Consider the following 53,517-nt stretch of genomic DNA (forward strand, 5'->3'; position numbering starts at 1 on the left):
GGTGGGCGGGAGCCGGCTGAGCGGGCACGGGTTGAGCCGGGGCGGGTTGACCGGGCGCGGGCGTGCCGGGCGCCGGTTGCCCGGGAGCCGGCTGACCGGGCGCGGGTTGCCCCGGGGCCGGCTGACCGCCCGCGGGCTGGCGCGCCGGCGGCTTGGGCTCGGCGCCCTGGGCGGGCATCGAGTTGAGCACCGGCCGGATGTAGAGGCGGGCGGTCTGGCCCAGGTTGCGGGCCTCGTTGCCGTCGTTGCCGGGAACGGTGATGATCAGGTTGTCGCCGTCGACGACGACCTCCGAACCCGAGACGCCGAGCCCGTTGACCCGGGCGCCGATGATCTGCTGGGCCTGCGCCAACGCCTCACGGCTGGGCTTCGAGCCGTCCGGGGTGCGTGCCGTCAGCGTGACGCGGGTGCCGCCCTGCAGGTCGATACCGAGCTTGGGCGCGGCCCGCTTGTCCCCGGTGAGGAACACCAACAGGTAGACGCCGACGAGCAATAACAAGAAGACCGACAGGTAGCGGGCAGGGTGCACCGGCGCCGAAGACGATGCCACGTTCCTTCTATCTCCTCGAAAATCGGTTAGTTACCCCGGACAGAGCCTACGTGGCCCCCACTTGCCCGTTGCGCAAGCGGTCCGTTGCAGCGGTCGGTGGGAAATCCCGGTCACAAATCCTTGGTGATCGAGTCCTCGTGGGCGGGGTCGTCACCGTCGGCCAGGTCGTCGCCGTCGTCGGGCAGGATCCGGTCGCGGATCGCCAGCTTCATCCAGGTGGTCACCACGCCGGGGGCGATCTCCAGGTCGACGTTGTCGTCGGTGATCGCGACGACGGTGGCCTGCAGGCCCGACGTGGTGTGCACGCGGTCGCCGGGACGCAGCGACTCGTGCAGGTCGATGGTGGCCTGCATCGCGCGCTTCTGGCGGCGCGACGCCAAGTACATGAACCCGCCCATGATGAGCAGGAACGGCAGGAACAGGATCAAACTTTGCATGGACGCGCCTGTCTTTCGTCGTAAATTATCGGGGCTTTCCTGGTGGCTGGGTGCCGGTACGACTCGAGCGTCGCGCACCTCGTAACGATCCAGTGTGCCCGTTCAGTCTGGCAGGCCGTGGCGCGCGGCCGCCCGCCACGGTGCACGGAGTGCCCGCCGGCGCCAAGGTCGATAGGCTTTTGATGCGACGTGACACGCACGCCGCGGGGAGGAGTTATGTGGTGGCCAGCCTCGAGCAGACTCGCCAGCTGGTCACCGAGATCCCCGGTCCGGCTTCGCTGGAACTGACCAAGCGCCGGGCGGCGGCGGTGTCGCACGCGGTGAACGTGTCGGTGCCGGTCTTCGTGAAGCGCGCCGGCGGCGGCATCATCGAGGACGTCGACGGCAACCGGCTGATCGACCTCGGTTCCGGCATCGCGGTGACCACCATCGGCAACTCGTCGCCCCGGGTGGTCGAAGCGGTGCGCGCGCAGGTGGCCGAGTTCACCCACACCTGCTTCATGGTGACGCCCTACGAGTCCTACGTCGCCGTCGCCGAGACGCTCAACCGGATCACCCCGGGCTCCGGCGAGAAGCGCACGGTGCTGTTCAACTCCGGCGCCGAGGCGGTCGAGAACGCCGTCAAGGTCGCGCGCGCGTATACCCGCAAGCCCGCCGTGGTGGCGTTCAACCACGCCTACCACGGCCGCACCAACCTGACGATGGCGCTGACCGCCAAGTCGGCCCCCTACAAGAGCGGCTTCGGCCCGTTCGCGCCGGAGGTCTACCGCGCGCCGCTGTCCTACCCCTACCGCGACGGCCTGATCGACAAGGAACTGGCCACCGATGGGGAAAAGGCCGCCGCGCGCACCATCAACGTGATCGACAGCCAGATCGGCGCCGACAACCTGGCCGCCCTCCTCATCGAGCCCATCCAGGGCGAGGGCGGGTTCATCGTTCCGGCCGAGGGCTTCCTGCCCACCCTGCTGCACTGGTGCCGCGACAACGACGTGGTGTTCATCGCCGACGAGGTGCAGACCGGGTTCGCGCGGTCCGGCGCCATGTTCGCGTGCGAACACGAGGGCATCGAGCCCGACCTGATCTGCACCGCCAAGGCCATCGCCGACGGGCTGCCCCTGTCGGCGGTCACCGGCCGGGCGCAGATCATGGACGCGCCGCACGTCGGCGGTTTGGGTGGCACCTTCGGCGGAAACCCGCTAGCGTGCGCGGCCGCGTTGGCCACCATCGAGACGATCGAAAACGACGGATTGATCGAACGGGCCCGGCAATTGGAACGCCTGATCACCGAACCACTGCTGCGCCTGCAGGCCGGTGACGACCGGATCGGCGACGTGCGCGGTCGGGGCGCCATGATCGCCATCGAAATGGTGAAGTCGGGGACTGCCGAGCCCGACAAAGAACTGACACAGAAACTGACCGTCGCGGCCGCCGCGGCCGGCGTGGTCGTCTTGACCTGCGGCATGTACGGCAACATCATCCGCCTGCTGCCGCCGCTGACCATCAGCGACGAGCTGCTGGCCGAGGGCATCGACATCCTCGGCGGACTCCTGCGCGAACTGTAAGCCAGGGCGGGCCGCCCACCCCGCGTGGGCAATCTCACAAACACCACAAAGGCCGAGTCATGGTGGAATACCGTTACTTTAGCTAACGTTCTATGTGTCAGCGCGTACAGCGCAAAATGACTCGCTAACTTTCATTTGCAAGGGATCTGTTATGTCGACTGCTATTCATGACGAAGAACTCGACCGCCGCATCGAGCAACTCATTGCCAACGACCCCCAGTTCGCCGCCGCCCGACCGGACCCGGCGATCACCGCTGCCACCGAACAGCCCGGTCTGCGGCTGCCGCAGATCATCCGGACCGTGCTGGAGGGCTACGCCGACCGGCCGGCACTGGGGCAGCGCGTCGTGGAGTTCGTCAAGGACGCCAAGACCGGACGGACGTCGGCCGAGCTGCTCCCCCGCTTCGAGACCCTCACGTATGGCGAACTCGGCGAACGGGTTTCGGCCCTCGGCCGCGCCTGGGCCGGCGCATCGGTAAGCCCCGGTGACCGCGTCTGCGTGCTGGGCTTCAACAGCGTTGACTACGCCACCATCGACATCGCGCTGGGCACCATCGGCGCCGTGTCGGTGCCGCTGCAGACCAGCGCGGCGATCTCGTCGCTGCAGCCGATCGTGGCCGAGACCGAGCCCAGCCTGGTCGCCTCGAGCGTCAACCAGCTGCCCGACGCCGTGGAGCTGATCCTGGCCGGCGAGCACGTGCCCGGCAGGCTCGTCGTGTTCGACTACCAACCCGAGGTCGACGACCAGCGCGAGGCCGTGGAAAACGCCGTCGCCCGGCTGGCCGGCACCGGCGTGGTCGTCGAGAAGCTCGCCGACGTGTTGCAGCGCGGCAAGGACCTGCCCCCGGTTCCCGAGCAGCAGACCGACGAGGACTCACTCGCGCTGCTGATCTACACCTCCGGAAGCACCGGCGCCCCCAAGGGCGCGATGTACCCGCAGAGCAACGTCGGCAAGATGTGGCGGCGCGGCAGCAAGAACTGGTTCGGCGAGAGCGCCGCATCGATCACGCTCAACTTCATGCCGATGAGCCACGTGATGGGGCGTGGAATCCTCTACGGCACGCTGGGCAATGGCGGCACCGCCTACTTCGCGGCGCGCAGCGACCTGTCCACCCTGCTCGAGGACCTCGAATTGGTGCGCCCCACCGAGATGAACTTCGTCCCGCGCATCTGGGAGACGCTGTTCGGTGAATTCCAGCGCCAGGTCGAGCGCCGTCTGGCCGACGGCGGGGATCGCGAGGCGGTCGAGGCCGCGGTGTTGGAAGAACAGCGCCAGTACCTGCTCGGCGGGCGGTTCATCTTCGCGATGACGGGCTCCGCGCCCACCTCGCCGGAGTTGAAGAAGTGGGCCGAGTCGCTGTTGCAGATGCATCTGATGGACGGCTACGGCTCGACCGAGGCCGGAATGGTGTTGTTCGACGGGGAGATTCAGCGCCCGCCGGTGATCGACTACAAGCTGGTCGACGTTCCGGACCTGGGCTACTTCAGCACCGACCGCCCGCACCCGCGCGGTGAGCTGCTGCTGCGGACCGAGAACATGTTCCCCGGCTACTACAAGCGGGCCGAGACCACCGCCAACGTTTTCGACGACGACGGCTACTACCGCACCGGTGACGTGTTCGCCGAGGTCGCTCCGAACCAGCTGGTCTACGTCGACCGCCGCAACAACGTGCTCAAGCTCGCACAGGGCGAGTTCGTGACGCTGGCGAAGCTGGAGGCGGTGTTCGGCAACAGCCCGCTGATCCGCCAGATCTACGTCTACGGCAACAGCGCACAGCCCTACCTGCTGGCCGTCGTGGTGCCGACCGAAGAGGCGTTGCGCCACAGCGCCGAAACAGGGCTGGCGTCGCTCAAGCCGAAGATCGCCGACTCGCTGCAGAAGGTCGCCAAAGAGACCGGCCTGCAGTCCTACGAGGTGCCGCGCGACTTCATCATCGAGACCACCCCGTTCACGCTGGAAAACGGTCTGCTGACGGGGATCCGCAAGCTGGCGTGGCCGAAGCTGAAGCAGCACTACGGCGAACGGCTCGAGCAGATCTACGCCGATTTGACCGCGGGCCAGGCCAACGAGCTGGCCGAACTGCGCCGCAGCGGCGCGGAGGCGCCGGTGCTGCAGACCGTGAGCCGGGCCGCGGCCGCCATGCTGGGGGCCGCGACCACCGAGGTGTCCCCCGACGCCCACTTCACCGAGCTGGGTGGAGACTCCTTGTCGGCGTTGACATTCGGCAACCTGCTGCGTGAGATCTTCGACGTCGACGTCCCGGTGGGTGTCATCGTCAGCCCGGCCAACGACCTGGCGGCCATCGCCGCCTACGTCGAGGCCGAGCGGCAGGGTTCCAAGCGGCCGACGTTCGCCGCCGTGCACGGACGCGGCGCCACCACGGTGCACGCCAGTGACCTCACGCTGGACAAGTTCCTCGACGAGGCCATCCTGGCCGGCGCGCCCAGCCTGCCGAAGCCGGCGACCGAGGTGCGCACGGTGCTGTTGACCGGCGCGACCGGATTCCTGGGCCGCTACCTGGCACTGGACTGGCTCGAGCGGATGGACATGGTCGACGGCAAGGTCATTGCGCTGGTACGGGCCAAGTCCGACGAGGAGGCGCGAGCCCGGCTCGACAAGACCTTCGACAGCGGCGACCCGAAACTGCTTGCGCACTACCAGGAGCTGGCCGCCGACCACCTCGAGGTGATCGCGGGCGACAAGGGCGAGGCCAACCTCGGCCTGGACCAGCAGACCTGGCAGCGACTGGCCGACACGGTCGACATCATCGTCGACCCGGCGGCGCTGGTGAACCACGTGCTGCCCTACAGCGAGCTGTTCGGCCCCAACGCCCTGGGCACCGCGGAGCTGATCCGAATTGCGTTGACGTCCAAGCAAAAGCCGTACACGTACGTGTCGACGATCGGTGTGGGCGACCAGATCCAGCCGGGCAAGTTCGTCGAGAACGCCGACATCCGGCAGATCAGCGCCACCCGCGAGATCAACGACAACTACGCCAACGGCTACGGCAACAGCAAGTGGGCCGGCGAGGTGTTACTGCGTGAGGCACACGACCTGTGCGGCCTGCCCGTCACGGTGTTTCGCTGCGACATGATCCTGGCCGACACCACCTATGCCGGACAGCTCAACCTGCCGGACATGTTCACTCGGCTGATGCTGAGCCTGGTCGCCACCGGTATCGCGCCCGGTTCGTTCTACGAGCTCGACGCCGACGGCAACCGGCAGCGGGCGCACTACGACGGCCTGCCGGTCGAGTTCATCGCCGCGGCGATCTCGACGCTGGGAACGCAGATCCTGGACAGCGACACCGGCTTCCAGACGTACCACGTGATGAACCCGTACGACGACGGCATCGGACTCGACGAGTACATCGACTGGCTGGTGGAGGCCGGGTACTCGATCGAGCGCATCCCGGATTACTCCGAGTGGCTGCGTCGGTTCGAGACATCGCTGCGGGCCCTGCCGGATCGGCAGCGTCAGTACTCGCTGCTGCCGCTGTTGCACAACTACCAGAAGCCGGAGAAGCCGATCAATGGCTCGATGGCACCCACGGATGTGTTCCGTGCGGCCGTGCAGGACGCGAAAATTGGCCCCGACAAAGACATTCCGCATGTGTCGGCGCCGGTGATCGTCAAGTACATCACCAACCTGCAGTTGCTCGGACTGCTCTAACGGCAAGAAAGCAATCGCCCAGTCCCGTTGCGGGACTGGGCGATTGCTGTTGATCGGCGCGAACTACTGCTGCGGGTGCGGCCAGCGCAGGTACGCGGCGTTGGCGCCGGCGCCCGCGCCGGCGCGGTTCTTGCGCCATCCCCGCTTGGGCTCCGCGTCGGCCGCGGATCGCGGCTTGGTCAGCGCGCCCGAGGAGACCTCGGCCGGCTCGTAGGCCGAATCCCGGTAGGGCTCAACGCCCGGCGCCGCGCCGACGGGCTCGCCCGCGATCGGATGCACGTCGCGGGCAAGGCGCACGGCGGTGCGCGCCAGTACGACGCCACCCACGAAGATGATCAGCGCGCCCAGACCCGAGAAGTACGTGACCTCGAGCACCGCGCGCTTGCGGTCGGTCGCGGCGATCGGGTCGCCGGCCGAGCCGATGCCCAACAACGGGGCGAACTGGCCACCCACGACGAACCAGGCGCCGGCCAGCACGGCCAGCCAACCGCCCAGCATGGCGGCAACCCGGTTGCCGGCGACGATCAGTAACAGGCCGCCCAGTACGGTGGCCGCTCCCGGCGCCACCTCCAGCCAGCCCCGGGCCGTGCTCCACGCCCAGTCCCGGTCCGGTGTGTAGGCGAAATTGAAGTGTGGACCAACAAACGGTATTAACGCCCCCCAGGCTCCCAAGATGACCAGGAGCAATCCGCTGACCGCGCCGCGCGAGCGCGGCATACTCAGCCCGCGGGGTCGGCCGTCTTCTGCGTATTTCATGACATCCCCTCGTTGAATACCGGGTCGAATTCCGGCCTGGGCTGGTTACCCAGCGCCTTCCACTACTAACCCACGAGGAAGGCGAAAGCCACCGGTAGCCGTGGCTTTTGGGGCTGCTGGGACTGGTGTTACTGCTGAAGGCCGAGCAACAGCAGCACGATCGCGATCGCCGGAAGGGTCCCCTGCGTCGCGGCGGCGCGTGCCTTATCGCGGTCGGATGCGATCAGCACCACCGCGGCGGCGGCCATCGATCCGACACCCGCGAAGATCAGGGCCGCTCCAATCCCCGTGTGCCCCAAGGCAACCGCGACGATGCCCGCAGCGGTGACGATCGCCAGGAACAAGTTGTAGAAGCCCTGGTTGAAGGCGAGCAGCTTGGTGGTTTCTGCTTCGGCCGGGGTGGTGCCGAAGGTGGCGCGGGTGCGCTCCGAGGTCCAGGTCAACGATTCGATCACAAAGATGTAGACGTGCAGCATCGCCGCCAGTGCGGCGAACACCAACGCGGTGGTGATCATCGCTCCTCCTCGCCGGTCGCGGACCGCGTGGCGGCGGCCACCTTTTCGCTTGTCCCGGCCGGTGAACATTACCGACCGGCGGTTAGCCGGGCCAGCCTGACGCGAAAAGGCACCGGTAGCCGGGGCTACCGGTGCCTCCCGCCTCGGAGATTGCGCGCTAGGCGCCGGCGTGGTGGTGCCGATGGAAAAGGCCACCACCGGTGCGCCGGCGGAACAGGCCGCCGCCGGTGCGCCCACGGGGCGCCCGCTCGGCCTCCACAGCGTCCGCCCGCGCGCCCGCCGGGCCACGCGTCTCGTCATACATGGCCGGTTGGGCCGCCGGGACGGCCTCGCCCGCCACCGGCGCCGATTGCGTCACCACGACGTCACGCGCGTGCCGAACCGCCAGTCGCGCCACCGCGGCCCCGCCGAAGAACACGATCAGGGCGCCCAGGCCGGTGAAGTAGGTGACCTCGAGCAGGGCTCGTTTCAGGTCCGTCGCCGCCATCGGCTGACCGATGTCGCCGATGCCGAGTGGCGCGGCGAACGCGCGGCCGACCACGAACCATGCTCCGCCGGCGACCGCCAGCCAGCCGCCGAACACCGCGCTGGCACGGTTACCGGACATGAGCACCAGCAGGCCGCCGACCGCCGCGGCGACCCCGGGGAGTACCTCCAGCCAGCCTTTCGCCGTGGTCCACGTCCAGGCCGGGTCGGCCATGTACGCCCAGTTGATGTTGGGCCCGAAGAATGGCACCAACGCACCCCACGCACCCAGAAGAATCAGGAGTAACCCGGTTAGCGCGCCGCGGGAACGTGGCATGTATAGCGCGCGAGGGCGATCGTAGTCGTGGCTCGTGGTCCTCATCGGAACCTCCTTCAAACAGGTATGTCTGCTGTGAGGCTGGTTACCCGACGGTGCCGGGGTGTAACCGGTCGGGCCCAGGTTGATGTTTGCTGGGGCCGCCGGCACGGGCTCCGGCGGGCGGCGGCTGCGGCCACACCGTCCGCGGTGCCGACGGTCTGAACTGGCCGGACACCCCGGCCTACGACCGTGCGGGCCCGGCCGGGCGCGAAGGTCACAATTTGGCCGCGAAACGGCCGGGGGCCATCGCCGCTAGTCGAACAGGCCGGCCTGGCCGAGCCCGGCGGCCCCGGCCGGCGGTGTCATGCCCAGGTGCGTCCACGCCAGGGCGGTGGCCACCCGGCCCCGGGGCGTGCGCGCGATCATGCCGGCGCGGACCAGGAACGGCTCGCACACCTCCTCGACCGTGGTGGCCTCCTCGCCCACCGCCACCGCCAGCGTCGACACCCCGACCGGGCCGCCGCCGAAGCTGCGGGTCAGCGCCGAGAGCACCCCGCGGTCCAGCCGGTCCAGGCCCAGCTCGTCGACGTCGTAGACCGCCAGCGCGGACTTGGCGACGTCGCGGGTGATCACGCCGTCGGCGCGCACCTCGGCGAAGTCGCGGACGCGGCGCAGCAACCGGTTCGCGATGCGTGGGGTGCCGCGCGAGCGCCGGGCGATCTCCTCGGCGGCCTCGGCGCCGAGCTCGATGCCCAGGATCCCGGCCGAGCGGGCCAGCACCCGCTCCAGCTCGGCGGGCTCATAGAAGTCCATGTGTGCGGTGAAGCCGAAGCGGTCGCGCAGCGGGCCGGTCAGCGCGCCGGACCGGGTGGTCGCGCCCACCAGGGTGAACGGCGCCACCTCCAACGGAATCGACGTCGCCCCGGGCCCCTTGCCGACCACCACGTCGACGCGGAAGTCCTCCATCGCCAGGTAGAGCATCTCCTCGGCGGGCCGTGCGATGCGGTGGATCTCGTCGATGAACAGCACGTCGTGCTCGACCAGATTGGACAGCATCGCCGCCAGGTCGCCGGCGCGTTCCAGCGCCGGGCCGGACGTCACCCGCAGCGACGACCCGAGCTCGGCCGCGATGATCATGGCCAGCGAGGTCTTGCCCAGCCCCGGCGGACCGGACAACAGGATGTGATCCGGTGTGTTGCCGCGGTTTTTGGCTCCCTCGATGACGAGCTGCAGCTGCTCGCGCACCCGCGGCTGGCCGATGAACTCGCGCAGCGAGCGCGGTCGCAGGCTGACGTCGACGTCGCCGTCGCCCACGGTCAGCGCCGGGGAGACCTCCCGGTCCTCGTAGTCGTCCGTCATCGGGACTTACCCAGCAACGACAGCGCGGCGCGCAGGGCGCTCGACGTCGTGGCGTCGCGATCGGCGGCCAGCACCTTGTCGGTGGCCTCCTCCGCCTGCTTGGCCGCAAACCCAAGGCCGACAAGAGCTTCCACGACCGGACTGCGCACCGCGTGGCCATTGAGACCCGCGTGGCCCGCGCCGGCCGGTGCGTCCGCCGCGCCGACGCCGACCTTGTCGCGCAGTTCGAGCACCATGCGTTCGGCGCCGCGCTTGCCGATCCCCGGCACCCGGGTCAGTGCGGTGACGTCGCCGTCGTGCAGCGCCTGGCGCAACGCGGCGGCGTCATGCACGGCCAGGGTCGCCATCGCCAGCCGCGGCCCCACTCCCGACACCGACAGCAGCGTCAGGAACAGATCGCGGGCCTCGGTGTCGGCGAACCCATACAGCGTCATGGAATCCTCGCGGACAACCATCGCGGTGATCAGCCGGGCCTCGGTCCCCGACCGCAGCGTCGCCAGCGTCGACGGCGTCGCGTTCACCCGATAGCCGACGCCGGCCGCCTCGATCACCACGTGATCGAGCGCCACCTCCAGGACCTCGCCGCGAACCGAGGCGATCATCGCGCGGCCTTCAGCTTGGCGTTCAGCTTGGCCTTGTATTTCTGCCGCTGCTCGGCGGCCATCGCCTCGGCGGCGGCCATCCGGGAGATCATCGGCGCCCGCCAGCAATGGCAGATCGCCAGCGCGAGCGCGTCGGCGGCGTCGGCCGGCGTCGGTTTGGCTTGCAGCTCAAGGATTCTGGTGACCATGGCGGTGACCTGTGCCTTATCTGCGGCACCGTTGCCGGTGACCGCGGCCTTGACCTCGCTGGGGGTGTGGAAGTGGACGTCGACGCCGCGGCGGGCGGCCGCCAGGGCGACGACACCGCCGGCCTGGGCGGTGCCCATCACCGTCGACACGTTGAGCTGGGAGAACACCCGCTCGATCGCCACCACGTCCGGCCGGTGAGTGGCCAGCCAGTGCTCGACGGCGTCGCTGATCTTCAGCAGCCGCTGGGCCAGCGGGGCGTCCGCGGGCGTGCGCACCACGTCGACGTCCAGCGCGACGACCGCGCGCCCGCGCCCGCTTTCGACCACCGACAGACCGCATCGGGTCAGGCCGGGATCGACGCCCATCACCCGCATTCCCGCTCCCACCTAGTAGAACTGGGGGCACCACCCGCTTGCGGGGGACTGTTCGCCACCCTAGCGGCCGGCGCCGACGGGTCCGGGTAGGACACGCGGCCGTGCCGCCGATTCCCGCGGTGACGTTACGCCGCCGAACCCGACAAAAAGCTGTTAGCTTTAGCCCACGTTCGCTCGAGCAATGTGGCAACGGAGGGGTTGGCGTGGGATCTCTGCTGGTCATGATCGCCGTGGTGCTCTTCATCGCGTCCATCGTGGTGCTGGTGGTGGCTTTGCGGCGGCCGAAGCAACCGGCGCCCCGGGGCGGGCGCCAGGATCCGCTGGCCGCCGACGCGATGCCACAGTTCGGGCCGCGCCAACTCGGGCCCGGCGCCATCGTCAGCTTCGGCGGCGTCGACTACATCGTGCGCGGTTCGGTCACCTTCCGCGAGGGCCCCTTCGTCTGGTGGGAACACCTGCTGGAGGGTGGCGACCAGCCGGTCTGGTTCAGCGTCGAGGAAGACGACGGGCGCCTGGAGCTGGCCATGTGGGTGACCCGCAAGGATGTGCCGCTGCGGCCCGGCGACCCATACGTCGTCGACGGCGTGATGTTCCACGAGTCCGAACGCGGCCACGCCTCCTACACGACCGAAGGCACCACCGGCCTGCCGGCCGGCGGCGAGATGGAATTCGTCGACTGCACCAACGCCGACGAGTCGGCGCTGCTCTCGTTCGAGCGCTGGGCCCCGGACATGCCCTGGGAGGTATCGACGGGCAAATCGGTCTCGCCCGGCGAGATCACCGTGTACGCGGCGCCCCCGCCCAGCCCGGCGTAGAGCAGGGTCTTTTCGGTGCCCCTTCATCAGCTCGCCGTGACCCCGGCCGACGTATCAGGCGAACGGCTGGGACTGGCGCTCAACGCTCCCGTGCCCGCGCCGCTGGCGAGCTGCCGGCTGGACCACCCCGACGGCGGTGCCGCGCTGCTGCTCGGCGTGCTCGGCGCCTCGCATGTCGTCGCCGTCGAGCATGCGTTCTCCGAGGAAATCTCTTGCACCGCACGCAGTCTCGGCGCCGACCTGCCGGAGCGCACCGAGGCGCCCGGCTACCGGCTGCGCTCCCGTACCGACACCCATGACGAGGCGAGCTTTCGCGGCCTCGCGCGGGACCTGCGCGACCGTTGCGCCCAGCGGGCGGGCTGGCTCGGCGGCACGTTTCCCGGCGATGACGCCGCGCTGACCGTGCTGGCCGCCGAACCCGACGGCGCCGGCTGGCGCTGGCAGACCTGGCACCTCTATCCGGGCCGTCCCGCCGGCAACGGCGGAACGGTGGTGCACACGGCCAGCCGGTGGCGCCCGTGAGCCGCAACCGCCTGTTCGTGATCGCCGGCGTGCTGGGCGTGGCCGGCGTGGCATGCCTGATCTTCGGAATCCTGTTGCTGCAAAAGAACATCGCGTCGTATATCGCCGGCCATTATCACGAGTACGCCCGCGACGTGAACGGAACTCGCTACCAGTGCAGCGGTTCTCCCGATCAGGTGGCCGACGCGCTCGCCGACTACGCCGAACCCGACGCGCGCGCCGACAACGGCAAGACCGAATACCTTCGCTACAGCAACAACATCGTGATCGTCGGCCCCGACGGCAGCTACCCGTGCAGCATCCGCGTCGAACCGCTCAGCGCCGGATACAGCCACGGCGCCTTCATCTTCCTCGGCCCCGGGTTTTCCCCGGGATCCCCATCGGGCGGCGCCGGGGGCACCCCCGGCGGTCCCGGCGGAATCAAGTGACTCCCACCACTGCAAAGGAGAACACCATGTATCTCGCCGTCGAGATCGGCACCGTCGACCTCAATCCCGTGCTGAAAGGCGCAGTCGCGACGATCCTGTACTTCGTCGTCGGCATGGCCGTGCTTCTCGTCGGGTTCTACGCGGTCGACGTGCTGACCCCGGGAAAGCTGCGCCAGCTGGTGTTCATCGACCGCCGGCCCAACGCCGTGGTGGTGGCGGGCGCGATGTACATCGCCCTGACGGTCGTCATCATCACGGCCATCGCCAACAGCTACAGCCAGCTGAGCCAGGGGCTCGTCGGCGTGGCGGTGTACGGGCTGATGGGCGTGATCCTGCTGGGCGTGGCGTTGCTGGCGATGCACCTGCTGATCCCGGGCAGTTTTCACGAACACATCGACGAGCCGGAGCTGCATCCGGGATCGTTCGCGGTGGCGCTGATACTGCTCGCCGTGGGAGGGGTGACCGCCGCGGCGGTGTCATGAGCGCCTTCAGTTCGGCGGGCGAGGTACTGGCGCCCGAGGCGACGCCGCCCGCGGCGGTGTCGGGACGGTGGCGGGCGGTGTTGCTGGCCGCCGTGGCGGCGTGCGCGGCGTGCGGCATCATCTACGAACTCGCGCTGCTGACGCTGTCGGCCAGCCTGGACGGCGGCGGGATCGTCGCCACCTCGCTGATCGTCGCGGGCTACATCGCCGCGCTGGGCGTGGGGGCGCTGCTGGTCAAGCCGCTGCTGGCGCACGCCGCGATGACCTTCATCGCCGTCGAGGCGCTGCTGGGCATCGTCGGCGGGCTGTCGGCGGCGGCGCTGTATGTGGTGTTCGCGTTCTTGGACGGGTCCGTCGGGTCGACGTGGGTGCTGGCGGCGAGCACGGCGCTGATCGGCGGCCTGGTCGGTGCCGAGGTGCCGCTGTTGATGACGCTGCTGCACCAGGGCCGGAGAGGCCCCGAAACAAACCCCGCCACCGATGCCGGCCGCACGCTGGCCAACCTGAACGCCGCCGACTACCTGGGCGCGCTGCTGGGCGGGCTGGTCTGGCCGTTCCTGCTGCTGCCGCAGCTGGGCATGATTCGCGGCGCGGCGGCCACCGGCATGATCAACCTGGCGGCCGCGGCCGTCGTGGCGATTTTCCTGCTGCGCCAAGTGGTTTCGATGCGGCAGCTGGCGCTGGCGCTGTGCGCGCTGGCCGCCGCCGTGGGACTGCTCGCCACCCTGCTGCTGCGTTCGGCCGACGTCGAAACAACAAGCAGGCAAAGGCTTTACGCCGATCCCATCGTCGCCTACCGGCACACGGCCTATCAGGAGATCGTGGTGACCCGCCGCGGCAATGACACCCGGCTGTATCTCGACGGGGGCCTGCAGTTCTCCACCCGCGACGAATACCGCTACACCGAGAGCCTCGTCTACCCCGCCCTGGGCAACGGCGCGCGTTCGGTGCTGGTGCTCGGCGGCGGCGACGGCCTGGCGGCCCGCGAATTGCTGCGCCAGCCCGGCATTTCCAAGATCGTGCAGGTCGAACTCGACCCCGCGGTGATCGACATCGCGCGCACCACTTTGCGCGCCGCCAACGGCGGCTCGCTGGACAACCCGCGGGTGGCCGTGCTGACCGCGGACGCGATGACCTGGCTGCGCGGACCGAACGTGGACCGCTTCGACGCGGTCATCGTCGACCTGCCCGATCCCAACACCCCCGTGCTGGGCCGGCTGTACTCGACGGAGTTCTACGCGCTGGTCGCCCGCGCGCTGGCTCCCGGTGGGCTGATGGTGGTGCAGGCGGGCAGCCCGTTTTCCACCCCTACGGCGTATTGGCGCACGGTCTCGACGATCCGGGCCGCCGGCTACGCGGTGACGCCGTATCACGTGCACGTGCCCACGTTCGGTGACTGGGGATTCGCCCTGGCGCAGCGCGCGGACGTCGCGCCCACCCCGAAGGTGCCCACCAACGCGCCCCCGCTGCGTTACCTCAACCAGCAGGTGCTCGACGCGGCCTGCGTCTTCGGCGGTGACATCGGCCCGCGCCCGGTGGAGCCGTCCACCCTGGACAATCCGCGCATCGTCGAGGACATGCGGCACGGATACGACTAGAGAAGGGCCGGTGTTGGGATCGGTAGCGTGCCGATCCCGGTGTAGTTGCGAATGCGAGCCACGCAGGCGACGCGCGGGACAAAGCCAAAGGAACACGCATGAACATCGCTCGAAAGACGTTGCGAGTCATGGCCGGACCCGGGGTTCCACGGATGAGCGTCAACGACCAATCGGCCGCGTCACGTCAGTTCGTGGCGTCGTGCTCGATCTACTCGCCCAACTGGACGAAGTTGACCGGCAGGCGGGCGACTATCTACATCCAAATCGGTTTCTGGTCGATCGTCCTGCTCGTGGTGGGGACGATGCTTGCGCGCACGTTCGGGCAGTCGCGGGGCGGCCACTCGTCCGTCCCGGATATCCCTGGCTGGGTGATCGCCTACGGCTGGCTGGCGTTGCTGGCGGTGGTGGGGCTGGCCGTTGGCGCCCTGTTCCTCTGGCGATGGCGTCGCAAGTATCGGCTCGCGGTCACGCCCGAGGGCATCACCATCGATCGGCGCCGCGGTGATGTGTTTTCATTCACCGACGCGCAGCTGGGCCTGTGGGCGACCTCGGGAATGGCGCTGCACCTGCAACGCGGCCGTCACCGCTTCATTCTCGGCGGGCGCGATTGTCGCGTCGGTCCAGCGACACCGCTCAGCGCCCCGCCCGTGCTGCTCGTCGACGCCTGGCTGCCACAGTCGGACTTCCACGCGCTGCTGTCCCTCAGCGGTCGCTGGCGCGGGGTGGCCGCGAGCGAACCGGCACCCGGGGATCCGGTTCGCTGCGTGACGTTTCCCAATCCCTTGCTGATCCAGCAGATGGGGCCGTTTGCGCTCCTGAAGAAGCAACGGCTGATGCAATCGCTCTACGAGCCGCAACTGTTCATCGATATCGACGACCACACGATCCGGGTGATCGACGCAGCTAGCAACGAGCTCACCGCTTCGGCCCCGCTCGCACGGGTGACCACGGCACCGTCCACCTATCGGCTTGGCGGCGAAGACGTTGCGGGCCAGCACTTTTCCACCATGCCCGCCGTGACCTTACGCATTCCCGGCGCGCAGCCACTCACCGTCGGATGCCACGATTTCGAGGGGTTGAAGCAGCGATTTGCGTGGGGCAGACAGGTACCCGTCACCAACGACCCGCCCGCCTATGTGGTCTCGGGGGCCGACTGGCTGACGCTGACCGAGAAACTCGGCGTGGTGTCGTAACGTTCAGTCCTCGTCGAGGGCCGCGAGCACCTCGTCGGACAGGTCGACGTTGGTCCAGACGTTCTGCACGTCGTCGCTGTCCTCCAGCGCATCGACCAGCTTGAACACCTTCCGAGCGCCCTCGACGTCGACGGGCACGCTGACCGACGGCTGGAAGCTGGCCTCGGCCGATTCGTAGTCGATACCGGCGTCCTGCAGCGCGCTGCGCACAGCCACCAGGTCGGTCGGCTCGGAGATGATCTCGAAGCTCTCACCAAGGTCGTTGACGTCCTCGGCGCCGGCGTCCAGCACGGCGGTCAGCACGTCGTCTTCGGTCAGGCCGTTCTTCTCCAGCGTGACGACGCCCTTGCGGGTGAACAGGTAGGACACCGATCCCGGATCGGCCATGTTGCCGCCGTTGCGGGTCACCGCCACCCGGACCTCGCCGGCCGCGCGGTTGCGGTTGTCGGTGAGGCACTCGATCAGCACCGCCACGCCGTTGGGGCCGTAGCCCTCGTACATGATCGTCTGGTAGTCGGCACCGCCGGCTTCCTCGCCCGCGCCGCGCTTGCGGGCGCGCTCGATGTTGTCGTTGGGCACCGAGGTTTTCTTCGCCTTCTGAATGGCGTCGTACAGCGTCGGGTTGCCCGCCGGGTCACCGCCGCCGGTCCGGGCGGCAACCTCGATGTTCTTGATCAGCCGGGCAAACTCCTTGCCACGCCGCGCGTCTTTGACGGCCTTCTGGTGCTTGGTGGTGGCCCACTTGGAATGGCCGCTCATCGGTGTCTCTTACCTCTTCTTTTGCATGCTGTTTCGCGTAACTCCGCTCAACGAGTCTACGTGGGCGCCGACATCGCCGAGTCACGCCAGCGTGGCAGTCGCGGCCGAACGTCACACCAGCGTGGCCATCGCCCCTCAGGCTCAGCCGGTGACAAGGTCGACGAACAGGTGGTGGATGCGCCGGTCGCCCGTCATCTCCGGGTGAAACGCCGTGGCCAGCTTGCGGCCCTGCTTCACCGCGACGACGTGCCCGGCCGCCCTGGCCAGCACCTCCACGCCGTCACCGACGCGCTCGACCCAGGGCGCGCGGATGAACACCGCGCGCACCGGATCGCTCAGCCCCGCGAACGCAATGTCACCCTCGAACGAATCGACCTGCCGTCCAAAAGCGTTGCGCCGCACCGTCATATCAATCGCGCGCAGCGGCAGCGCCTCGCGCCCGCCCGCGCCCGCGTCCAGGATCTCGCTGGCCAGCAGGATCATCCCGGCGCAGGCCCCGTAGGCGGGCAAGCCGTCGGCCAGCAGGCCCCGCAGCGGCTCGAGCAGGCCGAGGTCGAGCAGCAGGTGGCTCATGGTGGTCGATTCCCCACCGGGAATGACCAGCCCGTCGACCGCCTCGAGCTCGCCGCGCCGGCGCACCGGCATCGACTCGGCCCCGGCCTCGCGCAGGGCCGCCAGGTGCTCGCGGGTGTCCCCCTGCAGCGCCAGGACCCCGATCCGCGGCGCGCTCACGGGTGGGTCGGCTGGTATCCGCGTTTGAAGCGGGTCAGCCCCTCCTGCATGACGGCCGCCACCATCTCGCCGGACTGCGTGAAGATCTTGCCCTGGCACAGCGCGCGACCGCCGCTGGCCGACGGCGAGCTCTGGTCGTAGAGCAGCCACTCGTCGGCCCGGAACGGGCGCATGAACCACATCGCGTGGTCCAGCGAGGCCACCTGCAGGTGCTCCCGCACGTCGAGATGGGTGACCTGGGCCGATCCGAGCAGGGTCAGGTCGCTCATGTAGGCCAGCGCGCAGATGTGCAGCACCGGGTCGTCCGGCAGCGGGTCGCGGTGGCGGAACCAGACCTGCTGCTGCGACGCCTTGCCGGGCAGCAGGTGCAGGCGCTCGCGCGGCACGATGCAGACGTCCCACTCCTCGAACTGCTTGAATCCGGCGTCGTCGAACACCTTGATCGAATCCAGGCCCGGCAGCCCGTCGGGCGGCGGCGCGGCCGGCATCGGGTCCTGGTGGTGAATGCCCTCCTGATCGGTATGAAAGGACGCGCCCATGCTGAAGATGATTTCCCCGTGCTGAATGGCGTTCACCCGCCGGGTGGCGAACGAGCCGCCGTCGCGGGAGCGCTCGACGATGAAAATCGTGCGCGCCAAGGCGTCGCCGGGCCGCAGGAAATAACCGTGCAGCGAGTGCACCTGATACTGCGGGTCGACGGTGCGCACCGCCGACACCAGCGACTGGCCGGCTACATGGCCCCCGAAGGTGCGCTGCAGGAAGCCCGACTCTGGGCTGAAGATGCTGCCACGGTAGATGTTGACCTCGAGCTGCTCGAGATCGAGGATCTCTTCGATCGCCACGGAGAAGTTTTTACCAGCCGCGTTCGGCCAGCCGATGGGGCTCCGCGATCTGCTCGACGTTGATGCCCACCATCGCCTCGCCCAGCCCGCGCGACACCTTGGCCAGCACGTCGGGATCGTCGTAGAAGGTGGTCGCCTTGACAATCGCGGCGGCGCGCTGCGCGGGGTCGCCGGACTTGAAGATGCCCGAACCCACGAACACGCCCTCGGCGCCGAGCTGCATCATCATCGCCGCGTCCGCCGGGGTGGCGATGCCGCCCGCGGTGAACAGCGTGACCGGCAGCTTGCCCGCCCGGGCCACCTCGACGACGAGGTCGTAGGGTGCCCGTAATTCCTTTGCGGCGACGTACAATTCGTCTTCCGACAGCGACGTCAGGCGGCGGATCTCGCCGCCGATCGCCCGCATGTGCGTGGTCGCGTTGGAGACGTCACCGGTCCCCGCCTCACCCTTGGAGCGGATCATGGCCGCGCCCTCGCTGATGCGCCGCAGCGCCTCGCCGAGGTTGGTCGCCCCGCACACGAACGGCACGGTGAACTTCCACTTGTCGATGTGGTGGGTGTAGTCGGCGGGGGTGAGCACCTCGGACTCGTCGACGTAGTCCACGCCGAGGCTCTGCAGGATCTGCGCCTCGACGAAGTGGCCGATGCGGGCCTTGGCCATCACCGGGATGGTCACCGCGGCGATGATGCCCTCGATCATGTCCGGGTCGCTCATCCGCGACACCCCGCCCTGCGCGCGGATGTCGGCGGGCACCCGCTCCAGCGCCATGACGGCGACGGCGCCGGCGGCCTCGGCGATCTTGGCCTGCTCGGGGGTGACGACGTCCATGATGACGCCGCCCTTGAGCATCTCGGCCATGCCGCGTTTGACGCGCGCCGTGCCGGTTCGCCCGTTGCTCGGGTGGGCGGTACTCACTGCATGATCTCCTTCAACCGTTGTCGACCCAGTCTAATGAGGCGCTTTGGCCACGGTGACGCCACGGAGTCAGCGGATCGACAGCAGCGGCCCGGGGGTGCGGCCGCTGGCGAGCGCGGCCGCGTCGGTGAGCAGTCCGGATAGTTGCATGGGATACACCGTCTCCCCCGCCGCGACCAGCGCAGCGATGTCAGCAGCGTCACACCAGCGGTGGCCGTGGATGTAGCTGCGTTCCAGCTCGGTCCGGCCCGCGCGTGACGGCTCGAAGCGCTGGGTGCGGTAGACGAAGTAGAACTCCTCGCTGTCGATCAGCGAGCCGTTGAACTCGAAGACCTCGTCGCGCCGCCATACCGGCCCGACCATCTCGCCCGGCGCGACCCGCAGGCCGGTTTCCTCGGCCAGCTCCCGCGCGGCGGCCTCGGCCAGCCGCTCCCCCGGCTGCACCTCACCGCCCACCGTGAACCACCACTTCGGCGCGTGCTGCTGCGCGAGCGCGGGATCCGAGCCGCACAGCAGCAGCACCGCGCCGGTGTCGTCGAGCAGCACGATGCGCGCCGAGGTGCGGTGGTTGAGGACGCCGTGGTCGCCGTGGGCCAGGGCGTGTGGCCGCTCGACGATCTCGAAATAGCTGGGCAGCGCGGCGGTTCCGCCGAGGTGGAACAGCCGCACCAGGGGCCGTTCGGCAAGCGCCAGGGTGTCCCGGACCGCGTCGTTGTGGAAGCGACGGGCCAGCACCACCCGGGCCTCAGCGTCCGCCAGCTCGGCGATCAGCCCGGCCGGCAACGATGCCGGATCGACGACGGCCAGCGCGGCGGACAGCTCGTTCTCGGCGTTTTCCCGCGCGGGGCGCGGCGCGCCCTCCGCGGCGTCGGCCAGCGCCGCCAGCCGCCGGCCTTCGGACGCACCGCCGTAGGCGTCGATGGCGACGGCGCGCGACACCACCGCGCGCCGTGCGAGCGCACCGTCGAGCGCCTGCCAGGACAGGTCGTAGCGGACGTGCAGCCGGTCCAGCCGGTTGGCCGTCCGGTACGCCCACGCGCCGAATACCGCCAGCACCGCGACGAAGACCGCGACGGCGACAATCAGCCATGACATCAACTGGCCACCTCAACCTTGGCGCCTGACGCGGCGACCGTCTCGTACACCCGCATGATCTGGCTGGCCACCACCGACCAGTCGTAGCGCTGGACGGCGGCCGATCCGGCCGTCACGTAACGTTCCCGCAGCACATCATCCTCCAGCACCGCGATCAGCGCATCGGCAAGCGCGTCGCCGTCACCGACGGGCACCAGGCACCCGACGTCGCCGTTGCACAGCACGCGCCGGAAGGCGTCCAGGTCGCTCGCCACCACCGGGGTGCCGGCGGCCAGCGCCTCGACCAGCACGATGCCGAAACTCTCCCCGCCGAGGTTGGGCGCGCAGTACGCGTCGGCGCTGCGCATGGCCGACGCCTTCCCGGCGTCGTCGACCTGGCCGAGGAAGCGGATGTGGTCCACCAATTCGCCTGCCTGGAGCCGCAATTGGTCCTCGTCGCCGCGGCCGACGACCAGCAGTTGCACGTCACCGAAGCGCTCGACCAGCCCGGGCAGCGCGTCGAGCAGCACCGACATGCCCTTGCGCGGCTCGTCGTAGCGGCCCAGGAACAGCACCGTCTTGCCGGCGCGGGGATAGCCGTCCAGGGGCGGCGCCGAGGCGAACGAGGCGACGTCGACGCCGTTGGGGATCTCCACCGCGTCGGTGCCCAGCGCCTCCATCTGCCAGCGGCGGGCCAGGTCGGAGACCGCGATCCGCCCGACGATCTTCTCGTGCATCGGGCGCAGGATGCCTTGAAACACCGTCAGCGTCAGCGATTTGGTGGTCGACGTGTGAAACGTCGCCACGATCGGGCCCTCGGCGATGTTCAGCGCCAGCATGGACAGGCTCGGCGCGTTGGGCTCGTGCAGGTGCAGCACGTCGAAATCGCCGTCGACGAGCCATTTTTTCACCTTGCGGTGGGTGGCCGGCCCGAACCGCAGCCGGGCCACCGATCCGTTGTAGGGAATCGGGACGGCCTTGCCCGCCGAGACGACGTAGTCGGGCAGCGCGGCGTGCGGCGAGGAGGGCGCGAGCACGCTGACGTCGTGGCCCCGGTTGCGCATCACCTCGGCCAGCTGCAGGACGTGCGACTGCACCCCACCCGGAACGTCGAACGAGTAGGGGCAGACCATCCCGATCCGCATCAGGTGTCCTTCAGCCGGGCCTGCTTGGCTTCGGGGAGGTCGGCCAGCCACTGCGGCTGCATCATGTGCCAGTCCTGGGGGTGGGCGGCGACGTTCTTCTCGAATTGATCGGCCATCGCCTGGGTGATCGCGTCGACGTCGCCGCTGGTGCAGTCCAGCGGCGGGTGGATGGAGACGCCCCAGCCGCGGCCCTCGAACCAGCAGTGCGCCGGCAGCAGAGCCGCCCCGGTCGCGATGGCGAGCTTCGCCGGGCCGGCCGGCAGCCGCGTGGGCTCACCGAAGAAGTCGACCTGCACGCCGGTGCGGGTGAGGTCGCGCTCGGCCATCAGGCACACCACCCGGTTGTCCCGCAGCCGATCGCACAGCACGTCGAACGGCGACCGTTCTCCCCCGGACAGCGGCAGCACCTCGAAGCCGAGGCGTTCGCGGTAGGCGATGAAGCGCCGGTACAGCGATTCGGGTTTGAGTCGTTCGGCGACGGTGGTGAAGGTGCCGTGGGTCTGTGCCAGCCACACCCCGGCCATGTCCCAGTTGCCGCTGTGCGGCAACGCGATCACCGCGCCACGACCGCTGGACAGCGCCGCCTCGATGTGGTCTTGCCCCAGGACCGAGTCGTGCAGCTCACGGCCCAACGCGGCCAGGTCCATCCCCGGCAGCCGGAACGCCTCGCGCCAGTAGCGGGCGTAGGAGGCCAGCGAGGCCCGCATCAGCGAGTCGGGCACCTCCTCGGGTGGCACCCCGATCACACGGGCCAGGTTCTTGCGCAGCTGCTCGGGGCCGCCGCCGCGGGCGGCGTAGCGCGCGCCGGCCTCAAAGGCGTTGCGAGCGGCGAACTCCGGCATCGCCCGCACCGCCATCCAGCCGGACGCGTACGCCCAGTCGGCGCCCATCCCGCCCGTCAAACGGCCCACCGTTCGGCTCGCCAGCTGGCGGGCCATCCGGCGTTGTGCCCCAATCATTTTCATGCCCGGCGGAGTGGAAATCACGGCTCGATCACCAACCTATCGGTCGCGCCCGGCGAGGTGCGCACCTTGTGCAACCGCTGCCCGCAGGTGATGAGGCTGGCCACCGCCAGCACCCACATCGCGACCGGCAGCGCCCATGGCAACGGATACACCGGAAGGTCCGACAGGCCGGCGCCGACCAGCACGATGATCAACCGTTCCGGCCGCTCGATCAGGCCGCCGTCGCCGCGCAGCCCACTCGCTTCGGCGCGGGCCTTGATGTAGGAGATCACCTGCGAGGTGACCAGGCAGATCAGCGTGGCGACCGCCAGCAGCTTGTCGTGCAGGCCGAAGGCGATCCACCACAAGAGCCCGCAGAACACCGCGCCGTCGCTGACCCGGTCGCAGGTGGCGTCCAGCACCGCGCCGAATCGGGTGCCGCCGCCGCGTTCGCGAGCCATCGCCCCGTCGAGCATGTCGAACAGGACGAAGAACCAGACCACCAGCGTGCCGGCGAACAGCTTGCCCATCGGGAACAGCGTCAGCGCCCCGGCCACCGCGACGATGGTGCCCAGGATGGTGACGACGTCGGGGGTCAATCCCAGCCGCAGGCATGCCCGTGCGGTCGGGGTGGTCAGCCGCGCGAACGCCGCCCGCGACAGGAACGGCATTTTGCTCATGGTTGCTTTGTCCACTCCGTGGCCAGCAGCTGGCGCGTCTCGCGCAGCAATTGCGGGATCACCTTCGACCCGCCGATGATCGTGATGAAGTTCGCGTCGCCACCCCAGCGCGGCACCACGTGCACGTGCAGGTGTTCGGCCAGCGAACCCCCGGCCGACGTCCCGAGGTTCAGGCCGACGTTGAAACCGTGCGGCCGCGAGACGTTCTTGATGACGCGAATCGCCTTCTGAATGAAGGACATCAGCTCCGCGCTTTCCGGATCGGTCAGGTCTTCGAGCTCGGAGACCCGCCGGTAGGGCACCACCATCAGGTGTCCGGGGTTGTAGGGGTAGAGGTTGAGCACGGCGTAGACGAGCTCGCCGCGGGCGACCACCAAGCCGTCTTCGTCGGTGAGGTGCGGAATGTCGGTGAACGGCTGCTCGGTCTTGCCGTTGTCGCGCTTCATCGGCGCTTCGGCCAGATAGGTCATCCGGTAGGGCGTCCACAACCGCTGCAGGTGATCCTCCTCGCCGACCCCCCTGTCCAGGATGGTGTCGTCGGCGTCCCGCTCGGCCGGTTCGCGATCACTCACGGTCACTCACCACTCGACACTTTCACCAATTCTGCTGTGGGCACGGAATTCTCGCGGTCGGCGATCCACTTCACGATCGCATCGACGGCGCTGTCACGTGGCACGCCGTTGATCTGCGTGCGGTCACCGAAGCGGAAGCTGACCGCGCCGGCCTGCACGTCGCGGTCACCGGCCAGCAGCATGAACGGCACCCGCTGGGCGGTGTGGTTGACGATCTTCTTGGCCATCCGGTCGTCGCTGGAGTCCACCTCGACGCGCACCCCGTGCGACTTGAGTTGTGCGGCAACGCTTTCCAGGTATTCCACGTGCTCGTCGGCGACCGGGATGCCCACCGCCTGCACCGGTGCCAGCCACGCCGGGAAGGCCCCCGCGTAGTGCTCGGTGAGGATGCCGAAGAACCGCTCGATCGACCCGAACAGCGCCCGGTGGATCAGCACCGGCCGCTGCCGCGACCCGTCCGACGCGGTGTATTCCAGCTCGAAGCGGTCCGGCATGTTGAAGTCGAGCTGAATGGTCGACATCTGCCAGCTGCGGCCCAGCGCATCCTTGACCTGCACCGAGATCTTCGGGCCATAGAACGCGGCGCCACCGGGGTCGGGAACGAAATGCAGCCCGGAGGCCTCGGCGACCTCCCGCAGGACCTCGGTGGCCTCGTCCCACATCTCGTCGGAGCCCGAGTACTTCTCCGGGTCCTTGGTGGACAGCTCCAGGTAGAAGTCGTTGAGCCCGTAGTCGGCCAGCAGATCGAGCACGAAGCGCAGCAGCGAGGTCAGCTCGTCGCGCATCTGCTCTCGCGTGCAATAGATGTGGGCGTCGTCCTGGGTCATGCCGCGCACCCGGGTCAGCCCGTGCACCACACCCGACTTCTCGTAGCGGTACACGCTGCCGAACTCGAAGAGCCGCAACGGAAGCTCGCGATAGGACCGGCCGCGCGACCGGTAGATCAGGTGGTGCATCGGGCAGTTCATCGGCTTGAGGTAGTAGTCCTGCCCCGGCTTGCGCACCGTCCCGTCCGCGTTGAACTCCGCGTCCAGGTGCATCGGCGGGTACATGCCGTCGGCATACCACTCGAGGTGGCCCGAGGTGATGTACAGCTGCTCCTTGGTGATGTGCGGGGTATTGACGAACTCGTATCCGGCCTCGATGTGCTTGCGTCGCGAGTACTCCTCCAGCTCGCGACGGATGATGCCGCCCTTGGGATGGAAAACCGCTAGGCCGGAACCGATTTCGTCGGGAAAGCTGAACAGGTCCAGCTCGACACCCAGCCTGCGGTGGTCGCGGCGCTGCGCCTCCTCGAGCAGCTCCAGGTGCTTGTCCAGCGCCTCCTGCGACTCCCAGGCGGTGCCGTAGATGCGTTGCAGGCTCGCGTTGCTCTGGTCGCCACGCCAGTAGGCGGCCGAGCTGCGGGTCAGCTTGAACGCCGGAATGTGCTTGGTGGTCGGGATGTGCGGTCCCCGGCACAGGTCACCCCAAACCCGTTCCCGGGTACGGGGATTCAGGTTGTCGTAGGCGGTCAGCTCGTCGCCGCCGACCTCCATGACGTCGGGGTCGCCGGACTTGTCGTCGACGAGTTCGAGCTTGTAGGGCTCGTCGGCCAGCTCGGCGCGCGCGGCGTCCTTGGACGCGTAGACCCGCCGGTCGAACAGCTGTCCGTCCTTGACGATCTGGCGCATCCGCTTTTCCAGCTTGGTCAGATCCTCCGGCGTGAACGGCTCGGTCACGTCGAAGTCGTAATAGAACCCGTCGGTGATCGGCGGCCCGATCCCCAATTTGGCGTGCGGGAACAGGTCCTGGACGGCCTGGGCCAGCACGTGTGCGGCCGAGTGCCGGATGACGCTGCGGCCGTCGTCGGTGTTGGCGGCCACCGGGACGACCTCGGCGTCGGCGTCCGGCGTCCAACTCAGGTCGCGCAGCTTGCCGTCAGCGTCGCGCACCACCACGATCGCGTCGGGCGTGCCCCGGCGCGGCAACCCGGCCTCGCCTACCGCGGCGGCCGCGGTGGTCCCGGCAGGCACCCGGATCGGGGCTGCTGGGGTGGGCTCTGCGGCGGCGGTCATTGCGGTGGTCTCCAAGGGGTTGATGGGTCGACGACCATGCTATCGGGGCGGACCTCGACAGAACCCGAGGCATTAAGGGCCCCGGGGCGGGGCGCTATCGCGACACTTAAACCGCATACCCGACACGCCGGTGCCGGTGTGCATGGTTGATGTCTCGACGCTTCCTGAAAGACCGCGCTCAGGGCTGGCCAGGCTTGAGCCGCACGAACAGCGCGTCGGCTTCGGTCAGCAACTGATCGCCGTCGGTCAACCGGCCCGACACAAAGATCTTCCGCCCGTCCACCCGGTCGATGCCCGCCTCGAACTGCAATTCCTTTTCCACCGGGACGATGTGGCGGTAGTCGATCTTGAGGTATGCGGTGCGCTGCCGCGGGTTGCCGGTGAGCACCGACGCCGACAACCCGAGGACGGAGTCGAACAGCATCCCGAGCGCGCCGCCGTGCACGGCGCCGTTGCGGCCCAGGTGGAACCTCGCGAAGCGGGCCCGGCCGTGGATCCGGCCGTCCTCGCCCTTGTGCGCCGACATCGGGATCGTCAGGATGTTGCCGCGCATCGGCAGGTCCATCCGCCGGCCCGACGGCGACGCCCACTCGTCGGCGTCGTACGGCGCCAGCAGCGCCGACACCTTCTCCAGCAGGTCAGCGGCCTCGGTGATCACCTCGTCGGGCGCGTCGGCGGCGCGGGCGCGGTCCTGCAACGAGCGCACCGCGTCGATGAACCTGCCATAGTCGGGCCCGCCCTTGGTCGTCGGTTCCGGCGGATTGAACCCGCCGCCGGGGTGTCGCTGCTGTTCGGCCACCACAACACCGTATTGCCCGGCGGGCGGCCTTTCGCGCGGTGGTTAGACGGGCTGCTGCGCGCCGGTTGCCGACAACGTTTCGAATTCGTCGTCGGACAGCTCGATCTGGGCGGCGGCGACGTTTTCCTCCAGGTGCGCGACCTTGGACGTGCCCGGGATGGGCACCATCACCGGCGAGCGCTTCAACAGCCACGCCAACGCCAGCTGCGACGGCGACGCGTGGTGTTCGGCGGCGATGCGCTGCAGCGGGCCGTCGGGGGCCGCCAGCGGCCCGGCGGCCAGCGGGAACCACGGGATGAACCCGATGCCCTGTTTGGTCGCGGCGTCCAGCAGCGGCTCGGCGCCGCGGGACGTCAGGTTGTACATGTTCTGCACCGACACGATCTCGGTGATGCGCAGGGCCGCATTCAGCTGGTCGACGTCGATCTCGGACAGGCCGATGTGGCGGATCTTGCCCTCGTTCTTCAGCGTGAGCAGCTCGCCCACCTGATCTTCCAGCGGGAAGTTCGAGTCGATGCGGTGCAGCTGGAACAGGTCGATGGTGTCCACGCCCAGCCGGCGCAGGCTCATCTCGCATTCCTGGCGCAGGTAGCTCGGATTGCCCAACGGGATCCAGACGTCCGGGCCGGTGCGCAGCAGGCCCGCCTTGGTCGCGATCACCAGACCGTTGTAGGGATGCAGCGCCTCGCGGATGATGTCCTCGGACACGTAGGGGCCGTAGGAGTCGGCGGTGTCGATGAAGTTCACGCCGAGTTCGACGGCCCGGCGCAGCACCCGGACGCATTCGGCACGGTCGTCGGGCGGGCCCCACACGCCCTTCGCCGTCAGGCGCATGGCGCCGAAGCCGAGTCGGTTGACGGTCAGGTCGCCGCCGAAGGTGAAGGTTCCGGAGGCTTCGCCTTTCGGTGCAACGTTTTCTGAGTTTTCTACGGTCACTTTTACGACCGTACGCGCCGAATGCGGCCGCGCATCCCGGCGTGGCAAGCTGGGCACGTGGACCTACGAGCGCTCGAGGAACTCCCGCTGACCTACGCCGAAGTGGGGGCGACGGCGTCCGGCGAACTGCCCGCCGGCTACGACCATCAACACGCCGAGCGCCAGATCGGCACCGGCGAACAGCGTTTCGAGCATGCCGCGGCCGCCGTCATGCGCTGGGGCATGCAGCGCGGGTCCGGGCTGCGGGTGCAGGCCAGTTCCGAGATCGCCGTCGTCGACGCGGTGGTGGTGGTGAAGATGGGCTTTCTGCCGGCGCCGTGTCGCGTCGTCTATGTCGTCGACGAACCCGACATCCGCGGCTTCGGCTACGGCACCCTGCCGGGCCATCCGGAATCCGGTGAGGAACGCTTCGTGGTTCGTCGCGACCCGGCGACTTCGGCGGTGTACGCGGAGGTGTCCGCCTTCTCCCGGCCCGCGACCTGGTGGAGCAAGGCCGGCGGGCCGGTGGTGAAGATGGGTCAGCGCCTCATCGCCAGGCGCTACCTGCGCGCGGTCTGACGGCTAACGCGCCCCACCCCAGCGGGACAGCAATTCCTCGGCGCCCGTACACATCTCGTCTATGACGTCGGCCACGGACGCGTCGTCGCGGATCATCCCGACGCCCTGCCCGGCGTCCACCGGCGCGATCCGGCAGTCCCCGGCGGCGATGGCGGCGGCCAGCTCGTCGCAGGCCCCCGCGTCCAGCGCCTCCTCGTGGCCCGTCCAGTGCTCGACGAAGTCGTTGGCCAAAACCCGCGACGGGAACCGCGCCGGCCACGGCAGCCCCTTGGCGACGTCGAACACACGGGTGACCGCGGTACCGGTTTCGGTCGCCGTGACCAGCGCCCGGCGACCGGTGTCGCCGGTCAGCGCCTCCGGGCATGCCGACAGCCGGGTGCCCACCCACGCTCCGCTGGCGCCGGCGGCCAGCACCGCGGCCAGGCTGCGCGCCGAGGCGACACCCCCGCCGGCCAGCACCGGGACGGAGACGGCGTCCAAAACGGCGTCCAGCAGCGGCAGCAGCCCCAGCTTGTTTTCGCCGTGCCCGCCGCCCTCGGAGCCGCGCGCGACCAGGATGTCCACGCCGGCGTCGACGGCCTGGCGCGCCCCGGTGCTGTCGTAAACCTGTGTGACGGTGGGGATTCCGGCGTCATGCGCCTTGGCGACCCACGACCATTCGGTGCCGAAGCTGACCGACAGCAGGGCGGGCCGCGCGGCCAGCGCGTCCTCGAGCAGGCCGGCCTCGTTGCGCATCACCCAGTCGACCATGCCGATGCCGAACCGCCCGTCGACGTGCCGTAGCTGCTCGGCGAGCAGCTCCCTGGTCGCGACGCTGCCCATGCCGACCATGCCGAGTCCGCCGGCGCGGGTGACCGCCGCGGCCAGGCGGCCACCGGCGACCCCGCCCATCGGGGCGTTGACGATGGGGACCCGCAGACCGAATTTCGTTGACCAGGGCGTCGACAGCATCGGCGGCTAGTGCGCCGAGGGAATCGTCTTCAGCACGGTCAGCAGGACCACCGAGTCCTCGACCGCGTGCAGGGCGTGACGTTCGGGGGGAATCGCGACGTATTCACCGGCCTTTCCGTCCCAGGCTTCACCGCCGGTCGTCAGGCGCACGTGGCCCTGCAGCACCTGCAGCGTCGCCTCACCGGGGCTGTCGTGTTCGGACAAGTCGTGACCGGCCAGCAGCGCCAGCACCGTCTGGCGAAGCTCGTGCGTGTGACCGCCGTGGATGGTGTGGGCGGCCCGTCCGCTGTGCGATTGCTTGGCTTCGGCGATCTTTTCGGACGAGAGGTCGGTCAGCGAGATGGATTCCATAGTGGGTCCTTCGGAGTTGCAAGGCCCGCATGAGCCTTGAGGGTTGCCGTTAACCGCTCAGTAGCAGTATCCCCGCTACGACGAGGCCGACGACTTTGACCGCCTCCAGGGCGACGTAGGCGTAGTGGGCACGCGAGCGCGGTCCGTCCGATCCGGCGAGCACCTTGTCGGCGCGACGGGTCAGGACGGGACGCACCGCGACCAGCTGGACGGCCAACGCGACCACGGCGACGGCGATCGCCGCCGCGACACCCCCCGGGGTGGGGCCGGCCACCACGATGGCCCCGATCACGAGGGCGAAGGCCACTTCGACGGTGTTGAGCGCGCGAAAGACGAGCCGCCCGATGCCGAGCCCGACCTGCAACGTCACATTCGGCGCCCGGAATTTCAGCGGGGCTTCCAGGAACGAGATGGCCAGCACCATGCCGAGCCAGATGAAGGTCAGCGCGACGGCAATCGCTGTGCCGGTGCTCATTTGGCCGCCAGTGTCAGGTGAGCCAGACACAGGTCCGGCTCGACGAACGGGTCGAGCCGGTCCACCGAGACGGGCGCTCCCCACGTTTGCATCGCTCCCTGCATGAGGCCCAGGTGCACCGGACAGACGACACTCGAGGAGTTCTCGGCCAATTCCAGGAAGGGGCAGTGCCGCAGGCCGACCTGCTGCTCGCCGTTGCTCACCCGGCGCTCGGGCGCGAAGCCGAGTTCGTCGAGCACATCGATCAGGCGGGCGATGGCCTCTTCGGCGCCGTCGGCGTCGTCGGGCACCGCGGGCAGTTCGGCCTCCATCTTCTGCCCCCAGGCGCGGCCCGCGGCCAGGGCCTTGGGCCCGGGATCGCGCTCGGTGGCGAACGCCGTGGCCAGGATTTCGGCCAGCAGGCGATAGTGCCGGGGCCCGCCGCGATCCATCTGCCGGACCGCGCGAAACATCAACGGCGGACGCCCCGGCCCCTTTCGATCCAGTTCGACGTGCTCGACCTGCCCGTCGGCGACCAGGCCGTCGAGGTGGAAGCGGACGGTGTTGGGGTGCACGCCCAGCACGGTGGCGATTCCGGCGATGCTCATCGGATCCGGCGAGGCCCGCAGCAGCCGCATCACGGCGCGCCGCCGGCCGGCGGATTCCCCGGCCGGCGAGTCCTGCGACTTCTGGGAATTGTCGGATTTCACAGGGCCCCTCCCGCTTCTAGTCCCTCACGCCCCGTCCGAATGGGTGGCACTGGGCTGGCCCGCCACCAGAGGTGTGTCGACACCGAGCGGCCCGACCTTGCCGGCCCCACCCGGGGACCCCAGGGGGGCGTCGCGACCCGGCAGCGTTTCAGCGAAGAACGCCTCATTGTCGGCCAGGTAGGGCTTGAGGTCCTCAGGCAGGTCATCTTCGTAGTAAATCGCTTCCACCGGACACACCGGTTCACACGCGCCGCAATCGACGCATTCGTCGGGATGAATGTAGAGCGCCCGACCGCCTTCGTAAATGCAATCCACCGGGCACTCGTCGACGCAAGCGCGGTCCATCACATCGATGCATGGCTTCCCGATCACGTAGGTCATGCGTTAGAGTTTACACAACCACACTTGTAGAAACTAGCGCAAAGGTCGGAGAAGCCATGGTCGCCAACGAACTTGACGTACGCCGGTTGCGCAAGCCGGACAAGCACCCGACGATCTTCGCGACCTACACCGCGCTGCAGGTCGGCGAATCGTTCGTTCTGGTCAACAACCACGACCCCAAGCACCTGCACGACGAATTCGAGGCCGACTATCCGGGCGGCTACGACTGGGAGTATCTCGACCAAGGCCCCACCGTCTGGCGGATCCGGATCGGTAAACTCATCGACACCCCGCCCCCGGCGCGCCAGCTCGGACATCTGCAGCTGGCCCTGGAACCACTGGAAAGCTCTGCGCGGCAGGAGATCTGATGCCAGGACAACGAGCAGGTTCCGAACTACCGCTACCGTCCTCGAGCCGCGCCGACGACGCGGTCGCCGGCCACTGGCTGCTGGCGCGACTCGGCAAGCGCGTGCTGCGCCCCGGCGGTGTCGAGCTGACCCGCACGCTGCTGTCGCACGCGAAGCTGAGCGGGGCCGACGTCGTCGAGCTGGCACCCGGCCTGGGCCGCACCGCCACCCAGATCGTGGCCCAGGGTCCGAGGTCGTACGTCGGCGCCGAGGGCGACCCGGACGCGGCCAACGTGGTGCGCGGCGTGCTCGGCGATCTCGGTGCGCACAATGCGGCCGTCCGGGTCGCGGACGCGGCCGACACCGGATTGCCGGACGCCAGCAGCGATGTCGTCATCGGAGAGGCGATGCTGAGCATGCAGGGCGAAGCGGCCAAGGGGGCCATCGTCGCCGAGGCGGCGCGGGTGCTGCGGCCGGGCGGCCGCTACGCCATCCACGAGCTCGCCCTCAGCCCGGACAACGTGCCGGAGGACGTCAAGACCGACATCCGGCAGGCGCTCGCCCGGGCGATCAAGGTGAACGCGCGTCCGTTGACGGTCGCGGAGTGGTCGAAATTGCTCGCCGACCACGGATTGGTGGTCGATCAGGTCGCGACCGCGCCCATGGCGCTGCTGCAGCCGCGCCGGCTGGTGTCCGACGAGGGGCTCTTCGGTGCGCTGCGGTTCGCCAGGAACGTGCTCGTGCACCGCGACGCCCGCAAGCGGGTCCTGACCATGCGCCGCACGTTCCACAAACATCGCAAGCAGCTGGCCGCCGTCGCCATCGTCGCCCACAAACCGACGGCACCGGAGACCGCCTGACAACCGCTGCACCGCTTCGACCTTCGCCTTTGCACCCCTGCCTACTTTGGGCCGGTTCCGCAATCTCTGCGTGACGGTTTAGTTATGTCCCCTGACAAAACTTGGCTGCGGCAGTTGCGGGGAGAACAAAGGAGCTTGCCGGTTATGGGTGCTACCCCACCGTTGTTGACGGATTCCGACCTCGATGCGTTGGCGTCGGATTTTCTGCAGTCGCACTACCTCGGGTCCATCTACGCCGATTGGTCGCCGGATCGACGGCTCGACATGTTCCTGCGCCGGCGCGGTCTCGCCCGGGTCGCCAACGACGGCGACCTGTCGCACAACGTCCTGGAACGCATCATGGCCCGCGGCCGCGCCACGCTGGCGCGGCACTGATCGGCGCGATTTGGACCAGGTGGGCGATCCGATGACCAAAAAGCTGAAAAAAACGGGATTTTGCACGGCGGAAATACCGACCAACGCATTGGTACAGACGTACTATTGTGCCCTAGAGCGCGACGCACCTCCGGGGCCGGACGAGGCGTTGAGGCTAGCGGGGAGGGGACGATGAATTCACCGAAATGGACAGTTCATTGGCCGCAGCGCAGGCCGACGGCGACGATCTATCAGTTGACCGACCGCCTCCACAAAGGACACGTCGCTCGCGTTCCCGCACACCAGATCACGGCGACGGTCGCGGCGTGGCTGGCCGACCTCGGAGCCAACAGCCCGTTGGTCGACGAACTCGAGCGCGCCGTCTGTGGCGGCGACTGGGCGGCCGCACACGCCCTGAGCGAGTGCCTGTCGATCGAGATCGCGGTGGCCGACTAGTCAAGTCGCCGTCCAGCAAAGCGCCGTTCTTAATCGACATTATTGCTGGTTTTCATCGACAGTTTTGTTGACGTATATCGACGTGCCCAACAGTAGCGGGCGTGTCCGACCTCCCGACACAAACGAAATATCCGCAGGCCTCGAGGGGCCGGCGGGCGTCGCACTACCCCGGTGACGACCGCGAGCAGGCCATACTCGCCACCGCCGAGCGGCTACTGCGGGAAAGGCCGCTGGCCGACTTTTCCGTCGACGATCTAGCAAAAGGCGCTGGGATATCACGGCCCACCTTCTACTTCTATTTCCGGTCGAAGAACGCGGTGCTGCTGTCGCTGCTGGACCAGATGAACAGCAAGGCGCAGACGGCGCTGCGGGCCCTCGACGTCGTGTCGTCCGGTGACCCCGAGGCGACTTGGCGAGCGCGCATCGAATCGTTCTTCGAGGTGTCCGGATCGCACCGGGCGGTCGCCGTCGCGGGTGCCGCGGCCAAGGCGACCAACCCGGAGGTGCGGCAGCTGTGGTCGGCACTCATGAGCAAGTGGATCTCCTACACCACCATCGCGATCAAGGCCGAGCGCAGTCGCGGCGCGGCTCCCGACACCATCCCGGCCGCCGAGCTTTCCGTCGCGCTCAACATGCTGAGCGAGCGGATGATGGCCGCGACGTTCACCGCCGAGGATCAGGCGATCCCCGAGGACCGGGTGATCGACACGCTGCTGCACATCTGGCTGGCCGGCATCTATCAGCGCTGACCGAGCGCCCGCGCCGCGCGGCCCAGGCTCTCGTCGATCAACCGGTCGGCGGCGCCGAGGTACGTCGGCGACGGCTCCTTGCCCACCAGGTCGGCGATCGCCCTTTGCTCCCCCGAAACGTCTGCGGCATCCAGGTTTTCGGCCATGCGCTGCGCGTGCACGGCCAGCCCGGCGAGCAGCTCGCCGCTTTGGGATCCCACGACGAGGGTGCGGCGGGCCAGCGTGCGCAGCGTGTCCCATTCGGCGTGCCACGCGCCGTCGGGGCGCTCGTCGTTGGCCAGCGCCGCCGCCGTGTGCAGCGTCGCGGCCAACGGCGGCGCGGTGATCGCCGCACGACGGATCAGGATGGACAGCACGGGGTTTCGCTTGTGCGGCATCGACGACGAGCCGCCGCGGTTGGCGGCCTCCGGCTCGCCGAGCTCGGCGATCTCCGGGCGGGCCAGGGTGACGACGTCGGAGGCGATGCGGCCCCAGGCGTCGGTGCAGCCGACGAAGGCGTCGGCCGCCGCGGTGATGGGTGCGCGGGTGGTGTGCCACGCGGGCCGGTCCTGCAGGCCCAATGCGGTTGCGGCACTTCGCGTCAGCTGCAGCGACAGACCGGCCGGGTCGTCGGTGCCGGTGAGCAATGCGGCCAGTTCCGTCGTCGCGGCCAACGTGCCTGCGGCGCCGCCGATCTGGATCGGTGTGGTCAGCGCCGTCACGCGCTCGAACGCGTCGACGATCCCGGTCAGCCAGCCCGCGGCCTTGACGCCGAAGGTGGTGGGCGCGGCATGCTGGGTGAGGGTGCGGGCCAGCATCGGTGTCCCCCGGTGTGCGGTGGCGAGTTCGGACAGCGCGGAAATCTGCTGTCTCAGCCGGCTTGTCAACTCGTCGGCGACCCCGCGCACGCCCAGCATCAGGCTGGTGTCCAGGACGTCCTGGCTGGTCAGCCCGCGGTGGATCCAGGGCGCGGTGCCCGGTTCGGCCCGCTGCCGCAGCATCGTGACCAGGGGGATCACCGGGTTGCCGCCATCCTCGGCGGTGACCGCGAGCGACCCACAGTCGTTGTGCGCGACCAGATTCCATAGATCCGATTCGGCGCACCGGGCGGGCGCGAGACCGGCGGCCGCCAGCGCGTCCAGCCACGCGCATTCCACCGCGATCATCGATCCCAGCAGAGACCCATCGGTCATGTGCTCGCCGGCGCGATGGTCTCCCGGCCACAACAGGTTGCTCATTGCGTGCCTTCGGAGTATGCGAGGAACACGGTCTCGGCCGGTCCCTGCAGGTGGATGTCGAAACTGTAAGCGGCGCCGCCATTTTCGGCGACGCAGAACAATGTGGACCGGCGCGCGGCGTCGACCGCCGCCAGCAGCGGGTCGGCGTGCGACTCGGCGCCGGGCAGGTAGGCGCGGGTGAAGAGCCGGTTCAGCAGCCCCCGGGCGAACACCGTGAGCGCAAAGAACGGCGGACGCCCGGCGGTCGCGGAGCCAGGCGCCAGGGTGGTGAAGGAGTAGTTGCCTCCGGCGTCGGTCGCGCAGCGCCCCCAGCCGGTGAATACCGTGTGATCGCGGCGCAGCGAACCTTCTTGCCGCGGCACGCATCCCGCACCGTCGGGTTGCCACAGCTCCACCAGTGCATCCGGAACCGCGGCGCCGGCGCCGTCGTACACCGCCCCGTGCAGCCGGATGGCCCGCGGATGGCCGTCGTCGACCAGTTGGTTGTCACCGGGATACGGCAATCCCAGGTCGAGGAAGGGGCCGACGGTTTGCCCTGGCGTGCAAGCTGATTCAGTCATCCGCGGCCTCGGTCGGGGTTCGTGCGGCACCGGCCAACACGATGTCCCACCGGTACCCGGTCGCGTACTCCGGCTCGGTGACGTCGTGGTCGTAGCGGGCGATCAGCCGTTGCCGCGCGGCGGGGTCGAGGATCGACTGGAAGATCGGGTCCAGCTCGAACATCGGGTCACCCGGGAAGTACATCTGGGTGACCAGGCGCTGGATGAAAGCCGTCCCGAAGACCGAGAAATGGATGTGCGCCGGGCGCCACGCGTTGTGGTGGTTGCGCCACGGGTAGGGGCCGGGCTTGATGGTCAGGAAGCGGTAGGTGCCGTCCGGCCCGGTCAGACAGCGTCCCGCGCCGGTGAAGTTCGGGTCGAGCGGCGCGTGGTGCTGGTCGCGCTGGTGGCGATAGCGCCCGCCCGCGTTGGCTTGCCAGATCTCCACCAGTTGGCCCGGCACCGGCCGGCCGGATTCGTCGACGACGCGCCCGGTCACCACGACCCGCTCCCCGATCGGCTCGCCCGAATGGCCGGCCGTCAGGTCGGCGTCGAGCGGGTCGACGTCCTGGTGACCGAAGCACGGCGCCCAGCGTTCGACGCCCTCGGGATCGACAACGACCAGCGGTTGCTTCGGATGCCGCAGGATCGTGCTGCGGTACGGCGGGTAGTCGAGCCGCGGCTGCGCATGTTCCGCAGCGGCCCCGCCCTGGTATCGCGCTGCGATGCGGGCGATCTCCGCCGTGATGTCACCCTGAGAGGCGACACACTCGGGGCTCATGTGCCGTGAGGCTACTCCCGGTGGTCCACCGAATCCCGCAAGCGAGCGGTGTCGTCGGTTTAGAGAGAGCGCACCAGCGCCGCGCGTCCCTTGGTGCGCATCTTGTAGGCGGCCGACCCGCGGTACTGCTCCATCCGGGCGGCCATCTTGTTACCCAGCTCCTCGAGCTCCGCGTCGGTGATCTTCACCTCCGGCGGAGCGGGAATCATGTCGCGCTCCTCTTCGTCGGCGTGCGCCTCCAGCACGGTCTTGAAGGAGTTCCACTCGTCCTCGTAGCCCGGCGCGCTCTGCGGGGTTCTCAGCAGCACGGATAGCTGGTCGACCACCTGGCGGTGCTCGGCGTGGGCGACCGCGATCAGCTTGCTGGCGTCCTTGAGCGCCGGGTAGTACAGGTCGTCCTCGATGCGGAAGTGGATGTCGAGCTCGATCAGCATTTCATCGAAAAGCGCATGCCGCTCTTCGGAATTCACCGGCGCCTCGCTGACCTTGCGCCCCAGGCCCTTGATTACGACGTGGTGATCCTTGAGCACGTCATAGGCGTTCAATTGGCTCCTCCTTTTGCGATTCCTACCGCGCCGCCGGGAGCGGGCTGCTGCTCACCGCGGACCTCGACCACTCCGTCGACCAACCGGGCCTCGTAGCACGGCAGCGGCGCTGCTGCCGGGCCACGCACGACTTCCCCGGACTCGGCGGCGAACCATGAGCCGTGCCAGGGGCAGACCAGCCGGCCGCGGTCCATCCAGCCGTCGGACATCGGGGCTGCCAGGTGCGGGCAGAATTCCCCGTAGGCCGCGACCTCGCCGGGCTTGGTCTGGCAGACCACCAGGCCCACCCCGTCGACCTCGACCCGTACCGGCTTGCCGTTCAACGAACTTGCGGGCAGCACCGGCGTCCAGGTGGAGGTGCGCAGCCGCGGGCCGGACTGGTCGATGCCGATGCCGGACTCGAAGACCAGCGCGCCACCGAGGTAGCTGCCGGCCACGGTGATGCCGTAGCCGAGTGCGGTGAGCACGATGCCGCGTCCGTGGCGTCCCTTGCGCCGGTCCCACCAGGACTGCATGTACAACGCGGTGGCGGCGACATTCACCAGGCCGTGCACCGCACCGACCCGGCGGTCCTCCTCGTGGGTGTGCTGCCAGTCGGTGACGCCGGTGACGGCCGAGCCGAGGCTGGCCAGGATGCCCACCCCGAGCGCCCGCGACGCGAATCGCGACGCGTCGACGACCTCCGATGCCGGCTGTCCGGGCAGGATGCTGAGTGCGTCCAGCGCCACCGTCGTCCCGAGCGCGCCGCTCGTCAGCGACGCCAGCGGTGGGTGCACCGGGTGACCGAGCCAGACCCCGTTGAGGGCGTTGGCGACGGTGTTGCGGGCGCCGCCCAGGCTGTTGTAGGCGAAGCTGAGCAGGTGTTCGAACCGATAACTCGGTCGATCAATCCACTCCTGGCGCCCGATAGCGGCCAGAACCTTCGATCCGACCTGCTGCAATCGACCCCCTCGTGGCCGACCCACCATGGCACCAGTCCTTCCTCAAAATCAGAAAAAATCACGGCTAATCGCCGCAATACCGAACGATTACCCGTTGTTTACCTCGCACTCACATGCGCGGCGTGGCTGTTGTGACCCACCGTAGTGGCGGGCTTGCGCCTTTCAATTGCGTGCAACCTGTGAATTAGCACCAAGCATTCTTGTAGAAGCCTGGCGATGCGGCTGCCAGGTGATTGACCGGCGCCTAAGACTGCGAGATTCTACTGAGCGGAGGTTATTTCTGTAAGACAGAGAAACTGCAGAGGGGCCATGGCAGACCATCGCGGCGAATTGGCCGACGTCTTCGAGAACGTGCGCCGGGGGATGATCCCCGCCCACATCTACAACGACCGGGACCTGTTCGCGCTGGAGAAGCAACGGCTGTTCAGCCGGGCGTGGACGTTCGTGGGGCACGAATCCGAGATCGGCCAGGACGGCGACTACGTGGTGCGCCGGGTGCTCGACGACTCGTTCATCCTCACCCGCGATTCGCGGGGCACGGTGCGGGCCTTGTTCAATATGTGCCTGCATCGCGGAATGCAGGTCTGCCGCGCGGAGATGGGCAACGCCTCCAACTTCCGCTGCCCGTATCACGGCTGGACCTACCGCAACGACGGCCGGCTCACCGGATTGCCGTTTCACCGGGAGGCCTACGGCGGCGACGGGGGATTCGCCAAGAACCAAACCCTTTTGCCCGCACCGAATTTCGCGAGCTACAACGGCCTGATGTTCATCAGCCTGGACCCGAAAGCCGAACCGCTGGAAGACTTCCTGGGCGACTTCACGTTCTATCTGGATTACTACACGAAACAAAGCGCCGCCGGGGTCGAGGTGCGCGGGCCGCAACGCTGGCGGATCAAGGCGAACTGGAAAATCGGCGCGGAGAACTTCGCCGGCGACATGTACCACACCCCGCACACCCATGCGTCGATCGTCGACATCGGGCTGTTTCGCGAACCGAAAGCTCAGAAGCGCAAGGACGGTGCCACCTATTGGGCGCACCGCGGCGGTGGCACCACCTACAAACTTCCGCCGGGTGGTTTCGACGAGCGGATGCGCTATGTCGGCTACCCCGACGACATGATCGGCCGGATCAAAGACGTGTGGACGCCCCGCCAGCAGCGGGTGGTCGGCGAGGACGGATTCATGATCTCGGCAGCGACATGCTTCCCGAACCTCAGCTTCGTGCACAACTGGCCCAAGGTGCGCGACCGCGAAGACCAGGTGCTGCCGTTCATCTCGATCCGGTTGTGGCAGCCGATCAGCGAGAACGAGACCGAGGTGTGCTCGTGGTTCGCGGTGGACTCCGCCGCTCCCGCGCAGTACAAACGGGACTCGTACAAGGCCTATTTGATGTGCTTCGGGTCCACCGGCATGTTCGAACAGGACGACGTGGAGAACTGGGTGTCGCTGACCACCACCGCGGGCGGTTCCATGGCGCGACGGCTGCTGCTCAACAGCAGGATGGGTCTGCTCGCCGACGACCGCCCCGTCATCGAGGCCTTGTCCCCCAGCGCTTTCCACGGACCCGGACGCGCGCAGGTCGGCTACAACGAGCACAACCAGCGCGCCCTGCTGAACATGTGGGCCGACTACCTGCAGGGGGTGCCCGCATGAGGAAGCCGTTGCCGTTCAACGACATTCGTCACCTACAGGCGCAGCAGTTCCTGGTGGACGAGGCGTACCTGCTCGACGCCCAGCAGTACGAGGCGTGGCTGGACACGCTGACCGACGACGTCCGCTACGCCATGCCGGTGCGCGTCACGACCGCGCGCGGCGCCGGGTTCGACACCTCTCCCGGCATGGATCATTTCGACGAGGACAAATACTCGTTGAGCCAGCGGGTCGCGCGGATGGGCACCGAGCACGTGTGGGCCGAGGACCCGCCGTCGCGGCTGCGGCATTTCATCACCAACGTGCGCACCTTTGAACCCGACGACTCAGACGACACGGCCCACCTGGTCGTCGAATCCGCCGAACTGCTGTTCCGCAGCAGGGGCGACGTCAACGACAGCGCCCTGATGTCCTGCGGGCGCCAGGACGTGTTGCGCCGCTGCGACGATCGCTGGAAGCTGGCCCGTCGCACAATCATCGCCGACGAGTCGGTGCTACGGATGCAGAACCTGGCGGTGTTCCTGTGAGCGATGAACTGCAGCGGCTGCTCGACGGCGCGGTTGGCGAAGCGATCAGCGTCGCAAACGAATTCACCGAGGTCGTGGTGCGCCGCGTCGACACCCGCAACGGGTCGCGCCTGCTGATCAGCGCGCCCCGATCCGGGCAGTGGATCACCCTGGACGCGCTGGAGGTCGAGGCATTGACCTGGCAGAATCCCCGTACGCTTGCCGCCATGGTCGGCAATTCGCGTGCACCACTGCTGCCCGACGAGAGCGACGCTGCGCCGTGACCGGCTGGCTGGAGGACAAGCGCGCGCTGGTCGTGGGAGCCGGTTCGGGAATCGGCCGTGCCGTGGTGACGGCCTTCGGCGCAGAGGGTGCGAACGTCGCTGTGCTGGAACGTGATCCGCGCAAGTGCGACGAGTTGCGCCAGCAGCTGCCGCAGGTGCCCGTGGTCGAGGGTGACGCCACCACCCGGGAGGCCAACGACCGCGCCGTCGCCGCGGCGGTGGACGCCTTCGGCGGCCTGGACACCCTGGTCAACTGTGTCGGCGTCTTCGACTTCTACCGGGGGGTGGGCGACATCGAGGCCGACGCGCTCTCCGATGCGTTCGACGAGATGTTTCGCACCAACGTACTGAGCCATCTGCAGTCGGCGAAGGCCGCGATGCCGGCGCTGCGACGCGGGAGGGGCGCCTCGATCGTGCTGACCGCGTCCGCGTCGTCGTTTTATCCGGGACGCGGTGGCGTGCTCTACGTGTCGTCGAAGTTCGCGGTGCGTGGGCTGGTCTCGGCGTTGGCCCACGAACTGGCGCCGGACATCCGGGTCAACGGCGTGGCACCCGGCGGCACCCTCAACACCGACCTGCGCGGCCTGTCCAGCCTGGGGCTCGACGAGACCCGCCTGGACGACAGCCCGGACCGGGCGCGAGACGTCGCCGCGCGCACTCCCCTGCACGTCGCGCTCACCGGCGAGGATCACGCGTGGAGTTACGTGTTCCTGGCGTCCGAGCGGTCCCGCGGGATCACCGGCGAAACCGTCCGGCCCGACGGCGGATCCGGGTTGGGCGCACCGCGATGAGGGACCTGGATCGGCAGCGCGCGCTGGTGGCGCAGGGTTGCCGCGTCGCGGCGGCCCGGGGACTGGTCGACGGCATCCTCGGCCACGTGAGCCTGCGGGTCGACGACGAGCGCCTGCTGGTGCGCTGCCGCAGCGAGGCCGACACCGGCGTGGCCTTCACAAGGACCGAGGACATCCGGCTGATCAGATTCGACGGAACCCCCGGAGCCCCAGGCGAACTCGACGGGTATCACGTTCCCAACGAACTGCCGATCCACGTCGAGACCATGCTGGCCGACCCCGGGCACGTCGCCGTGGCGCACCTACATCCCCCGAACGTGGTCGCCGCCGATCTGGCGGGCATCACGATCCGGCCGATCTACGGTGCCCACGACATCCCGGGCGCCTGGCTGGCGCGCGGCGGTGTGCCCGTCTACGAACGCGCTGTGCTGATCCGGAATTCGCGGCTGGGCAAGGAAATGGTGGCGGCGATGCGCGGCCGGCCGGTGGTGATCTGCCGCGGGCACGGAATCACCAGCGGCGCGGCCACCGTGCCGCAGGCGGTGCTGCAGGCGATCAGCCTCGACGCCCTGGCCCGGATGTCGTTGCGGGTGCGCGCGGCCGGCGGCACCCTGCGCGACATCGACGACGCGGACTGGGAGGACCTGCCGGACCTGGGGCCCGCGTTCACCGCCGAGGCGGCCTGGCGCCACGAGGTGGCCCGGCTCCCCGAAGGCTAACCGAGCTGATCGCCAATCTCCTTGGCGGCGGCCACAAGTGCGGCGGCCACCGTCGGATATCGGGAGACCGCCAGCCGGTTCTGCGGCGCCGCGGCGTTGAGCGCGAGCCGCAGGCCGGGCGCGCGGGTCGGGATCGGCACGGCGACCGACGCCACCCCTTCCTCGCTCTCTTCCCGGTTGGTGGCATAGCCGCGCTCGCGGATGCCGGCGAGCTCGGCTTCCAACTCGGTGCGGCTACCGATCGAATGCGAGGTGATGCGCTTCAGCTGCTCGCGCGGCAGCAGCGCGCGCAGTTCCGGTTGCGGCAACTGGGCCAGCATGACCTTGCCCGTCGAGGTGCAGTGGGCCGGCATGGCGCGGCCCAGCCGCGACGCAACCCGCACCGCCGCGGGCCCCTCCACGGCGGCGACGAAGCGGACGCTGGCGCCGTCGAGCATGCCGACGTGCACCGTTTCGCGGAGTTGTTCGCTGAGGCTGCGCATGACCGGTGCGGCGGATCGCGCGACGTCGACGCGGCCGAAGATGGCGAACGCCACCCCGGTCAACGACGGACCGGGCAGGTAGGCCTTGGACATCGGGTCCTGGCGGACGAACCCGCGGTAGGCCAGCATCGCCAGCAAGCGATGCGCGGTCGACGACGCCACGCCCAGATAGCGGGTCGCCTCGCTCAACCGGATCTGGGGCTGTTCACCCAACAGCAGCAACAGCTTGAGCGCGTTGTCGACCGACTCGATCGGATACTGCGGCGCAAGCGAATCGGCGACGGGCTCGCGCTTCTTCGGCATGACATGACGGTACTCGCGGCGCCGCGAAAAATTGCCCCGGTTAGAGCAGGCTGAGCATGATCGCACCCACGAGTCCCGCGGCCATCACGACCGTGGCGCTGACCGCGACGGCCTTCCAGCCGAGGCCGCGGGCGACCATCGCCGCGCCCGGGATGCTGACGGCGGGAAGGGTGATCAACAGCGCACCGAGCATTCCCGACGACGCCCCCAGCAGCGCCAGCCCCTGCAGAACCGGGATTTCGCCGGCTGTCGGAATCACGAGGAGAGTGCCGACGATCGCGGCGAGCACGACCATAATGAGGCCCCGCAGCAGGTCGTGGTGCGCGGGCTGAGCGAGTGTGAGCAGCCAGCCACGACACGCACCGACCAGGAGAACCAGGATTGCGTACTCGGGCAATAAGAACACGCACAGGCCCAGCAGCGCTCGCACGAACCGGTCCGCCTTCCCCACGCGCCCACTCGCGTCGGGCGCGTCGATCGCCGCAGTCACCGGAAGCGGACCGCCATCCGCGCGAGAAACCAGCGCCACCGACGCCGCGACCCCGAGCACCGCGGCAAGACCGACAACCACTCTGGTCAGCGCCCACTGCCAGGGGGCGACGATCGACAGGAAGACGATCACCGCCGGATTCAGCAGCGGATTGCCCAGCCAGTACGCGACGGCCGCGGGAGAAGTGACGCCGTTGCGTCGCAACGTCACGGCGACGGGCGCGGCGCAGCACGTGCACATCATCGACGGCAGGCCCGCCACGCCGCCGGCCAGTCCGCTCGAGATCGGATGGCGGCGGTTCAAGGCTCGCGGCAGCCATGAGTGCGGCAACAACGCTTGCACCGACGCGCTGATCAGCAACGCCACCACCAGCGCCGGCCAAATCGATGTCCAGTACGCGTGGAAGAACGTCGCGGCGGCACGCCACGACGGGCTGTCGCCGGCGTGTACCGAACCCACGGTCAAAATGTTGCGGCCGGACCAGTGATGGGTGCGCCCTGCGCTCATGGCCTTGGTCATATAGGGCAGCCACTTGGCCCAGAGCAGTCCGGTCACGAACACCGCCGATGCGAACAGAACACCGAATGCGACATCCGCGCGTTGCAACGTCCCAATTGCCTTGACCGGCAATGGCTTCGCCATGGTCCATGACGCTAGACCAAAGCCGGCCCGAGGCGCGCCCTGGGTGGTCGGCAGCCGCAGCGAAACGACGCCGCGGTTCACATGGCTCGGAATCGATGGACAGCTATTATTCTCGGCATCGTGAGCGGGGCTATTCACGCTGGATACCGCCGTTACGTCGCCATCGGTGACAGCCAGACCGAAGGCTTGTGGGACGGCGACGACACCATCGGCCTGCTCGGATTCGCCGACCGTCTCGCGGTGATGGTCGACTCGCTCTATCCCGGCCTGCAGTACGCCAACCTCGCGATCCGCGGGAAGCGGATCGGCCACGTGCTCACCGAGCAGCTTCCGCAGGCGCTGGCGATGCGGCCCGACCTGATCACCGTCTGCGCCGGCATGAACGACGTCATCCAGCCCGGCCGCTCCTTCGCGCCCGCCCTGGCCGACCTCGAGCACATCTACACCGCGCTGGCCGATTCGGGCGCGACGATAGTGACGACGACCTTCCCGAACGTCGCCCAATTCCTGCCGCTGGGCCGGCTGGTGGCGGGGCGGCTGGCCCGGATCAACGCGGCCATCAGCGCGGCGGCCGAGCGCTACGGGTTCCGGCTGGTCGACCTGTACAACGCGCCGTCGATGCGCGAGTTGGACACCTGGGCCATCGATCGGGTGCACGCATCCACCAAGGGCCACATGCTGTTCGCCGCCGCAGCCGCCGAAGCCCTCGATTTGCCTGACAGCAACCATGATTGGGCGCGTGGCGGCCTCAACCCCACGCAGCGTTCCTTCGCGGCGGGCACGTTCGAGCAGTTGCGCTGGACGCAGGAAAGCTTCTTTCCGTGGATCTGGCGGCGGCTGCGCGGCCTATCGTCGTACGACGGCCGCGAACCCAAACGCCCGCGGCTGGAGGCGCTGGACACCCCGAGCGACTTCAAGCGCACACCTTGAGCCACGGATCCGCGGCCGGTCAGGCATCCTTGACGCATGAATCTGGAGCCCTTGCTGCACTCGATTCCGCCGCTCGCGGTCTACCTGGTGGTCGGCGGCGTGGTCGGGATCGAGAGCCTGGGCATTCCCCTGCCGGGTGAGATCGTGCTCGTCACCGCGTCGCTGATGTCGTCGCACCATGACCTGGCCGTCAATCCGGTCGGGGTCGGCGTCGCCGCGGTGCTCGGCGCGGTGATCGGCGATTCGATCGGCTACGCGATCGGCCGCCGGTTCGGCATGCCGCTTTTCGACCGGCTCGGCCGACGGTTCCCGAAACATTTCGGTCCCGGCCACATCGCGCTCGCCGAAAAGTTGTTCAACCGCTGGGGTGTTCGCGCCGTCTTCCTGGGCCGCTTCATCGCGCTGCTCCGCATCCTGGCCGGCCCGCTGGCGGGGGCGCTGAAGATGCACTACCCGCGGTTTCTGGCGGCCAACGTCTCGGGCGCCATCTGTTGGGCCGGCGGCACGACGGCGTTGGTGTACTTCGCCGGCATCGCCGCCGAGCGCTGGCTGGAACGCTTCTCCTGGATCGGCCTGGTGATCGCCGTGGTGGCCGGGGTCACCGCGGCAATCCTGTTGCGGGAACGCACATCCCGGATGATCGCGGAATTGGAGGCCGAGCATTACCGCAAGACCGGCGCGGGCGCGCCCGACACCGTCTGACTACACGGCCTCGCCGGTGTCCGCCACCAACGGCGGCCGGTGTTCGTCGATCAAAACGCGGGCCATCTTGCGGGCGCGCAGCGCAGCGTCCAGGTCCCCGACGGCGGCCAGAATGATCGCGCCCTTCATCAAAATGTGCCAGGACGAGGCGAAGTCCTCGACCTCGGTCAAGCCCGCCGCGACGGCGCGGCGTCGCACGATGTCGCGGACATGGTCGATGTGGGTGATGCACGCCCGACCGGCCGGGTGATCGGGTCCCACCTCGAGCAGCACATTGATGAACGAGCAACCCTCGTAGCGGTCGCTGAGCTGAAACCAGTCGTGCATGACGTCGAAGATCGCCAGCAACTGTTCCTCGGGGGTGTTGCCGCGCTGGCACGACTGCTCCTCGATCAAACCGCGGGTCCAGAGTTCCTCGCGGCGCTCCAGCACGGCCAGCACCAGGTCGTTCTTGGTTGCGAAATGGCGGTACAGCGTCGCCCTGGCGACACCGGCCCGTGCGATTACCTCGTCGGTGCCCACCGCGCGGATGCCACGCCGGCTGAACAGGTCATATGCGGCGGCCAGTACGCGTTCACGAGGCGATGCGGCGGTGGGGGCTCCGACGTCCGGAGTGGTCATACAGGACTTAACGTACTCTTAGGCCGCCGCCGGTAGACAGACCGCCCTGTCTCGTTATAGAAAAGAGATTCGCATCCGCGAACAGTCTGTCTTCAGACATTAGGACGGGCATCCATCGGGGCGCCTCAGGGCGCTTGTCGATCAGGGGGTCCACCATGAATTCCGCCATCATTGAAGCGATGCCCACCAGTCATCTGACGCTGAGCACCAAACTTGTCTACGAGCTGGGCGACCCGCACTCCACGCTGCGGGCGACCGCGGACCGCAGCGGCCCGTCGGTGGTGATCTACGCCGGGGGCGAGATCGACGCCTGCAACGAGGACACCTGGCGCCACCTGGTGCGCGAGTCGGCCAGCGGAGTCACCACGCCCGGCTTCTTCGTCGTCGACGTCACCGGGCTCGACTTCATGGGCTGCTGCGCCTTCGCGGTGCTGGCCGACGAGGCCAAGGGCTGCCGGGAACGCGACATCGACCTGCGACTGGTGAGCCGCGAGCCGATCGTCGAGCGCATCGTCGACGCGTGCGGACTGGGCAACGTGTTGCCGATCTACCCGACCGTCGACTCCGCGCTGTCGGCGGCCGCCCGCTGGTAGATCCTCGGGGCCGTAATCGGCTCATGGGCGACCATCCCACCGTTGGCGCCGAGGAAGAATTCCTCCTTGTCGACCCGCAGACCGGTGCGCCCGCCCCGCACAACGCTGCCGTGGCCGCCGAAGCCAAGCGGCGCGGCGTCGAGCTGCAGCTCGAATTGAGCAGTTGTCAGGTGGAAACCACCTCGAGCGTGGCTTCGACCAGCGCCGAGCTCAGCGAGGAGCTGAGCCGGCTGCGGCGCACCGCGGTGCAGGCCGCCGAGGCCGCCGGCGTTCAGCTGCTGGCCTGCGGGCTTCCGCCGACCACCCCGCACGAGTTCCCCGTCACCGACACCCCGCGCTACCGCAGGATCGGCGACGAGTTCGGAATGATCGCCCACGAACAAGGCATCTGCGGATGCCACGTGCACGTGCAGGTGCCCGATCGCGCCGCGGCCATCCACGTCAGCAATTGGTTGCGGCCGTGGCTGCCGTCTTTGCTTGCGCTGTCGGCGAATTCGCGGGTGTACCGCAACGCGGACAGCGGGTACGCCAGCTGGCGCAGCGTGCTGTGGCGGCGCTGGCCCGCCGCCGGGGCGCCGCCATTTTTCGCCTCACCCGACGAGTACGACGACGCGGTGCGCCGACTGGTCGACACCGGGGTGATCCTGGACAAGGACATGATCTATTGGGACGTACGCCCTTCCGCGGACTTCCCGACGGTCGAGGTTCGGGTGGCCGACGTGCCGGCCACCGTCGCCGAGACCGTGTTGCTCGCCACCCTGATCCGGGCGGCGGTGATGACCGCGCTCGACTCGCCCGATGACGCGAGGCGGCTGCCGCCCGGTGCGCTGCGCGCGGCGTACTGGAAGGCCGCCCACGACGGATTATCTGGCCGCACACTGGATTTGATCCACGGCCGCGGCGCGGTGCCGGCGGGTGAGCAATTGGGGGCGCTGGTGCGGCGGGTGCGCCCCGCGCTGGAATCGCTGGGCGAATACGACCGCGTCCGCCACGAGCTCGACCGTGTCATCTCCGACGGCAACGGGGCGATGCGTCAGCTGCGCGCGTGGCGTAAGCGCGGCGAGGTGATGGACGTCATCACCGAAGCCGCCGCTGCCACGCTGAGTTGAGGCGCGTCCCGACGGGTCAGGCCACCGCGAGCAGGCGATACAGACCGATCAAACCCACGACGACGATCACCGCGCGCAACGCATTGCCCGACAGCCGACGTCCGTACCGCGCCCCAAGCAGCCCCCCAACCAGTGAGCCCGCCGCGATCAGGCCGGCCGCCGGCCAACTGATCCGGTCGAATGCCACCGACGTATAGGCAACGGCGGCAACCACATTCACCACCAGCGCCAGCAGGTTCTTGGCCGCGTTCATGCGCTGCACCGACTCCGGCAACAGCGCCCCCATCAGGCCGACCAGCAGGATGCCTTGTGCCGCGGTGAAATAGCCGCCGTATACGCCGACGGCGAAGGTGCCGAACACCAGCGTCGCCATCCGGCGCGGGCTGACGTGCTCAGGTGAGCGTCCCGCCTGCTGGGCCCGCCGGGCCGTCCACGCCTGGATGCGCGGCCCGATCACCACCAGCACCAGCGCCAGCACCAACAGCACCGGCACGATCTCGGCGAAGACCTTCTCGGGCAGATGCAACAGCAGGTAGGCGCCCACCACCGCACCGGCCAGCGACGCCGGGAGCTGCCACCGCAGCCGATCCCACTGACCGCGCAGCTCGGCGCGATAGCCCCAGGTGCCCGACACACTCCCGGCGACCAGGCCCGTCGCGTTCGACATGGTGGCCGTCACCGGCGGATAGCCGAGCGCCACCAGGGTTGGGAAGGTGATCAGGGTGCCGGACCCGACCAGCGCGTTGATCGCACCGGCACCCAGCCCGGCCAGGCATATGAGGAACATCTGAAATGGCGACACCGAAGAAAAACCTTAGCCTGCCGCCGATTTCGGCGCGCGGCGACCGTCGCCCCGGACCGGTCAGGCGGGTGGAGCTTCGGCGCCGCGGTCCACGCCGGTGCGCAGCTTGACCGAGGCGGAGTACGCCAGTGTCCGGAAGTGCAGGACCGGATCGTCGGAGGGCTCAATGCCGTCGGTGACGCGCATCGGGTCGAACACCACGATGTCGCCGCCGTGCTCGCGTTCGGTGTCCAGGCCGGTGATCGTCAGCGTGCCGACGGTGACGATCTGCGTGCTCTGCCAGGCCGCCGACGGGTCCACCGTCGAATCGGTCGGCCCGGCGATCTGCACCCGGAAGTCGAACCGCACCGGTCCGTCGTCCAGCCGCTGCTTCAGTTCGTCGGTGAGGAAGTCCGGATCCTTGCCGCCGGCATCCGATCCCGACAGGTATTCCTCGGGTGCGGTCGGAACCAGGTGGTAGCGAACGAATCTGGCGCTGCCGTCGGCGGCGATCCAGCGGAACGCGTGCAGGCCGTGGTATTCGGTGGTGGCGTAGCTGGCCGGGACGCGGCTGGCCTCGCGCAGGAGGGGCAGCGCGCCGAGCAGCCCCGGATGGAAGAGCAGGTGTTTGGCCAGGCGCAGCGGTGTGGTGAGGCCGGGCCGCATCGCCTTGAGCAGATCGATGAAGCCGTCCGGCGTGCTGGAGACGAACAGGCGGGCGGTCTGCGTCGAGACATCGGTGGTGGAGCCGTCGGGCAGGGTGAACTTGACCGCCATTCCCCGCACACCGGACGCGCCGTCGCGCTGCTCGGGGTTGCCCGAGCCGTTCGAGAAGCGAATCAGCGCCGGAACGGTCGAGCCATCGAGATGCGGTGCGCGCGAAAGCATGAGCGCGTCGGGGGTCGCGGTGAACGTACCCCGATACAGGGTGCCTTTGGCGTGCAATGCGCGGCAGCCGGGCCGTGCTCCCCCGGCGCCCCGGATCGCCTCGATCGCCTGGTCAGGGGTAAGTCCACCGCTCATGGACGAATCCTAGTCGGCTCACCTGGGAAAGCCGAAGAGTTCGACGACACCGTGATCGCGACCGGCGGTGTAGCCGCCGTCGACGGCGAGGGCCTGGCCGCTGACGAACGAGGCGTCGGGAGACAGCAGGAAGGCGGCCATGGCCGCGATCTCTTCGGGCCGCCCCAGCCGCTGCAGGGCGTGCTCCTTGGTGATGGAGGATAGCGGGCCCTCCATCCCGGGGATGCTGAAGACGCTGTGCGCCATGGGCGTTTCGATGAACCCCGGGCAGATGACATTGGCCCGGATCCCGCTGGGCCCGTAGTCGAGCGCGATGTTCTTGGTGAGCAGCACGACGCCGCCCTTGGCCGCGTTGTACGAGCTGCCGCCCGCGGTGCCCTCGAGCCCCTCGACGCTGGCGACCGTCACGATCGAGCCCCGTTCGCCGTCGGCCCGTGGTTGTTCGATCATTCTGGCCAGGGCCGCCTTGGCCACCAGGAAGGTGCCGGTGAGGTTGATCCCGATCACGCGGTCCCATTCGGCGCGGTCGAGCAGGTGCACCGGGCCTCCGCCGGCGACACCGGCGGCGTGGAAGAGGCCGTCGAGGCGGCCCGGCACCGCGGCCAGCACCGCGTCGATCGCGGCCTCGTCGGTCACGTCGGCGGACACGAACCTGAACTGCGGGCCCAGGTCGTCGGGTGGGGCGGCCAGGTCGGCCCCGACCACGGTGCCGCCCTCGGCCAAGAGCCGCCGCGCGGTGGCCAGCCCGATCCCCGACGCGGCGCCGGTCACGACAAAGGTGCGGGAACGGGCACGCTCGGGGTTGACCATGTCGGATCCTTGTCTGGGGTCGTCGGGCCGGTCGGCTCAGTCATGGTGACACACCGCGACGCGGCCGGTTCGCGAATATCGGATTTGACGGCAAATTTGTTCTCGCCGTGGGCTTTACAATTCACCCGGCGACTCGATAGGCGGGCCGTATCAAGCCATGGCAACCCCATCTTGGACATTGCCGCCGCCGGCGGAGGACGATATGCCCACGGGCGAATTTCGCAGCCCCCGACGGCGATAGGAACAACGATGTCAGCAACCCAGCCCCAGACATCTTCCCTTCGGGCCGGATGGCGCGTCGGGGTGGTGAGCGCGGCCGCCGCGACCGTCGTGGTCGTCCTGACCTGCTCGGCCAACCGGGCCGAACGCACCGCCGCGATAACGCTGGCGTCCGACGACGCGATCGCCATCGCGCAGGGCGTCTCGATCACGCCCGCGCCCGGCTGGACGGTCGGACACCGCGGCCCCAACTGGGTGGCGCTGAACAACGCCGACACCAGCGCACAGCTGCGGATCACGGTCAAGCCCGCAGGCGGCACGGATGCCGCCGGGCTCCTGCAGGGCGACATCGACCAATTCACCAGCGGCGCCTCGGCCATCTTGACCGATGTGAACCGGCTGAATCCACCCGACAACGAGCCGCTGCCCGGCGCCAATTTTCAGCAGCAGGCCTCCGTCAACTACACCGCGACAGTGGTGCACCCGCAGGGCGCGATCCCGGTGATCGGCACCTTCACCGAGCTGCTGAACACGTCGAACGGCCGATCGGCGTTCATCGACTTCCGCCAGGACAGCAGCGCGACCACCCAGGCCGCCGCGGACGGCGGAATGATGATCGGGTCCATGGAGTGAGGCGCTAGCGACCTGCGCAGGCCAGGGTCGGAGTCGCGTGCGCGGGACCGACCGCGTATTAAAAACTGGAACACACCGAACGCGGAGGGGTCCATGCCAGCAGCCGACACGACGACCAGCACGGCGGAGACGCTCGCCGGCATCGTGGAACGACACGCACGGCAGCGCCCCGACGCGATCGCTATCCGCTTCGGCGAGAGCCAGTGGTCCTGGGCGGAGTGGAGCTCGCGGATTCGCCGCGCGGCCGGGGCGCTGCGCCACGCCGGTCTCGAGCGGGGCCAGTGCGTGGCCTTCCTGGACAAGAATCACCCCGCCTGCCTCGAAGTGCTCATCGCCGGCGCCTCCATCGGCGTGGTCACCACCGTGGTCAACTGGCGGGTGATCGGCGACGAACTCGTCCACGTGCTGGCCGACAGCGGCGCCCGCGTGCTGCTGGCCGGCCCCGAGCTGCGCGCCGCGGCGCAGGCAGCGGCCGAGCGGGCACCGGGCGTGGAACGCATCGTCGAGATCGGCGACGAGTACGAATCGCTGCTCGCCGCGGCGGCGCCGACGCAGCCCGACCCGGGTGTCGACGAGAATGAGACCGCGCTGGTGATCTACAGCTCCGGCACCACCGGCCGCCCCAAGGGCGTGCTGCTGAGCCAGCGCGCGCTGGTCAATCACGCGTCGAACCTGGCTCCGGCGTTTCCCTTCGCCGACGGCGACGCGAATCTGGTCGCCATGCCGTTGTTCCATGTCGGCGGAATCGGCTACGCCCTGTTCGGGATCCGTTCCGGGGCCCCGACATTCATGACCCGCGAGCCCGACGCCGCGGCGCTGATCGGCGCGGTGCGCGCGGGCGCCACCCACGCGTTCTTCGTCCCGCCGGTGATCGCGCGGTTTCTGGAGGCGGGTCAGGCGGCGACCGCCGCGCTCGCCGGGTTGCGCTACATCGTCTACGGCGCCGCACCGATGCCGCTGCCGTTACTGCACCGGGCGCTGGCCACGTGGCCCGACACGAAATTCGTGCAGGTGTACGGGCAGACGGAATTGTGCGGCGCGGTCACCGCGCTGTCCGACGACGATCACCGCGATGCGGCACGGCCCGAACTGCAGCTGGCGGCCGGAAGGGCGGTGCTGGGCTGCGAGATCCGCGTCGTCGACCCCGAGACCACAATTCCGTTGCCGCACGGTGTATCCGGCGAGGTGTGGGTGCGCAGCAACCAGAACATGACCGGCTACCTCAACCGCCCGGACGCGACGGCCGAGACGATCACCGCCGACGACTGGGTGCGCACCGGGGACATCGGGCGCCTGGACGCCGACGGCTACGTCTACATCGAAGACCGCATCAAGGACATGATCATCACCGGCGGCGAGAACGTGTACGGCCCTGAGGTGGAAAGCGTGCTCATCGAGCATCCCGCCATCGAGGACGCGGCCGTGATCGGGGTGCCCGACGACTTCTGGGGCGAATCCGTCAAGGCGATCGTGGTAACCGATGGCGAGGCCGACGCGAAAGACGTCATCGAGTTCTGCCGACAGCACCTGGCAGGCTTCAAATGCCCGCGCACCGTCGACTTCGTAGCCGAACTGCCCCGCAACGCCAGCGGAAAGATATTGAAAACTCAGCTCCGCGAACCGTTTTGGCGCGACCGGGCGCGCGGCATATGAGCACTCGCGTGGACGCGGCGCGCCGCGATTGCGCGATCAGCGTGCTGGGCGGCCCGACGACCGTGGTGGACATCGCGGGCCGCCGAATCGTGATGGACCCGACTTTCGATCCGCCGGGCGTGCACGACTACCTGACCAAGCTCACCGGCCCCGCGGTGAGCGCCGAAGCGCTCGGGACGGTGGATGCGGTGTTGGTCAGCCACGATCAGCACCCGGACAACTTCGACGACGACGGCCGCCGCATGGCGCTGGCCGCGCCGCTGCTGCTCACCCACCCCGGCGCGGCCGGCCGGTTGGGCCCGCCTGCGCTCGGGCTGGCGCCCTGGCAATCCCACGAACTCGACGGCGGGTCCGGATCGCTTACCGTGCAAGCGGTTCCAGCCGTGCACGGCCCGGCCGACGGACAGCGCGACGGCGGCGGGCACGTCAACTGCGAGGTGACGGGTTTCGTGCTGTCCGGGCCCGGGCTGCCGAGGGTGTATTTCAGCGGCGACAACGCCTCGATGGCCGCGGTCAAAGACGTCGCCGACCGGGTAGGTCGCGTCGACGTCGCCGTGCTGTTCGCCGGCGCGGCGAGCGTGCCCACCAAGGAGCGCGGGCGGCCGTTGACGCTGACCGCGGCGCGCGCGGCCGCCGCCGCCGAACTGCTGGGCGCCAGGGCGGTGATCCCGGCCCATGTCGACGGCTGGGCCCACTTCAGCGAGGGCGTCGATGAGTTCGTCGCGGCGTTCGATCAGGCCGGGATCACCGCCGTGCTGAAGCTCGCCCCGCACGGCGAGTGGATCGACTTATAGCCGTCCCTCGACGCGCAGTTGCGGGTGCACCCAGTCCGGTGAGCGGCGTTCCTTGAACGAGCGGAAGCCTTCGATGGCCTCGGCGTCGGACAGGCTGGCGGTCATGCCGATGCGATCATAGAGGCCCAGGTAGCTGTCGATGCTGGACTTGATGACGCCGCGGGCGCGCGGGGCGGTTCGACAGCATTGCGCGAGAACGTCTTTCGCCGCGTCCAGTAGACCCTCGTGCGGCACCACGCGGGTGACCAGGCCCCAGTCGAGGGCCTCGACCGCGGTGAGCACCCGTCCGG

Annotated in this window: 62 protein-coding genes and 1 pseudogene (1 of these 63 only partly in view); 26 read left to right on the plus strand and 37 right to left on the minus strand. The window is 68.9% G+C overall.

Annotated features, from left to right (window positions below; all coding sequences use genetic code 11):
* Together ACYQ8K_RS19770 and yajC are read right to left on the minus strand one after the other, a co-directional pair.
* Window positions 1-550 (minus strand): annotated as a pseudogene (locus ACYQ8K_RS19770) (protein translocase subunit SecD); the annotation flags it as partial.
* Between the two features lie 110 nt (window positions 551-660).
* Window positions 661-987, minus strand: coding sequence for a preprotein translocase subunit YajC (yajC, locus tag ACYQ8K_RS19775; RefSeq protein ID WP_459971614.1), 327 nt, complete (start codon window positions 985-987; stop codon window positions 661-663).
* A 221-nt stretch (window positions 988-1,208) separates the two neighbouring features.
* Here yajC and gabT point away from each other — a divergent pair, with 221 nt between their 5' ends.
* Together gabT and car are read left to right on the plus strand one after the other, a co-directional pair.
* Complete coding sequence (gabT, locus tag ACYQ8K_RS19780) at window positions 1,209-2,549, plus strand: 4-aminobutyrate--2-oxoglutarate transaminase (RefSeq protein WP_459971724.1); 1,341 nt, start codon at window positions 1,209-1,211, stop codon at window positions 2,547-2,549.
* A gap of 151 nt (window positions 2,550-2,700) precedes the next feature.
* Window positions 2,701-6,222: a carboxylic acid reductase gene (car, locus tag ACYQ8K_RS19785; protein WP_459971616.1), complete on the plus strand. Its 3,522-nt coding sequence runs from the start codon at window positions 2,701-2,703 to the stop codon at window positions 6,220-6,222.
* Window positions 6,223-6,285: 63 nt separating this feature from the next.
* Here car and ACYQ8K_RS19790 read toward each other — a convergent pair whose 3' ends face one another.
* From ACYQ8K_RS19790 to ruvC, 6 genes are all read right to left on the minus strand, one after another.
* A complete protein-coding gene (locus ACYQ8K_RS19790) occupies window positions 6,286-6,978 on the minus strand; it encodes a hypothetical protein (RefSeq protein WP_459971618.1) in 693 nt (230 codons plus the stop codon).
* Between the two features lie 128 nt (window positions 6,979-7,106).
* On the minus strand, window positions 7,107-7,493 hold the full coding sequence (locus ACYQ8K_RS19795; RefSeq protein ID WP_459971620.1) for a DUF1304 domain-containing protein: 387 nt from the start codon (window positions 7,491-7,493) through the stop codon (window positions 7,107-7,109).
* A 157-nt stretch (window positions 7,494-7,650) separates the two neighbouring features.
* The gene (locus ACYQ8K_RS19800) at window positions 7,651-8,340 is read right to left on the minus strand and encodes a hypothetical protein (RefSeq protein WP_459971621.1); all 690 of its coding nucleotides are present in this window, start codon (window positions 8,338-8,340) and stop codon (window positions 7,651-7,653) included.
* Between the two features lie 249 nt (window positions 8,341-8,589).
* Complete coding sequence (gene ruvB / locus ACYQ8K_RS19805; RefSeq protein WP_459971623.1) at window positions 8,590-9,636, minus strand: Holliday junction branch migration DNA helicase RuvB; 1,047 nt, start codon at window positions 9,634-9,636, stop codon at window positions 8,590-8,592.
* The gene (gene ruvA, locus ACYQ8K_RS19810) at window positions 9,633-10,238 is read right to left on the minus strand and encodes a Holliday junction branch migration protein RuvA (RefSeq protein ID WP_459971625.1); all 606 of its coding nucleotides are present in this window, start codon (window positions 10,236-10,238) and stop codon (window positions 9,633-9,635) included. Before ruvA ends, ruvB begins: the two co-directional genes overlap by 4 nt.
* Entirely contained in the window at window positions 10,235-10,801 is a 567-nt protein-coding gene (gene ruvC, locus ACYQ8K_RS19815) for a crossover junction endodeoxyribonuclease RuvC (protein ID WP_459971627.1), read from the minus strand. The genes ruvA and ruvC overlap by 4 nt, the downstream gene beginning before the upstream one ends.
* A 203-nt stretch (window positions 10,802-11,004) precedes the next feature.
* Here ruvC and ACYQ8K_RS19820 point away from each other — a divergent pair, with 203 nt between their 5' ends.
* The 6 genes from ACYQ8K_RS19820 to ACYQ8K_RS19845 all read left to right on the plus strand — a co-directional run bounded on the left by ACYQ8K_RS19820 (window position 11,005) and on the right by ACYQ8K_RS19845 (window position 15,839).
* Window positions 11,005-11,616, plus strand: coding sequence for a DUF4178 domain-containing protein (locus ACYQ8K_RS19820; protein ID WP_459971629.1), 612 nt, complete (start codon window positions 11,005-11,007; stop codon window positions 11,614-11,616).
* Between the two features lie 15 nt (window positions 11,617-11,631).
* Window positions 11,632-12,138: a DUF2617 family protein gene (locus ACYQ8K_RS19825; RefSeq protein ID WP_459971631.1), complete on the plus strand. Its 507-nt coding sequence runs from the start codon at window positions 11,632-11,634 to the stop codon at window positions 12,136-12,138.
* Window positions 12,135-12,566, plus strand: coding sequence for a DUF4247 domain-containing protein (locus tag ACYQ8K_RS19830; RefSeq protein ID WP_459971633.1), 432 nt, complete (start codon window positions 12,135-12,137; stop codon window positions 12,564-12,566). Before ACYQ8K_RS19825 ends, ACYQ8K_RS19830 begins: the two co-directional genes overlap by 4 nt.
* 26 nt (window positions 12,567-12,592) lie before the next feature.
* Window positions 12,593-13,048, plus strand: a complete 456-nt coding sequence (locus ACYQ8K_RS19835; protein ID WP_459971726.1) for a DUF350 domain-containing protein — start codon at window positions 12,593-12,595, stop codon at window positions 13,046-13,048.
* Entirely contained in the window at window positions 13,045-14,646 is a 1,602-nt protein-coding gene (locus ACYQ8K_RS19840) for a polyamine aminopropyltransferase (protein ID WP_459971635.1), read from the plus strand. Before ACYQ8K_RS19835 ends, ACYQ8K_RS19840 begins: the two co-directional genes overlap by 4 nt.
* Window positions 14,647-14,798: 152 nt before the next feature.
* Entirely contained in the window at window positions 14,799-15,839 is a 1,041-nt protein-coding gene (locus ACYQ8K_RS19845; RefSeq protein WP_459971636.1) for a hypothetical protein, read from the plus strand.
* Window positions 15,840-15,842: 3 nt separating this feature from the next.
* Here ACYQ8K_RS19845 and ACYQ8K_RS19850 read toward each other — a convergent pair whose 3' ends face one another.
* From ACYQ8K_RS19850 to ACYQ8K_RS19905, 12 genes are all read right to left on the minus strand, one after another.
* Window positions 15,843-16,598, minus strand: a complete 756-nt coding sequence (locus ACYQ8K_RS19850; RefSeq protein ID WP_459971638.1) for a YebC/PmpR family DNA-binding transcriptional regulator — start codon at window positions 16,596-16,598, stop codon at window positions 15,843-15,845.
* 141 nt (window positions 16,599-16,739) lie between these two features.
* A complete protein-coding gene (gene pdxT / locus ACYQ8K_RS19855; RefSeq protein ID WP_459971639.1) occupies window positions 16,740-17,330 on the minus strand; it encodes a pyridoxal 5'-phosphate synthase glutaminase subunit PdxT in 591 nt (196 codons plus the stop codon).
* Window positions 17,327-18,172 carry an acyl-CoA thioesterase II gene (gene tesB / locus ACYQ8K_RS19860; protein WP_459971641.1) on the minus strand — a complete coding sequence of 282 codons (846 nt, stop codon included), beginning with the start codon at window positions 18,170-18,172 and terminating at the stop codon, window positions 17,327-17,329. Before tesB ends, pdxT begins: the two co-directional genes overlap by 4 nt.
* 10 nt (window positions 18,173-18,182) lie before the next feature.
* Entirely contained in the window at window positions 18,183-19,088 is a 906-nt protein-coding gene (pdxS, locus tag ACYQ8K_RS19865) for a pyridoxal 5'-phosphate synthase lyase subunit PdxS (protein WP_459971643.1), read from the minus strand.
* Window positions 19,089-19,157: 69 nt separating this feature from the next.
* Window positions 19,158-20,183: an NUDIX hydrolase gene (locus ACYQ8K_RS19870; protein ID WP_459971645.1), complete on the minus strand. Its 1,026-nt coding sequence runs from the start codon at window positions 20,181-20,183 to the stop codon at window positions 19,158-19,160.
* A complete protein-coding gene (locus tag ACYQ8K_RS19875) occupies window positions 20,183-21,307 on the minus strand; it encodes a glycosyltransferase family 4 protein (protein ID WP_459971646.1) in 1,125 nt (374 codons plus the stop codon). The genes ACYQ8K_RS19870 and ACYQ8K_RS19875 overlap by 1 nt, the downstream gene beginning before the upstream one ends.
* On the minus strand, window positions 21,307-22,245 hold the full coding sequence (locus tag ACYQ8K_RS19880) for a phosphatidylinositol mannoside acyltransferase (protein WP_459971727.1): 939 nt from the start codon (window positions 22,243-22,245) through the stop codon (window positions 21,307-21,309). Before ACYQ8K_RS19880 ends, ACYQ8K_RS19875 begins: the two co-directional genes overlap by 1 nt.
* Before the next feature lie 44 nt (window positions 22,246-22,289).
* Window positions 22,290-22,931 (minus strand): phosphatidylinositol phosphate synthase, encoded by a 642-nt coding sequence (pgsA, locus tag ACYQ8K_RS19885; RefSeq protein WP_459971647.1) that lies wholly within the window; start codon window positions 22,929-22,931, stop codon window positions 22,290-22,292.
* Window positions 22,928-23,503 carry an ATP adenylyltransferase gene (locus tag ACYQ8K_RS19890; protein ID WP_459971649.1) on the minus strand — a complete coding sequence of 192 codons (576 nt, stop codon included), beginning with the start codon at window positions 23,501-23,503 and terminating at the stop codon, window positions 22,928-22,930. Before ACYQ8K_RS19890 ends, pgsA begins: the two co-directional genes overlap by 4 nt.
* Before the next feature lie 2 nt (window positions 23,504-23,505).
* Window positions 23,506-25,560 carry a threonine--tRNA ligase gene (gene thrS, locus ACYQ8K_RS19895; protein WP_459971651.1) on the minus strand — a complete coding sequence of 685 codons (2,055 nt, stop codon included), beginning with the start codon at window positions 25,558-25,560 and terminating at the stop codon, window positions 23,506-23,508.
* Window positions 25,561-25,738: 178 nt separating this feature from the next.
* Window positions 25,739-26,362: a PaaI family thioesterase gene (locus ACYQ8K_RS19900; protein WP_459971653.1), complete on the minus strand. Its 624-nt coding sequence runs from the start codon at window positions 26,360-26,362 to the stop codon at window positions 25,739-25,741.
* Window positions 26,363-26,401: 39 nt separating this feature from the next.
* Window positions 26,402-27,295: an aldo/keto reductase gene (locus tag ACYQ8K_RS19905; RefSeq protein ID WP_459971655.1), complete on the minus strand. Its 894-nt coding sequence runs from the start codon at window positions 27,293-27,295 to the stop codon at window positions 26,402-26,404.
* 57 nt (window positions 27,296-27,352) lie between these two features.
* Between ACYQ8K_RS19905 and ACYQ8K_RS19910 the strand changes: the two genes are divergently transcribed.
* Window positions 27,353-27,853 carry a DUF1990 family protein gene (locus ACYQ8K_RS19910; RefSeq protein WP_459971657.1) on the plus strand — a complete coding sequence of 167 codons (501 nt, stop codon included), beginning with the start codon at window positions 27,353-27,355 and terminating at the stop codon, window positions 27,851-27,853.
* A gap of 3 nt (window positions 27,854-27,856) precedes the next feature.
* On the opposite strand, the gene ACYQ8K_RS19915 is transcribed toward ACYQ8K_RS19910, so the two are convergent.
* The 5 genes from ACYQ8K_RS19915 to fdxA form a co-directional block, all read right to left on the minus strand.
* Window positions 27,857-28,804 (minus strand): NAD(P)H-dependent flavin oxidoreductase, encoded by a 948-nt coding sequence (locus ACYQ8K_RS19915; RefSeq protein ID WP_459971659.1) that lies wholly within the window; start codon window positions 28,802-28,804, stop codon window positions 27,857-27,859.
* 6 nt (window positions 28,805-28,810) lie between these two features.
* On the minus strand, window positions 28,811-29,155 hold the full coding sequence (locus ACYQ8K_RS19920) for a cupin domain-containing protein (RefSeq protein ID WP_459971661.1): 345 nt from the start codon (window positions 29,153-29,155) through the stop codon (window positions 28,811-28,813).
* Window positions 29,156-29,204: 49 nt separating this feature from the next.
* Window positions 29,205-29,630, minus strand: coding sequence for a hypothetical protein (locus ACYQ8K_RS19925; protein WP_459971663.1), 426 nt, complete (start codon window positions 29,628-29,630; stop codon window positions 29,205-29,207).
* A complete protein-coding gene (locus ACYQ8K_RS19930; protein WP_459971729.1) occupies window positions 29,627-30,247 on the minus strand; it encodes a helix-turn-helix transcriptional regulator in 621 nt (206 codons plus the stop codon). Before ACYQ8K_RS19930 ends, ACYQ8K_RS19925 begins: the two co-directional genes overlap by 4 nt.
* Before the next feature lie 96 nt (window positions 30,248-30,343).
* Window positions 30,344-30,700, minus strand: coding sequence for a ferredoxin (fdxA, locus tag ACYQ8K_RS19935; protein WP_065026742.1), 357 nt, complete (start codon window positions 30,698-30,700; stop codon window positions 30,344-30,346).
* 56 nt (window positions 30,701-30,756) lie between these two features.
* On the opposite strand from fdxA, the gene ACYQ8K_RS19940 reads away from it, so the two are divergent.
* The 5 genes from ACYQ8K_RS19940 (at window position 30,757) to ACYQ8K_RS19960 (ending at window position 33,466) form a co-directional block, all read left to right on the plus strand.
* Window positions 30,757-31,068 (plus strand): DUF2249 domain-containing protein, encoded by a 312-nt coding sequence (locus ACYQ8K_RS19940; protein ID WP_459971665.1) that lies wholly within the window; start codon window positions 30,757-30,759, stop codon window positions 31,066-31,068.
* The gene (locus tag ACYQ8K_RS19945; protein ID WP_459971667.1) at window positions 31,068-31,907 is read left to right on the plus strand and encodes a class I SAM-dependent methyltransferase; all 840 of its coding nucleotides are present in this window, start codon (window positions 31,068-31,070) and stop codon (window positions 31,905-31,907) included. The genes ACYQ8K_RS19940 and ACYQ8K_RS19945 overlap by 1 nt, the downstream gene beginning before the upstream one ends.
* 165 nt (window positions 31,908-32,072) lie before the next feature.
* Window positions 32,073-32,282, plus strand: coding sequence for a hypothetical protein (locus ACYQ8K_RS19950; RefSeq protein WP_171975051.1), 210 nt, complete (start codon window positions 32,073-32,075; stop codon window positions 32,280-32,282).
* Between the two features lie 171 nt (window positions 32,283-32,453).
* On the plus strand, window positions 32,454-32,717 hold the full coding sequence (locus tag ACYQ8K_RS19955) for a hypothetical protein (protein ID WP_459971668.1): 264 nt from the start codon (window positions 32,454-32,456) through the stop codon (window positions 32,715-32,717).
* A gap of 101 nt (window positions 32,718-32,818) precedes the next feature.
* Complete coding sequence (locus tag ACYQ8K_RS19960; RefSeq protein ID WP_459971670.1) at window positions 32,819-33,466, plus strand: TetR/AcrR family transcriptional regulator; 648 nt, start codon at window positions 32,819-32,821, stop codon at window positions 33,464-33,466.
* On the opposite strand, the gene ACYQ8K_RS19965 is transcribed toward ACYQ8K_RS19960, so the two are convergent.
* Genes ACYQ8K_RS19965 through ACYQ8K_RS19985 form a run of 5 tightly spaced genes read right to left on the minus strand, consistent with a single transcriptional unit; the run spans window position 33,457 to window position 37,516 of the window.
* Entirely contained in the window at window positions 33,457-34,683 is a 1,227-nt protein-coding gene (locus tag ACYQ8K_RS19965) for a lyase family protein (protein WP_459971672.1), read from the minus strand. The two genes, ACYQ8K_RS19960 and ACYQ8K_RS19965, sit on opposite strands and share 10 nt — an antisense overlap.
* The gene (gene pcaG, locus ACYQ8K_RS19970; protein ID WP_459971674.1) at window positions 34,680-35,243 is read right to left on the minus strand and encodes a protocatechuate 3,4-dioxygenase subunit alpha; all 564 of its coding nucleotides are present in this window, start codon (window positions 35,241-35,243) and stop codon (window positions 34,680-34,682) included. The genes ACYQ8K_RS19965 and pcaG overlap by 4 nt, the downstream gene beginning before the upstream one ends.
* The gene (gene pcaH / locus ACYQ8K_RS19975) at window positions 35,236-36,003 is read right to left on the minus strand and encodes a protocatechuate 3,4-dioxygenase subunit beta (RefSeq protein ID WP_459971675.1); all 768 of its coding nucleotides are present in this window, start codon (window positions 36,001-36,003) and stop codon (window positions 35,236-35,238) included. The genes pcaG and pcaH overlap by 8 nt, the downstream gene beginning before the upstream one ends.
* A gap of 59 nt (window positions 36,004-36,062) precedes the next feature.
* On the minus strand, window positions 36,063-36,548 hold the full coding sequence (locus ACYQ8K_RS19980) for a hemerythrin domain-containing protein (RefSeq protein WP_459971677.1): 486 nt from the start codon (window positions 36,546-36,548) through the stop codon (window positions 36,063-36,065).
* Window positions 36,545-37,516, minus strand: coding sequence for a Rieske (2Fe-2S) protein (locus ACYQ8K_RS19985; protein ID WP_459971679.1), 972 nt, complete (start codon window positions 37,514-37,516; stop codon window positions 36,545-36,547). The genes ACYQ8K_RS19980 and ACYQ8K_RS19985 overlap by 4 nt, the downstream gene beginning before the upstream one ends.
* A gap of 282 nt (window positions 37,517-37,798) precedes the next feature.
* On the opposite strand from ACYQ8K_RS19985, the gene ACYQ8K_RS19990 reads away from it, so the two are divergent.
* The 5 genes from ACYQ8K_RS19990 to ACYQ8K_RS20010 are packed head-to-tail and all read left to right on the plus strand — an operon-like array spanning window position 37,799 to window position 41,442.
* Window positions 37,799-39,145 carry an aromatic ring-hydroxylating dioxygenase subunit alpha gene (locus ACYQ8K_RS19990; RefSeq protein WP_459971681.1) on the plus strand — a complete coding sequence of 449 codons (1,347 nt, stop codon included), beginning with the start codon at window positions 37,799-37,801 and terminating at the stop codon, window positions 39,143-39,145.
* Entirely contained in the window at window positions 39,142-39,669 is a 528-nt protein-coding gene (locus ACYQ8K_RS19995; RefSeq protein WP_459971683.1) for a 3-phenylpropionate/cinnamic acid dioxygenase subunit beta, read from the plus strand. The genes ACYQ8K_RS19990 and ACYQ8K_RS19995 overlap by 4 nt, the downstream gene beginning before the upstream one ends.
* The gene (locus ACYQ8K_RS20000; protein WP_459971685.1) at window positions 39,666-39,932 is read left to right on the plus strand and encodes a dihydrodiol dehydrogenase; all 267 of its coding nucleotides are present in this window, start codon (window positions 39,666-39,668) and stop codon (window positions 39,930-39,932) included. The genes ACYQ8K_RS19995 and ACYQ8K_RS20000 overlap by 4 nt, the downstream gene beginning before the upstream one ends.
* The gene (gene hcaB, locus ACYQ8K_RS20005) at window positions 39,929-40,723 is read left to right on the plus strand and encodes a 3-(cis-5,6-dihydroxycyclohexa-1,3-dien-1-yl)propanoate dehydrogenase (RefSeq protein WP_459971687.1); all 795 of its coding nucleotides are present in this window, start codon (window positions 39,929-39,931) and stop codon (window positions 40,721-40,723) included. Before ACYQ8K_RS20000 ends, hcaB begins: the two co-directional genes overlap by 4 nt.
* Window positions 40,720-41,442 (plus strand): class II aldolase/adducin family protein, encoded by a 723-nt coding sequence (locus ACYQ8K_RS20010; RefSeq protein WP_459971689.1) that lies wholly within the window; start codon window positions 40,720-40,722, stop codon window positions 41,440-41,442. Before hcaB ends, ACYQ8K_RS20010 begins: the two co-directional genes overlap by 4 nt.
* On the opposite strand, the gene ACYQ8K_RS20015 is transcribed toward ACYQ8K_RS20010, so the two are convergent.
* A complete protein-coding gene (locus ACYQ8K_RS20015) occupies window positions 41,439-42,227 on the minus strand; it encodes an IclR family transcriptional regulator (RefSeq protein WP_459971690.1) in 789 nt (262 codons plus the stop codon). The genes ACYQ8K_RS20010 and ACYQ8K_RS20015 overlap by 4 nt on opposite strands.
* A gap of 40 nt (window positions 42,228-42,267) precedes the next feature.
* Complete coding sequence (locus ACYQ8K_RS20020; RefSeq protein ID WP_459971692.1) at window positions 42,268-43,359, minus strand: permease; 1,092 nt, start codon at window positions 43,357-43,359, stop codon at window positions 42,268-42,270.
* Window positions 43,360-43,479: 120 nt separating this feature from the next.
* On the opposite strand from ACYQ8K_RS20020, the gene ACYQ8K_RS20025 reads away from it, so the two are divergent.
* Both ACYQ8K_RS20025 and ACYQ8K_RS20030 read left to right on the plus strand, forming a co-directional pair.
* Window positions 43,480-44,289: an SGNH/GDSL hydrolase family protein gene (locus ACYQ8K_RS20025; protein WP_459971694.1), complete on the plus strand. Its 810-nt coding sequence runs from the start codon at window positions 43,480-43,482 to the stop codon at window positions 44,287-44,289.
* Window positions 44,290-44,325: 36 nt separating this feature from the next.
* A complete protein-coding gene (locus ACYQ8K_RS20030) occupies window positions 44,326-44,991 on the plus strand; it encodes a DedA family protein (RefSeq protein WP_459971696.1) in 666 nt (221 codons plus the stop codon).
* Here the strand turns inward: ACYQ8K_RS20030 and ACYQ8K_RS20035 are convergent, their stop codons facing one another.
* Entirely contained in the window at window positions 44,992-45,612 is a 621-nt protein-coding gene (locus ACYQ8K_RS20035; RefSeq protein ID WP_459971698.1) for a TetR/AcrR family transcriptional regulator, read from the minus strand. It lies immediately after the preceding gene.
* A 155-nt stretch (window positions 45,613-45,767) separates the two neighbouring features.
* Between ACYQ8K_RS20035 and ACYQ8K_RS20040 the strand changes: the two genes are divergently transcribed.
* Both ACYQ8K_RS20040 and ACYQ8K_RS20045 read left to right on the plus strand, forming a co-directional pair.
* A complete protein-coding gene (locus ACYQ8K_RS20040) occupies window positions 45,768-46,205 on the plus strand; it encodes an anti-sigma factor antagonist (protein WP_459971699.1) in 438 nt (145 codons plus the stop codon).
* Window positions 46,206-46,228: 23 nt separating this feature from the next.
* Window positions 46,229-47,314, plus strand: coding sequence for a glutamate--cysteine ligase 2 (locus ACYQ8K_RS20045; protein ID WP_459971700.1), 1,086 nt, complete (start codon window positions 46,229-46,231; stop codon window positions 47,312-47,314).
* Window positions 47,315-47,330: 16 nt separating this feature from the next.
* On the opposite strand, the gene ACYQ8K_RS20050 is transcribed toward ACYQ8K_RS20045, so the two are convergent.
* From ACYQ8K_RS20050 to ACYQ8K_RS20060, 3 genes are all read right to left on the minus strand, one after another.
* Window positions 47,331-48,101: a sulfite exporter TauE/SafE family protein gene (locus ACYQ8K_RS20050; protein WP_459971731.1), complete on the minus strand. Its 771-nt coding sequence runs from the start codon at window positions 48,099-48,101 to the stop codon at window positions 47,331-47,333.
* 75 nt (window positions 48,102-48,176) lie between these two features.
* On the minus strand, window positions 48,177-49,118 hold the full coding sequence (locus tag ACYQ8K_RS20055; protein WP_459971701.1) for a catalase family peroxidase: 942 nt from the start codon (window positions 49,116-49,118) through the stop codon (window positions 48,177-48,179).
* Window positions 49,119-49,136: 18 nt separating this feature from the next.
* Window positions 49,137-49,928 carry an SDR family NAD(P)-dependent oxidoreductase gene (locus ACYQ8K_RS20060; RefSeq protein ID WP_459971703.1) on the minus strand — a complete coding sequence of 264 codons (792 nt, stop codon included), beginning with the start codon at window positions 49,926-49,928 and terminating at the stop codon, window positions 49,137-49,139.
* Between the two features lie 306 nt (window positions 49,929-50,234).
* Here ACYQ8K_RS20060 and ACYQ8K_RS20065 point away from each other — a divergent pair, with 306 nt between their 5' ends.
* The 3 genes from ACYQ8K_RS20065 (at window position 50,235) to ACYQ8K_RS20075 (ending at window position 53,227) form a co-directional block, all read left to right on the plus strand.
* Window positions 50,235-50,780 carry a hypothetical protein gene (locus ACYQ8K_RS20065; RefSeq protein ID WP_459971733.1) on the plus strand — a complete coding sequence of 182 codons (546 nt, stop codon included), beginning with the start codon at window positions 50,235-50,237 and terminating at the stop codon, window positions 50,778-50,780.
* Between the two features lie 93 nt (window positions 50,781-50,873).
* Window positions 50,874-52,433, plus strand: a complete 1,560-nt coding sequence (locus ACYQ8K_RS20070; protein WP_459971705.1) for a long-chain-fatty-acid--CoA ligase — start codon at window positions 50,874-50,876, stop codon at window positions 52,431-52,433.
* A gap of 8 nt (window positions 52,434-52,441) precedes the next feature.
* A complete protein-coding gene (locus tag ACYQ8K_RS20075) occupies window positions 52,442-53,227 on the plus strand; it encodes an MBL fold metallo-hydrolase (protein ID WP_459971735.1) in 786 nt (261 codons plus the stop codon).
* On the opposite strand, the gene ACYQ8K_RS20080 is transcribed toward ACYQ8K_RS20075, so the two are convergent.
* Window positions 53,222-53,517, minus strand: the end of a protein-coding gene (locus ACYQ8K_RS20080) for an enoyl-CoA hydratase/isomerase family protein (RefSeq protein WP_459971707.1). Its footprint extends 535 nt past the window's final position; the window shows 296 of its 831 coding nt (coding positions 536-831); its start codon lies off the right edge, out of view — the gene reads right to left on this strand; it ends in the stop codon at window positions 53,222-53,224. The two genes, ACYQ8K_RS20075 and ACYQ8K_RS20080, sit on opposite strands and share 6 nt — an antisense overlap.

The organism is Mycobacterium sp. MUNTM1 (assembly GCF_054660795.1).

Excerpts from the sequence above, each read along its gene's own strand:
- ruvB (WP_459971623.1), bottom strand. The coding sequence starts at position 9,636 with ATGACGGACGACTACGAGGACCGGGAGGTCTCCCCGGCGCTGACCGTG.
- ACYQ8K_RS19930 (WP_459971729.1), bottom strand. The coding sequence starts at position 30,247 with ATGCGGCTGCTGCGGGCCTCGCCGGATCCGATGAGCATCGCCGGAATC.
- pgsA (WP_459971647.1), bottom strand. The coding sequence starts at position 22,931 with ATGAGCAAAATGCCGTTCCTGTCGCGGGCGGCGTTCGCGCGGCTGACC.
- ACYQ8K_RS20020 (WP_459971692.1), bottom strand. The coding sequence starts at position 43,359 with ATGGCGAAGCCATTGCCGGTCAAGGCAATTGGGACGTTGCAACGCGCG.
- ACYQ8K_RS19795 (WP_459971620.1), bottom strand. The coding sequence starts at position 7,493 with ATGATCACCACCGCGTTGGTGTTCGCCGCACTGGCGGCGATGCTGCAC.
- ACYQ8K_RS20045 (WP_459971700.1), top strand. The coding sequence starts at position 46,229 with ATGGGCGACCATCCCACCGTTGGCGCCGAGGAAGAATTCCTCCTTGTC.
- ACYQ8K_RS19870 (WP_459971645.1), bottom strand. The coding sequence starts at position 20,183 with ATGTCATGGCTGATTGTCGCCGTCGCGGTCTTCGTCGCGGTGCTGGCG.
- ACYQ8K_RS20015 (WP_459971690.1), bottom strand. The coding sequence starts at position 42,227 with ATGCCGAAGAAGCGCGAGCCCGTCGCCGATTCGCTTGCGCCGCAGTAT.
- ACYQ8K_RS20055 (WP_459971701.1), bottom strand. The coding sequence starts at position 49,118 with ATGAGCGGTGGACTTACCCCTGACCAGGCGATCGAGGCGATCCGGGGC.
- ACYQ8K_RS19990 (WP_459971681.1), top strand. The coding sequence starts at position 37,799 with ATGGCAGACCATCGCGGCGAATTGGCCGACGTCTTCGAGAACGTGCGC.
- pcaG (WP_459971674.1), bottom strand. The coding sequence starts at position 35,243 with ATGACTGAATCAGCTTGCACGCCAGGGCAAACCGTCGGCCCCTTCCTC.
- ACYQ8K_RS19925 (WP_459971663.1), bottom strand. The coding sequence starts at position 29,630 with ATGAGCACCGGCACAGCGATTGCCGTCGCGCTGACCTTCATCTGGCTC.
- ACYQ8K_RS19800 (WP_459971621.1), bottom strand. The coding sequence starts at position 8,340 with ATGAGGACCACGAGCCACGACTACGATCGCCCTCGCGCGCTATACATG.
- ACYQ8K_RS20070 (WP_459971705.1), top strand. The coding sequence starts at position 50,874 with ATGCCAGCAGCCGACACGACGACCAGCACGGCGGAGACGCTCGCCGGC.
- ACYQ8K_RS20010 (WP_459971689.1), top strand. The coding sequence starts at position 40,720 with ATGAGGGACCTGGATCGGCAGCGCGCGCTGGTGGCGCAGGGTTGCCGC.
- ACYQ8K_RS19995 (WP_459971683.1), top strand. The coding sequence starts at position 39,142 with ATGAGGAAGCCGTTGCCGTTCAACGACATTCGTCACCTACAGGCGCAG.
- ruvA (WP_459971625.1), bottom strand. The coding sequence starts at position 10,238 with ATGATCGCCTCGGTTCGCGGCGAGGTCCTGGAGGTGGCGCTCGATCAC.
- ACYQ8K_RS19965 (WP_459971672.1), bottom strand. The coding sequence starts at position 34,683 with ATGAGCAACCTGTTGTGGCCGGGAGACCATCGCGCCGGCGAGCACATG.
- ACYQ8K_RS19915 (WP_459971659.1), bottom strand. The coding sequence starts at position 28,804 with ATGCTGTCGACGCCCTGGTCAACGAAATTCGGTCTGCGGGTCCCCATC.
- fdxA (WP_065026742.1), bottom strand. The coding sequence starts at position 30,700 with ATGACCTACGTGATCGGGAAGCCATGCATCGATGTGATGGACCGCGCT.
- ACYQ8K_RS19945 (WP_459971667.1), top strand. The coding sequence starts at position 31,068 with ATGCCAGGACAACGAGCAGGTTCCGAACTACCGCTACCGTCCTCGAGC.
- ACYQ8K_RS20060 (WP_459971703.1), bottom strand. The coding sequence starts at position 49,928 with ATGGTCAACCCCGAGCGTGCCCGTTCCCGCACCTTTGTCGTGACCGGC.
- ACYQ8K_RS19875 (WP_459971646.1), bottom strand. The coding sequence starts at position 21,307 with ATGCGGATCGGGATGGTCTGCCCCTACTCGTTCGACGTTCCGGGTGGG.
- ACYQ8K_RS20040 (WP_459971699.1), top strand. The coding sequence starts at position 45,768 with ATGAATTCCGCCATCATTGAAGCGATGCCCACCAGTCATCTGACGCTG.
- ACYQ8K_RS19880 (WP_459971727.1), bottom strand. The coding sequence starts at position 22,245 with ATGGCCCGCCAGCTGGCGAGCCGAACGGTGGGCCGTTTGACGGGCGGG.
- ACYQ8K_RS19845 (WP_459971636.1), top strand. The coding sequence starts at position 14,799 with ATGAGCGTCAACGACCAATCGGCCGCGTCACGTCAGTTCGTGGCGTCG.
- ruvC (WP_459971627.1), bottom strand. The coding sequence starts at position 10,801 with ATGCGGGTGATGGGCGTCGATCCCGGCCTGACCCGATGCGGTCTGTCG.
- ACYQ8K_RS19840 (WP_459971635.1), top strand. The coding sequence starts at position 13,045 with ATGAGCGCCTTCAGTTCGGCGGGCGAGGTACTGGCGCCCGAGGCGACG.
- yajC (WP_459971614.1), bottom strand. The coding sequence starts at position 987 with ATGCAAAGTTTGATCCTGTTCCTGCCGTTCCTGCTCATCATGGGCGGG.
- ACYQ8K_RS19790 (WP_459971618.1), bottom strand. The coding sequence starts at position 6,978 with ATGAAATACGCAGAAGACGGCCGACCCCGCGGGCTGAGTATGCCGCGC.
- car (WP_459971616.1), top strand. The coding sequence starts at position 2,701 with ATGTCGACTGCTATTCATGACGAAGAACTCGACCGCCGCATCGAGCAA.
- ACYQ8K_RS19955 (WP_459971668.1), top strand. The coding sequence starts at position 32,454 with ATGAATTCACCGAAATGGACAGTTCATTGGCCGCAGCGCAGGCCGACG.
- ACYQ8K_RS20030 (WP_459971696.1), top strand. The coding sequence starts at position 44,326 with ATGAATCTGGAGCCCTTGCTGCACTCGATTCCGCCGCTCGCGGTCTAC.
- ACYQ8K_RS20035 (WP_459971698.1), bottom strand. The coding sequence starts at position 45,612 with ATGACCACTCCGGACGTCGGAGCCCCCACCGCCGCATCGCCTCGTGAA.
- thrS (WP_459971651.1), bottom strand. The coding sequence starts at position 25,560 with ATGACCGCCGCCGCAGAGCCCACCCCAGCAGCCCCGATCCGGGTGCCT.
- ACYQ8K_RS19985 (WP_459971679.1), bottom strand. The coding sequence starts at position 37,516 with ATGGTGGGTCGGCCACGAGGGGGTCGATTGCAGCAGGTCGGATCGAAG.
- ACYQ8K_RS19835 (WP_459971726.1), top strand. The coding sequence starts at position 12,593 with ATGTATCTCGCCGTCGAGATCGGCACCGTCGACCTCAATCCCGTGCTG.
- ACYQ8K_RS20050 (WP_459971731.1), bottom strand. The coding sequence starts at position 48,101 with ATGTTCCTCATATGCCTGGCCGGGCTGGGTGCCGGTGCGATCAACGCG.
- ACYQ8K_RS19920 (WP_459971661.1), bottom strand. The coding sequence starts at position 29,155 with ATGGAATCCATCTCGCTGACCGACCTCTCGTCCGAAAAGATCGCCGAA.
- pcaH (WP_459971675.1), bottom strand. The coding sequence starts at position 36,003 with ATGAGCCCCGAGTGTGTCGCCTCTCAGGGTGACATCACGGCGGAGATC.
- ACYQ8K_RS19850 (WP_459971638.1), bottom strand. The coding sequence starts at position 16,598 with ATGAGCGGCCATTCCAAGTGGGCCACCACCAAGCACCAGAAGGCCGTC.
- ACYQ8K_RS19940 (WP_459971665.1), top strand. The coding sequence starts at position 30,757 with ATGGTCGCCAACGAACTTGACGTACGCCGGTTGCGCAAGCCGGACAAG.